The organism is Glutamicibacter sp. MNS18 (assembly GCF_026107515.2).
GTDB lineage: Bacteria > Actinomycetota > Actinomycetes > Actinomycetales > Micrococcaceae > Glutamicibacter.
This window is the reverse complement of record NZ_JAPCHW010000003.1, coordinates 229,973-287,643: the sequence shown is the minus strand read 5'-3', so window position 1 is coordinate 287,643 and position 57,671 is coordinate 229,973. Positions and strand designations below refer to the sequence as shown.

Sequence of the window (57,671 nt, the reverse complement as noted above, 5' to 3'; positions counted from 1 at the left end):
CGAGGAAGGACTCGAGCAGCTGGCGTTGGATCCCGAACATCTCGGTTTTCTCTTCCTCTTCCTCATGGTCGAAGCCCATCAGGTGCAGCAGGCCGTGGGTGGTCAGCAGCAGCACCTCGTCGTCAAAGGAGTGCCCGCCCTTCTTCGCCTGGGCGGCGGCCACCGACGGGCAGATCACGATATCGCCAAGGATCCCGCTTTCGGAGGGTTTGCCCAGCGAACCCGGACGCAGTTCGTCCATCGGGAAGCTCATCACGTCGGTGGGACCTTCCAGGTCCATCCATTCCACGTGCAAGTCACTCATGGCCGCCTCGTCAAGGAACACGATCGACACCTCGGTAGTGGGGTGCAGGAACATGGTTTCCAGGACGAAACGTGAGAGCTTCTCGACCGCGGCCAGCTCGATCTCGTAGTCGGTTTCGTTGTTGACCTCAATACTCATTTGCTGCGCCGTCCACGGGTCGAATCCTTGCGTTGGCTTGCGTCCCAGCGGTCGTAGGCCGAGACGATATCGGCGATCAACCGGTGGCGCACCACATCCGTGGCGTCCAGCTGGCAGACCGTGATGTCATCGATGCCCTCGAGGACCTCGGTGACCACGCGCAGCCCCGAGGCGGCGTTGCCCGGCAGGTCCACCTGGGTGATATCCCCGGTGACCACCATCTTGGAGCCGAAGCCCAGACGGGTGAGGAACATCTTCATCTGTTCCGCGGTGGTGTTCTGCGCCTCGTCCAGGATCACGAAGGCGTCATTGAGCGTGCGTCCGCGCATATAGGCCAGCGGGGCGACCTCGATGGTGCCGGCTTCCAGCAGGCGCGGGATGGATTCGGGATCAACCATGTCGTGCAGCGCATCATAGAGCGGGCGCAGGTACGGGTCGATCTTCTCGCTGAGCGTGCCGGGCAGGAAACCGAGCTTCTCCCCCGCTTCGACGGCAGGGCGGGTCAGGATGATCCGGTTCACCTGCTTGTCCTGCAGCGCGGCGACCGCCTTGGCCATGGCCAGGAACGTCTTGCCGGTACCTGCCGGGCCGATCCCGAAGGTGATGGTCGAATCATCGATCGCATCCACATAGGTCTTCTGGTTAACGGTCTTGGGGCGAATGGACTTGCCGCGCCCGGACAGGATCTTCAGTCCCAGCACGTCGGAGGTTTCCGTGTTCCCGCCGGAGACCATGCGGATGATCTGTTCGATGGTCTCCACGCTCATCCGCGCACCGCGGCCGGCCAGGCTGCGTGCCTCCTCCAGCACCCGTTGCGCGCGGCGGACCTGCTTGGCCTCGCCCAACAGGGTCAAACGGGAGTCGGCGGGGCGCAATTCCACGCCGGGGAAGGCGCCGGTGAGGATCCGCAACAACTCGTCATTGGGACCCAGCGTGGAAATCATGTGCTCGGCATGGTCAAAGGTAACTGTCAAGGAGGCACGATCGGATTCGGTCGGCATCGGGTTTGTTTCAACCTGCATACGGTGCTTAGGGCCCCTTTTAGGCTTGGACGACGGGTTTCTAGGATTTGTCCTAGTCTATCGACAACGCCGCGTGCTGTGGGAGCTATTCCCGTTTCGCCACAAAAACCCGTGTTTTGTCATGTAAATGAACATATAGATTTGGTTACAGATCTGGATTCTGGGTGGTTTTGGCCCGATCCATTCAGGTGGATGTGGCAAGGTTTTTAGCGCGGAACATATGTTACCCATGAGTTCCGCGTCACATTTAGGGTTGAATGGATAGGTGTTTGGATTGCTTGCAGGGTGGACGTCACGGCGTATCACGGCCGCGGTAGTGGCCGTTGGCCTTGCCGTGGCTGTTGGCTGTGGCGCCGCGACGCACGAGGAAGAGCACCGTATGCCCGAAAGCGCCGCCAGTGCCGCGGCACGGCTTCCGGCGGCGTCCGACGGAGTGGAGAAACTCTCGGATAAGGAAATGGTTCCGGTCTACTGGATGCAGGCCAATAACGACGGCGTGTACCTCTACCGCGAGTACGCCAATACCCAATCCAGCGGGGACCCGGTCACCGATGCCGTGACCTATCTGCTCAATGGCGAACCGGGCAAGGAAGGCTGGTTCACCTACCTGAAACCCAGCAACGATATCGGGGTGTCGATCAGCGCCGACAACGTGATCACCCTGGACCTGCCGCAGCGGGTTTTCAGCGCCAAACTCGACGAGGGCCTGGCCCGGCGCAGCATCCAGCAGTTGGTGTTCACCGGCACCGCTGCCGCAGCCAACGCCGGGTTGCTGGCCAACGGAACCACCCCCCGGTTGCGCCTGTTGGTGGACGGGTCCACCAACGCCACCGTGTTCAATGACTTCCGCCTGGAATCCGAATACCAACGCGATGCCAGCCTGATGGCCCCGATCTGGATCATCGACCCGCAAAACGGGGTGGAGACCGCCTCCGGGACCGTCAAGCTCAATGGGCGCTCGATCAGCTTCAGCGATGGCATCTACTACCAGCTGGAGAAGGGTACCGCTTCGAATGACTGGGCGCCGATCGACGAAGTGGAACGCATCAACCCGACCGAGGTAGCCGAGGACGGCTCGTTCACCCGCGACCTTACGTTGGCGCCGGGTGAGTACCGGATCACCCTCTGGGGGCAGAACTCCGGATCCCAGGACAAGATCGCCCGGGTCACCAGCATGTTCGAGGTCCGCTAGACTTCCACGTTTTAATGCCGGAGGGGCCGTCATCCACTATGGATGACAGCCCCTCCGGTCTTGCGCGCTTCCTGCTAGATGTCCCCCAGCAGGTGGCGCACCAGCACCACTGCGGCCGGACCGGCGGTGGAGGCGCGCAGTACGTGCTCACCGAGCACCACCGCCCGGGCCCCGGCCTGGGTCAACTGCTCCAGCTCGGTGTCGCTGATCCCGCCTTCGGGACCCACGATGATCCAGACTCCGGCCGGGGACTGTTGCCCTTGCCGCCAGTTATCCACGAGTTGTCCCAGCGGGGTGTCGGCCGCCTCGTGCATGACCAGCACCAGCTCGCCGCCGTTCACCAGGCCCTGAACTTCCCGGGCCAGCGACTTGCTGTTCAGCGGTTCGTGCACGATCGGTTCGAAGCTGCGCCGCGATTGCTTCTGTGCGCTGCGCACCTGCGCCCGCCACTTGGCCAGGGCCTTCTCGGTTTTGCCAGCGCTCCAGCGCGCAATCGACCGATCGGCCTGCCAGGGCCGCACCGCGCTGATACCCAATTCGACCCCGGCCTCCACGGCCTGCAGGTCGCGGTCGGACTTCGCCAGGGCCTGGATCAGGCCGATGGGATGCGCCGGCGGTGCCTCGTCGACGATCTCCAGGACCTGGACATCCATGCCCTGCTTGTCGGTGCCGATCACCTCGATGACCACGCGGCGGCCCTGCCCGTTGAGCAGATCCAGCCGTTCACCGCTGCGCACCCGCTTGACGTTCACCGCATGATGGGCCTCGGTGCCTTCGATGCGCAGCCGGTCGCCGGGCTGCGCCGTGGCGGCCAGCTGCGCCTCGATCACGAAGCTGTGGTTGCTCATCGCCTAGCGCTGGCCGAGCTTGTCGCGCAACCGGGAGAACATCCCCCCGGAGTGCTCCACCTGGCCGGCGGCAAATTCCTCGCCGCGCAACTTGGCCAGCTGCTCGAGCAGCTCACGCTGGGCCGCATCGAGTTTGGTGGGAGTCTCCACGCTCAGGTGCACGATGATGTCCCCGCGCTTGCCGCCGCGCAACCGCGGCACACCGAGTTCGGGGATGGTCACCGTCTGGCCGTCCTGCGCCCCGGCCTCAACCTGGACGGACTGCTGCCCGTCGAAGGTATCGAGTTTCAGTTCGCAGCCCAGCGCAGCGGCGGTCATCGGGATGCTCATCTTGGCGTGCAGGTCGTTCTGCGCGCGTTCGAAGACCTTGTGGCGGCGCACCTCGATCTCGACAAACAGGTCACCGTTGGGTCCGCCGCCGGGGCCGGCCTCACCCTGGTCACGCAGCTGGATCCGGGTGCCCGAGGCGACGCCGGCGGGCACGTTCAGCTGCTTGGACACGTGTTCGCGTACCCGGCCTTCGCCGTTGCACTCCAGGCAGGGGTCCGGGATGGTGGTGCCGTAGCCGCGGCAGGCGGCACAGGTCTCCACGGTCATCATCTGGCCCAGGAAGGAACGGACCGGGCGCTGCACTTGGCCCTGCCCGCGGCAGATGGTGCAGGTGACCGGGCTGCTGCCCTCGCGGCAGCAGGAGCCGTTGCAGGACTTGCAGACCACCGCGGTTTCCATCTCCAGCGGGTAGACGGTGCCCTTGACCGCGTCTTCCAGGTCGATGGTGACGGTGATCAGCGCGTCACGGCCGCGCTGGGTGCGTGGCGCCGGTCCCTGGCCGCCGCCGGCTCCGCCGAAGAACTGCTCGAAGATGTCCCCGAATCCACCGAATCCGCCACCACCGAAGCCGGGCTGGCCGTTGCCGTTCTCATCGCCGGTCGCGTCGTAGTTCGCACGCTTGGACTCATCGGAGAGCACTTCGTAGGCGCGGGTCACCAACTTGAATTTTTCCGCGGCATCCTCACCCGGGTTCACATCCGGGTGCAGCTTGCGGGCCAGTTTGCGATAGGCGCTCTTGATTTGTTGTTGCGTAGCGTCCTTCTCGACACCCAGCGTCTCGTAATGCGAGCTCACGTTTCGCGTGTCCTTTCGTAACCGTTGATAGAAGTCTGTAGTTGTTGCAAGACCCTGCGGGGCTTGCCTAGTTCGCCAAGATCTTGGACAGGTAGCGGGCGACCGCACGCACCGAGGCCATGGACGAGGGGTAGTTCATTCTCGTGGGTCCGAGCACCCCGAGCTTGTTGCGGGTGTCCCGGCCGTAGCTGGTGGCCACCACCGCGGCGTCGGAGAGCTCGCCAATATGGGTTTCGGTGCCGATACTCACCGACACACCGCGTGAATCGGCTTCCAATTCGGAAAACAGCTTCAGCAACACCACCTGTTCCTCCAAAGCCTCGAGTACCGGGGTGATGCTCAGCGGGAAATCGCCGCCGACCCGGGCCAGGTTCGCGGTCCCGGCCATCAGGATGCGCTGTTCGGTGGCTGAATGGGCCATTTCCCGCAAGGCGTGCAGGATCTCGCCGTGCAGGTCCTGTTCCATCCCCGCTTGGTCCGCCGTGCCGGCACCGAGCAGCGCATCCAGTTCGGAGAGCTGGTAGCCGGCATAGGAGGAGAGAATGCCGACCTTCATGGCCGCGAGGGACTCGTCGGTGAATCCCTGGTTGGAATGCAGCACCCGTTGGTCAACGGTGCCGTTGGAGGCGATCAGCACCAGCAGCACCTGGTTCGGTCCCAGCCCGACCAGCTCGATATGCCGCAGCGAGGCGGTGTCGTACTGCGGTACCTGGATCATGGCCACCTGGTTGGTCAGCCGGGCGAGCAGGCGAACGGTGCTGTGCAGCATTTCCTCCAGGTCGTGGGAGGTGTCCATGATCTTGTTGATCGCATCACGTTCGGCACGGGACAGCGGTTTGATCTCGCTGATCTCATCCACGAAACGCCGGTAGCCCTTTTCCGTGGGCACCCGTCCGGAGGAGGTGTGCGGGGCGGCGATCAGCCCCTCATCCTCCAACGCGGCCATGTCATTGCGAATTGTTGCCGCCGAAACGCCGAGGTCATGCCGGTCCAGCAGGGTCTTGGACCCTACCGGTTCCCGGGACTGCACGTAGTCCTCGACGATCGCGCGCAAGACATCCAGACGCCGTACTTCACTCACCCAAACACCGCCTTCCACGCCCTCAGGCTTCTAGCACTCGAACTCCTCAACTGCTAAGTCTAATACGTTCGGCCATTGCTAGCATGGGAACCCGAGCGGTATTCGATCACAGCGAAAGGGCACGATCAGTGAGCAACTACCCTTGGGGTGCAATGGACCTGGGCGCACCGCCCAAAAAGAAGCTGCGCCAGGTGCCGGTGGAACGCGGACTGATCCTGGAAGATGTGCAGTCCGGTTGGGTCGGCGAGCTGGTGGCAACGGAGAAGTCCGGGGGGATGCGGGTCATCGTGTTGGAGGACCGGCACGGACGGCGCAAGTCCTTCCAGTCCGGGTTCGGCTTCCTGCTCGAAGGTGAAGCGGTGGAACTGCTTGAACCGCGCGCCCAGGCGGCGGCACCGGCGACCCTGCTTTCCAGTTCCGGGTCCCGGGCCGTGGCCGGGCAGAAGGCGCGCACCGCCCGGGCCAGCCGCATCTGGGTGGAAGGCAAGCACGATGCCGAACTGGTGGAGAAGGTCTGGGGCCATGACCTGCGCATCGAGGGAATCGTGGTGGAACCGCTGCACGGCGTAGATAACCTGGCATCGGCCATCTCCGGTTTCGACCCCTCGCCGCAACGCCGCCTGGGCATCCTGGTCGACCACCTGGTCTCCGGGACCAAGGAGGAGCGGATCGTGGCCGAGGCGATGCGGGTGCCCGGTGCGGCCGGGAATGTGCTGATCCTGGGTCACCCCTACGTGGATATCTGGCAGGCGGTGAAGCCCGAGGTGCTGGGAATCGATTCCTGGCCGGTCATCCCGCGTGGTACCGACTGGAAAACCGGGGTCCTGCGCAGTTTCGGCTGGCCGCATCGCACCGCCGAGGACATTGGTCTGGGATGGCAGCGCATCCTGTCGAAGGTCGAATTCTACTCCCAGCTCCAACCGGAACTGCTGGGCAAGGTCGAGCACCTGATCGATTTCCTCACCACCGAAGATTACGGTTTCCTAACAATCGAGGAATAGCGGCCAAAGCCCGGCGGGTTGGTCAGCGGCCTCCGGTCGGGTGGCTACAATCGAAGATGTACCTACCCGTCCCGTACCGCAAGGATCCACGCCCGTGTCATCACGCCAGACTGAGTCTTCATCGGAAAACTCACGCTTCGAAGGTTCAAAGGTCACCGCCTTACCGTTGAGCCCCTCGGAAGACCGGCAGTGGGCGATGCTTGCACATTTCGGCGGGATCCTGGGCTGTGTCCCCTCCGCGGTGATCTTTGCGATCTACCGTGACCGGGGGCCCTTCACCGCCCAGGAGTCCAAGGAAGCATTCAACTTCACCTTCCCCTTGACCGTGCTGGCGATCATCCTCAATATCCTGACCATCCTCCCGGTCATCGGCTGGATCTTCGCCATCGGCGGGGTTGCCCTGTGGGTGTTCATGACCCTGATGGGTGCCATCGCCGGCATCCAGGTCAACAAGGGCCGGCCGTACCGTTACCCGTTGAACCTGCGCTTGATGAAGTAGCCCTAGAAATCCAGCAGTTCACGCACCACGAGGTCGGCCAGCAGCCGGCCTCTTTGCGTTAACACGATGGTCCCTGCCAGGGCCTGCCCGGGTTCAACCAGTTGGTCGGCAATCAGCCCGGCCACGGCCTTGCGCCCGGCCGGTTCCAGTTCGGAGACCTGCATGCCGGTGTTCAGCCTGGTCAACAGCATGGTGCGTTCAAGCTGCACGGCCTGGGCATCGGGGAATTCCCGCCCGGCCGATGGGGAGATCCCCGCGTCGATCCGCTGTTGGTAGGCCGCCGGATGTTTCACATTCCACCAGCGCAGGCCGCCCACATGCGAATGCGCCCCGGGACCGGCACCCCACCAGTCCCCACCCTGCCAGTAGGCCAGGTTGTGGCGGCAGGCATGCCGCGGCCCACGGGACCAGTTCGAGACCTCGTACCAGCTGAAGCCGGCTGCGGCGAACAGCTCGTCGGCCAATTGGTATTTTTCGGCATGGTCATCATCATCGATATCCGGCACCTGGCCGCGGCGGATCTGCGCTGCCAACTTGGTCCCGTCCTCGATGATCAGCGCATAGGCGCTGATATGGTCCGGGTTGTAGCCCAAGGCCGCTTCGACACTGGTACGCCAGTCCGCCAGCGATTCGCCCGGGGTGCCGTAGATCAAGTCAACGCTCACCTCCAAGCCCGCCTCTCGGGCCCAGGCCACTGCCTGCGGTACCCGTTCGGGGTTGTGGGTGCGGTCCAGCACCTTGAGTACGTGCGGGACCGCTGACTGCATGCCGAAGGACACCCGGGTGAAACCGGCCGCAGCCAGTTCGGCCAGCGATTCGGAGCTGACCGAGTCCGGGTTGGCCTCGGTGGTCACTTCGGCGCCGGGGACCAATCCGAAATTGGTTTTGATCCGTCCCAGTACCCGGGCCAGGTCCGCCGCGGGAAGCAGGGTCGGGGTGCCACCACCGAAGAACACGGTATCGATCCGGCGATCCGGGATCCCGGAGCTGTCCAGGACCTGGCGGGCGAAATCGATTTCGCGGCTGACCGTGGCGGCGTAGCTGGCCTGGGTGGCCCCGGAGCCCAATTCGGTGGCGGTGTAGGTGTTGAAGTCGCAGTAGCCGCAGCGTACGCTGCAGAACGGGATATGGACGTAGAAGGACATGCTCCGCCCCGCCGCCTCGTGGGCACACGAGGCGGGGAGCAGACCGTCGGCCGGAGCCGGGTCGCCGTCAGGCAAGACTGCGGGCATCTACTTCTTTTTCGGTTCTTCGGTGGACAGCGCGGCGATGAAGGCCTCCTGAGGCACCTCGACACGGCCGACCATCTTCATGCGCTTCTTGCCTTCCTTCTGCTTTTCCAGCAGCTTGCGCTTACGGCTGATGTCGCCGCCGTAGCACTTGGCCAGCACGTCCTTGCGGATGGCTCGGATGTTTTCGCGGGCGATGATGCGCGAGCCGATGGCGGCCTGGATCGGGACCTCGAACTGCTGGCGCGGGATCAGCTCGCGCAGCTTGCCGGTCATCATGGTGCCGTAGGAGTAGGCCTTGTCGCGGTGGGTAATGGCGCTGAACGCGTCCACCTGGTCCCCCTGGAGCAGGATGTCGACCTTGACCAGGTCGGCGACCTGCTCCCCGTCGGCTTTCCAGTCCAGCGAGGCGTAACCCCGGGTGCGGGACTTGAGGTGGTCGAAGAAATCGAACACGATCTCGGCCAGGGGCAGGTGGTAGCGCATTTCCACGCGGTCCTCGGAGAGGTAGTCCATGCCGCGCAGGGTACCGCGACGGTTCTGGCACAGCTCCATGACCGCACCGATGAACTCGCTCGGGGCCAGGATGGTGGCCGCCACCATCGGCTCATGGACCTCCAGGATCTTCCCGTCCGGGAATTCCGAGGGATTGGTCACGGTGATCATCTGCTTGTCCTCACCCATGACCTCGTACACCACATTCGGTGCGGTGGAAATCAGGTCGAGGTTGAACTCGGACTCCAGACGCTGGCGGGTGATTTCCAGGTGCAGCAACCCCAGGAAACCCACACGGAAGCCGAAGCCCAGGGCCACGGAGGTTTCCGGTTCGTAGATCAGCGCCGCATCGTTCAACTGCAGCTTGTCCAGGGCGTCACGCAGGGCCGGGTAATCGGTGCCGTCCAGCGGGTAGAGCCCGGAGAACACCATGGGCTTGGGTTCCTCGTAGCCGCCGAGGGACTCGGTGGCGGGTTTCACGCTGTTGGTGACGGTATCGCCGACCTTGGACTGGCGCACGTCCTTCACGCCGGTGATCAGGTAGCCCACCTCACCCACACCCAGGCCCTTGGTGGGGACCGGGTTGGGTGAGGAAACACCGATTTCCAACAGTTCGTGGGTGCTTCCGGTGGACATCATCTGGACGCGTTCGCGGGGCCGCAGGTTGCCGTCCACCACACGCACGTAGGTCACCACACCGCGGTAGGTGTCGTAGACCGAATCGAAGATCATGGCACGGGCCGGTGCGTCGGCTTGCCCGGTCGGTGCCGGCAACTGCCGGATGACCTCGTCCAGCAGCGCCTCGACACCTTCACCGGTCTTGCCCGAGACCTTCAATACCTCCTCGGGCTCGCAGCCGATCAGGCCGGCCAGTTCCTCGGCGTACTTCTCGGGCTGGGCGTTGGGCAGATCGATCTTGTTCAGCACCGGGATGATGTTCAGATCGCTCTCGATCGCCAGGTACAGGTTGGCCAGGGTCTGGGCCTCGATGCCCTGGGCCGCGTCCACCAGCAGGATCGCCCCTTCGCAGGCGGCCAGCGAACGGGACACCTCGTAGGTGAAGTCCACGTGTCCCGGGGTGTCGATCATGTTCAGGGCGTAGGACACCCCGTCGACCTCCCAGGGCATGCGCACGGCCTGGGACTTGATGGTGATGCCGCGCTCACGCTCGATATCCATCCGATCGAGGTACTGGGCTTTCATATCGCGTGCTGCAACCACACCGGTCAGCTGCAACATGCGGTCCGCCAGGGTCGATTTGCCATGGTCGATATGAGCAATGATGCAGAAGTTCCGGATGAGCGACGGCTCAGTCGCGGCAGGCACCGGAGCGGTGCGGGCCATAGGAGACACCTAAACAGACCTCACTAGATAACGTAGGATACACGTGGATTTGGTCTCTATTCTGTCATGATTCAGCCCAAAGCACGCTATTGCCCGAACCTGCGCTGGTAGTTTGTGCTCTATGGCATTCAACGCACGAAAGTTCTTCTCGTTCCTGAACCGCGTCGTGCGCGAGATCTCGCGTGCGCAACCGGCATCCGGGCAACGCGGCCCGACGCCGCCGAAACCGGCTTCAGCCCCGGCCGGCAGGAGGGCAACGGGCTCCGGGGCCACCGGGAGCTATCCGGGTGACTACAGCGGACCGGTCACCTTCGAGTACAGCCCGGATTCCAATGGGCAGCCCGACCCGGGCGAAGTGGTCTGGGGTTGGGTCCCCTACGAGGAAGACCATTCACAGGGCAAGGACCGACCCGTGCTGCTGGTGGGCCGTGACGGGCAGTGGCTGCTCGGGTTGATGCTGACCTCCAAGGACAACACCAACGGCCAGCACCAGGACCGCGACTACCTGGATATCGGGACCGGGGCCTGGGATAGGCAGGGGCGGCCCAGCGAGGTGAAACTGGACCGGGTGATCCGCCTGGCGGCGAACGACGTGCGCCGCGAGGGTGCGGTACTTGACCGGGAACGGTTCAAGCGCGTTGCCCAGAAGTTCGCCGCGAACAGGTAACCCCGCAAACTTGCCGTAGGTCACCTGGCGCAGGGCCTGCATGGGTTCGATCCGGCTGTGAACATCTGGTAAAGTTTATCGATGTGTGTCGCGCAGGTTGGGCGACACGCCCCCTTCGGGTCGCCATAGGTGCCCCACACCGCTCAGTCGATGGCCTGAAGGATGAACCCTCTACCGACCGTATAAGACAATAAACGAGAGAGTTTATTAAGTGGCTAACATCAAGTCCCAGAAGAAGCGTAACCTGACCAACGAAAAGGCCCGCGTCCGCAATGTCGCAGTCCGCTCCGAGGTCAAGACCGTGATCCGTAACGTCAACGCTGCAGTTGCAGCTGGTGACAAGGAAAAGGCAACCGAGGCATTGCAGGCAGCCGGCCGCAAGCTCGATAAGGCAGTGAGCAAGGGTGTTCTTCACAAGAACAACGCTGCAAACCGCAAGTCGGCCATTGCCAAGAAGGTTAACGCCCTCTAAGCACTAGCAAACTTCCAAACAACCCGGGTTCCCCTTCAAGGGAACCCGGGTTGTTCCGGTTTAAGCCTGTTTACTCCCGCCCCGGCGGCGAGCAGAGAGGGCACCGGGTCAGCGTGGTGATTTCCCGGCGATGAACAAAACGGCCTGCTCCAGCGCATAGGCGGCCGAACGGCTGCCGCCCTTGACCATCCGATCGGTCAGCGCCACCTTCTCGATGCATTCGGCCAGGTCCTTGCGTTTCCAGCCGCGGGCCTGCTGTTGCGCGGCCTGTACCTGCCAGGGGGCCATGCCCAGTTCACTGGCCAGTTTGGCCGCCGGTTCGTTGACCCCCAGTACCTTGGCCAGCTGGCGCACCTTCATCGCCAGGGTGGCGACCACCGGAATGGGATCCGTGCCGGTGTCCAGTGCGTGCCTCAAGGTGGCCAGGGCCTGCTGGGTATTGCCGGCCAGTGCGGCATCGGCCACCTTAAATGCGGTCGCCTCCACCCGTCCCCCGTAATAGCGGTCCACCACATCCTGCTCCACGACACCGGTGGTATCGGCAATCAGCTGGTGGCAGGAAGCGCCCAGCTCGGCCAGGGAGGAGCCCACCGCGGCCACCAGGGCCTTGACCGCGTCATTGGTGATCCGGCGTTTGGCGGTTTTGAATTCGGCGGTGACGAAATCGATCTTGTCGGCATCCCGTTTCAGTGGCTGGCAGTCCACCACGAGCGCCCCGGCTTGTTTCAGCGCATCGATCAGCTTCTTCCCGCGCTGCCCGGAGTGGTGCATGATGAGTACGTTCTCCGGGGCGACATCCTTCAGGTAGGCCAGGGCGTCGCGCAGGAAGTATTCGTTCATCGAGGACAGATCGGCAATCTCGACCAGGTTCGCGGAGGCGAACAGCGAGGAACTGGTGGCCATGAGCAATTCACCGGGTTCGTAGGAGGACGCCGAAAGCCTGGTGATCTCGATCCCCTCACGTGCACTGGCCTGCTTGCGCAGGGTTTCGAAGGCCCGCGAGGCGATGTACTCGTCCGGTCCGGAGAGTAGGATGAGCGGCTGTGGCGAGAGTTCTCGCCACGAAATACCGGAAGACTTTTGCGCGCGTGCCATCATGTTCCTTTGCAGACCGAATCCTTGCCTCCCTGATCCTATCGAATCGCGGCCCCGATCCGCGTGGCGATCGCCTGCCCGCCCGTAAATGTGATGGTTACCGTCCCGTGCAGGTCGCTGCGCAGCACATCGATGCCCAGCCGGTTCGCGGCCTGCAGGATCTGCTCGTGCGGGTGGCCGTAGCTGTTCCGGGCACCTGTCGAGATCAGCAATATCCGGGGAGACAGTTGCTCCAGGATCCTGGTTCCGCCGTTGCGTGCCCCGTGATGGGAGGCCTTGAGCACGCTCACAGGCAGCTCCGGTATCCCGTCGAGCACCTGCTCCATGGCCTGCTGCTCCATATCCCCTGCGGTGAAGAAGGCATACGACTGGTCCTGCACCAAAACCTCGATGTACAGCACCAGCGAGGTGTCGTTGACGCTGGCCGTACCCAGTGTCTGCGGGCGGGGGCCGAGGACCGTCAGGTTCAGCGGACCGGTGGTGATCCCCTGCCCTTGCCGCAGGATGCCCATTTCGCGCCCCACCACGGTTTCCCCGGCGGTTGACGCCAGGATCTGGTCCACCTCGATCGTACTGTCCAGCAGTTCCGGCAGCGCGCCCATGTGGTCCTCATGGGCGTGGGTGATGAACACCCGTTCCAGGCGCTTGATCCCCAGGGCCTCCAGGCACGGAACCAGCCCGCTGTTCGCGGACCCGGTGTCGATCAACCAGCCAACCGGACCATCGAGGCGAATGACGAAGGCGTCCCCTTGTCCCACATCGCACATGGCCAGGTGCCACGGGGGAACGGCGGGGCGCAGCAGTGCGGTGGCCGGCAGCAGCAACGCGCACAAGGCCACCAGGGTCAGTGCGACCGTTTTACCGATCACCTTGCGCAACCGGGCGTTCTGGGCGTACACCACCACCAGGATGCCCACCCCCAGGCTGAGCGTGAAGCCGACGGCCACCAGCACTCCCCAACCACCGGAAGGCCACGGACGCTGGGCGCCGGGCCAGGATGCGGCCCACACCGCCAGTTCGCCAATACCCCAGGCGGGCAGCCCGGGAGCCCACACCAGCCAGGAAACCAGACCCGGAAACGCCAGGACCAAGACGACACAGAGTATCCCGATCACCGTGATCAAAGGGATGACCGCGGTCACCATGAGGTTCAACGGGATCGAATACAAGCTGAAGCGTTCGGACAGGGCAATGATCACCGGCAGACAGGTCAACTGGGCCGCGGCGCAAATCGCGATGGGTTCAGCCAGCCACCGGGGCAGCACACGAGCGAGGAAATCGGTGATCAGCGGTGCGAAAACGATGATCCCCAGGGTGGCCAGGACCGACAGCGCGAATGCGGCCTCCCCCGCCAACGACGGGCTGACCAGCAACAGCGCCGTCGCGCTGAGACAGAGGATGCCCAGGCTCGCCCGACCCCGACCGAAATGCAGGCTCAGGGCAGCCGTTGCGCCCATGACCGCGGCGCGCAGCACACTCGGTTCCGGGCCCACCAGCAAGGTGAACAGCACCAGGCTGCCAGCCAGGCCAGCCAATGCCACCACACGGTTGGCGCCCAGCGTTCGCAGGCACAACATCACGATGCCGCCCACGATCGCGCAATTGGATCCGCTGACCGCGGTGAGGTGGCTCAATCCGGTGACCTTCATGGCCTCGGTGAGTTGATCGTCCTGTAATGACCGGTCCCCGTACAACATACCCGGTAGCAAGGCCCGGGCCGGATCGGGCAATGCGGCGAGGGATGCGGCAAAGGCGTCCTTGATGCTTTGGGTACGGCTACCGGTGGCGGCCTCGTGGGTCGAGGGTTGCCCGGCCACCGTGGCCCAGTACCGGATTCCCGTGGGTGATCCCGTGGATTCAAGACGCATCAGGGATTCGTACCGTCCGGTGCGTGGTGGCAACTCGTGCCGGCTACTGAGATACACCTGGGCCCGGCACTGCACCCAGTGCCCCTGGTCCCAGTACTCGGTGACCAGGCCTCGGCCCTTACTCACCCCGTCATTGCTGGTCCGTGGGGTGTCGGAGAATTCCCAGATCACCCGGGATACCCCCGAATCGGTGTCCGGCAGCTGGCAGCTGGTGGCGCCATAGTTGGCCGTCATCACCGCCACGCCCGCGGCGACCAGCAGCAAGGGACCGGTGAACCACGGGGAGGAATAGATCGGGTCGTGCCGGCGTCGTGCGGCCAGTGCAAAGAGCACCGCGACGATCGCCAAGGCCAGCACCATGACGGGTAGGCCCGGGGCAAACCAGGCCGCCAGCCATGCGCCGGCCAGCAGCCACAGGCCCCGGAAATCGCTGCTCATGGTGCCTGCACCAGGTCCCTGAGCCGCTTGACCAGCACCGGTCCGATCCCGGAAACCTGTTCGAGCTCCTCCGCCGAGCTGAAGGGCCCGTTGGATTCCCTGAAGTCGATGATCCGGCCCGCCAGGGCCGGCCCGATCCCCGGTAGCCGGGTCAGCGTCTCGGCATCGGCCTGATTGATGTTGATCCTTCCCTGACCGGGGTCCGGGATGGATGGAGCGGAATCCGCCGACGCCACGTCCGGTGGCGGATCGGTGGACGGATCCTGCGGGCCGGGTAGGAGGATCTGTTGTCCGTCAACTACCGGGGAGGCGAGGTTCAACAGCTCGGGCCGGGCCTCGGTGCTCATGCCACCGGCCGCTTCTATCGCGTCATTAACGCGGGCCCCGGGAGCCAGTACATAGACCCCGGGATGTTTCACTTCCCCCACCACGTGCACCGTGATCGACTCCTGCTCGGCCGGCCCGGTTGTTACCGTGGCCAATGGGTCCGTGGTGGCCGGCTCTGCCGGGATGGCATCCACGCTGAGCAGTTGTTCGCCGGAATCCGGCGGGGCAAATACGATGGACAGGCACACCCAGGCGATGACCGCCAGCACCAGGGTGATGGCTGCGGCGCGGGACACGGCGAAGCGCACCCGCGCTGGACGCGGTCCGCTGGCGGAGAAGATGTTGTGCCGGCCCATGCCAGCCAGTGTGGCCGGGTGTCGGCCCCTGGATCAGGAAGAGCGATCCGGCTGTGGATAGTGCGGGGCCACGCAGACGGCGATCACACCGATCCCGGTATGTGCCGCTAGCACGGCAGGCAGCGTTTCGAGGACCACCGGCCGCTCACCGATCCCGGCCAGTTCCTGGGCCAGTTCCTCGGCGGATTCCAGGGCGCCGAAGTGCATGACCCCCACGTCTACCGTGGTGTCCGCTTGCTCGGCCGTTTGATGGGCCAGTGCGAGCAACCTGGCCTGGGCCCGGGGAAAGGTCCGTGGTTTTTCCACCGGCTGGATCGCCCCGGAACTGATGGAAAGAATGGGTTTGACACTGAGCAGGTTGCCCAGCACCCCGGACAGGGTGCTGATCCGGCCACCACGGCGCAATTGCTCCAGCGACGGCACCGCGAAGAAGACCGTGTTGTCCTCGGCGGCCCGGGCGATATCGAGAAGTTCCTCGAAGTCGGCCCCGGAGGCACGTGCCGTGAGCATCCTGCGCACCGCGAAGCCCAACGCCAGGGCCACGGTGCGCGAGTCCACCACGGTGACCGGTACCTCGACCTCGCCGGCGGCCAGCAGGGCCGACTCGTAGGTCCCGGACAGGGCAGCGGAGATGTGCACCGAGATGATCCGCTCGCACCCGGCGGCAGCCAGTTCCCGGTAGGCACGCATGAACTGTCCCGGGGACGGCCTGGAGGTGCGCACGGGCTGGCCCATGGCCAGGCCCATCAGCAGCGCCTCGGGATCATCCTGGTGCACCACGTCGTTGATGATCACCGGGATGGTGAGCAGCTGGAAATCCTCGTATCCGGTCCACGGGCCGGATAGGCAGGCGGAGGAATCGGTGACGATGCCGATTTTGGCGCGTGCCGGGCCACGCGCCGGGCGGCGTTTGGAAAACCACCCGGCGCGCGACCCGGTCGGTCGATCACTCATGGAATCAGCTTACGGTGCCGGTACCACGTTGACGAGCTTCGGGGCACGAACAATGACCTTCAACGGGGTCTTGCCTTCCAGCATCCGGACCACGTTTTCATGGGACAGGGCGGCGGCTTCCAGATCGGCGGCACTGATATCGACCGGGACCTCAAGCCGTGCACGGACCTTGCCCTTGATCTGCACCACTGCGGTGATGGTGTCATCGACCAGCAGGGACTCGTCCACCGATGGCCAGGCGCTGTTGGAGACACTCGGTTCATAGCCAAGTGCATCCCACATGTCCTCCGCGGTATATGGCGCGAACAGGCTCAGCAGCTGCGCGACCACGCTCGCGGCCTCGCGCACCGCCGGGTCCGCCGCACCGGCACCGGAGTCGATGGTCTTGCGGGTGGCGTTGACCAGTTCCATGGTCTTGGCGATGACCACGTTGAACTTGTTGGAGTCCAGCAGCTGGGCGGACTCGTGCACGGTACGGTGGGTGACCTGGCGCAGCGCCTTGTCCCCGGCGGTGTAGTCCACGTCGGTCCCGCTGGCCACGTCCTGGGCCAGCCGCCAGGCCCGGGCCAGGAACTTCTGCGAGCCGGCCGGCGAAACGTCGGCCCAGTCCACATCGTCTTCCGGAGGGGAGGCGAAGACCATGGTCAGGCGCACCGCGTCCACACCGAACTTGTCCAGCTGCTCGCCCAGGTCCACGCCGTTGCCCAGCGACTTGCTCATGGCCTTGCCGCCGTTGAGCACCTGACCCTGGTTCAGCAGCGCGCTGAACGGCTCGGTGGCCTCGATCAGCCCCAGATCGTGGATGACCTTGGTGAAGAAGCGCGAGTAGAGCAGGTGCAGGATGGCGTGTTCCACACCGCCCACGTACTGTCCCACCGGCATCCAGTCGCGCACGGCCTTCGGGTCGAAGGGTCCCTCGGTGTAATCCGGGGAGACGAAGCGCAGGAAGTACCAGGAGGAATCCACGAAGGTGTCCATGGTGTCGGTGTCGCGCTTGGCGTCCTTGCCGCAGGTCGGGCAGGGCACGTTGACCCAGTCCGCGGCGGCGGCCAGCGGGCTGGTGCCCTTCGGGGCCAGTTCCTCGCCGCGCAGGTTATCCGGCAGGCGGACCGGCAGCTGGTCGTCGGGAACCGGCACCTCGCCGCAGTCGGTGCAGTGGATGATCGGGATCGGGGTGCCCCAGAAGCGCTGGCGGGACAGCAACCAGTCGCGCAGCCGGAAGTTCACGGTGTGCTTGCCGGTACCGGCCGCTTGAACGATCTCGATGGCCTTGGCAATGGCCGCATCCTTGTCCAGTCCGTCCAGGTCCCCGGAGTTCACCAGGCGGCCCTCGCCGGCGGTGGCGACCCCGCTCTGGTTCGGGTCCTCTTCCCCGGTGTCCACGACCACGCGCACCGGCAGGTCGAAGGTGCGGGCGAAGTCCAGGTCGCGCTGGTCATGGGCGGGCACGGCCATGATCGCACCGGTGCCGTAGTCGGCCAGCACGTAGTCGGCAGCCCAGATCGGCAGCTTCTCCCCCGACAGCGGGTTGATGCCGTAGCGTCCGGTGAACACGCCGGTCTTCTCGCGTTCGGTGTTCTGGCGTTCGATTTCCGAGAGGTGGGTGACCTGCTCCTGGTAGCTTTCCAGGGCGGCACGGTGGTCCTCGGTGACCAGCTCGTTGGCCAGCTCGGCGTCCGCGGCGACCACCATGAAGGTGGCCCCGTAGAGGGTGTCCGGGCGGGTGGTGTACACCGGGATCTGCTTGGCCGGCTTGTCGCCTGCCGCTTCAATGGTGAAGGTCACCTCGGCGCCCTCGGAGCGGCCGATCCAGTTCTTCTGCATCAACAGCACACGCTCCGGCCAATGGCCCTTGAGCTGTTCCATGTCCTCAAGCAGACGGTCGGCGTAATCGGTGATCTTGAAGTACCACTGGTTCAGCGCCTTCTTGGTCACCTCGGTACCGCACCGTTCACAGGCCCCGTTGACGACCTGCTCGTTGGCCAGCACCGTCTGGTCCTTCGGGCACCAGTTCACCGGGTGGTTCTTGCGGTAGGCCAGGCCCTTCTCGTAGAAGCGGTTGAACAGCCACTGGGTCCACCGGTAATACTCGGGGTCCGAGGTGTGCACGCGGCGTGACCAGTCCGCGGAGATCGCATAGCGCTTGAAGCTGGCGGCCTGGGTGTCGATATTGGCGTAGGTCCACTCCGAGGGGTGGGCGTTGCGCTTGATGGCGGCGTTTTCGGCGGGCAGACCGAAGGAGTCCCAACCGATCGGGTGCATGACATCGTAGCCGCGCAGCTTCCAGTAGCGTGAGACCACATCGCCCATGGCGAAGGCCTCGGCATGCCCCATGTGCAAGTCGCCCGAAGGGTAGGGGAACATGTCTAGGACATAACGTCGTTCGGCCGATCCGTCGTCTTTGGGCTTAAAGACCTGTAGGTCTTCCCAGACCGGTGCCCACTTGGCTTCCATTGACTGGAAGTCGTACGTATTCGTCTCGTTCGTCGATGATGTCACTTAGCTCGTCTCACAAACTTGCTCAATTGATTGGTCTCTCCCAGTTCCGCACAGATCCCCGATCAGGGTTCGGGGTGCGGCACCTTAGACTAGGTGAAACTGGGAATGCATACCGAGATTCTACCGCAACAGCGGACTTCGGCCCGCATTCGAGACCAGCCGCACATCGACCGTTCCGGCTGCATCCGGATAGCCATTCGGAATGCCGCGCGGCGCCCCATGACAACGGCCTCGGGCTCACGTCTGCCGGTTCGCCGGTGCCGATGTCACGGGACGTTGGCAGGAGACCCTCCCCCCTATCCAGAACGGGGTTCCAGGCCTCTCACCATGCCGGCAAGCACGTTCCCACGATGGAACACATGAGCCTCTTTTTGGGGACTATGAAACCGGTATCCAGCGGGACGAACCGGTCGAGGTGAATCACATCGTCGACATCGGCTTTGCGTACAACGACGAACCTGTGGCAGGTGCTTCATCCGTGCGGCCGGAGGACGCCGAGGAGGGGTGGAACCCAACGAGCCCGGGTAAGGTGCCAGGTAGACGATGGCAAACCGGGAACCAGTATCGCTAAGGGTTCTGGTGGTCATTTCGCCTGCAACATCATCCTGAGGTCACCTGTAAGGGTGGAGGTAAGGATTGTGGCTGCCCGGGTGACTTCGGTGAATCCTCATTGCCGATGTAGATCGACCGAGGCCCGGGGTAATTCTCGTGCTACCCCGGGGCGTCAATACCCGGGGAACCCCGTGATCCCGCCCAAATAGTGCCCGCTGGGTGCTGGACTGGGAATCTCTTGAATGAGCTCATATCAGGACGAACAATGGCATAGCTGCGGTCCATTTCGAAAGCCGACTTTCCGCGTCGCAACAGCAGGTTGATCTCATCTCGAAGCTCTTCCTTGCCCGCATTCTCATTAAACTCCAACCCATGACGGGTGAAGAGATTGTGAAAATTGTCGTCGATGGGTTTGGTAACAATAGTGACTGTGCGCTCGAGAACATCAAAAATGACACCATCGGCTTCAGGTCAGTCGTCGCTCATTAATGCTGGCAGATCAGGAACCATTCCGCGCAGGTATGTCCAGAACTGATCTTCATCGGTACCTGTTATTCCTAGACCGTCCTGGCGCATAGTCGGGAATTTCTTGGCAGAACCGTTGCTTTTCAGCATCTGCAGCATCAGCGTTCGTAAAGCTTTGACAGTGGTTTCATTTAACCGGTCACCGACATCTGACCCTCCGTCGGTAGTGAGTCGGTCGGTATAGAACTCAAAAGATGTCATGGGTGAACCATGCCAGAGCAGGAGTGCGGTAGACGACATGACGGGGCACGATGCACCGGTTGTTTGAACGTATTGTTATCGCCGCAGCCGGTAGGCAATCGATTCATAGGTGGAACCCCCGCACTTTTCACCCCGAACCGATCAGGTCGAAGCCATTGATGCCAACGTTTCCATGCTCCAGCGTGACGAGCGGACCCAGACCGACATAGTTTGCTGCACCGGCAAGGCCTTCGTCTCCTAGAAAGCTACCGAGTAGATTGCTGCCAACAACCCCCGATTCGCCGCTCCTGGTGGCTGTTCCCAGCCCGGTGCTGGTAGATCAGATGATCAACGATTGGTCCCAGCAGGCCGCTTCGGGCCACGAGTTCGCGACTTTGGCGGTCAATTCGCGCCGTCGGGGAAAGGCCGATGAGGCCGAGGTGGCTTAGAGCACCGTGAGCCCGAAGAGTCGGGCTGCGGTTTCAAGGTCAGGATCCCGGTAGCTGATCGTCTTGGAGGCAAGGACTTCCATGGAGTCGGCGGCCTCGACGATTAACGGGAGGTTATGCTTCCCTGGAGTGCGTCTCCATACTGCATAGTTCGTTCCTGAGCCGTGGCGGGATCCGAAAATGATCCCCAGTGGAAAGGTACCATCGAAGAGTTTCTGCGCAGCCACGTGTTCTGCGATGGCGGTTGTCAATTTGCGATCTTGCGATCGAAGGTGGGATACGTCCAAAGCGCTGATATCTGATGCTAGCAATACATCGGGGATGGCTTTCTCGATGGCGGAGATGCTTTCCGGATTCTCGGCATCGACCCACCAGCCGTGCTGCGGCATGGACACGAGGTGCAGCTTTCGGTCGTCCCGCCATTTCCGAGGTAGTGTTCCAGAGTGCATGAAGTGCCGCTCATCCCATTCAGATGCAACGGTTTCGTAGAATTCTTCCAGGCTCATTCCCATGGATTCGGCGTCCTTGAGCAGGGGGTCTGCCGCTCCGAGCTTTCGCTTGAACGGGGCGAGGACTTCCTGGTAGGCGCAGAGAGCCTTGTCTGCCAGGTAAATCGTCTGGCCTGGGATGTCGAATCGATTCCAGGCCTTTCTGCTCTCCTTGCCATCACGTTCCTTCGCCGAGATGGGCGGGTGGCTGTTGCTTTGGATTCGGAAAGTGGTCTGCCACGCCGCTGCAACGAGCATCAGGCCTGTTGCCGGGCAGACCTGCGTCCCTACCAACTGCCGTCCCCCTCCAGGAACGCGTCCACTGCCGCCACCAATTCAGCATCTCGACCCTCGCGGATAGCCGTAATCGGTGTGTCCTCGCCAAGCATGGGGTTGCCGCCGATGAAGAACGATCTTGCCACGTGGTCGTTTTCTTGCGAGATCAGGCGCTTCCATTCGGCATGGGCCAGGATAAGTCGATTGTGGCTCTGAGGTGTTGGGACCGGCCCGTCGGATCTGGCCCAACGAATTGGCTGCTTGCGGTCCTTGATGCCTGTCAGAGCAGCAACCAATGTAGGCCCAAGGGCCTCATTGAGTTCTTGCACGACTTGGCGGATATCCATGCGCGCCGTGCGACCGTGCGCCTGATTTCGTGTGAGTGTAGTCATATCCCTATCATACCTTGAACACACCCACAACACACCGTAAATTACCCTATTCCCCTGTTTGGGATCCAAGCACCATTGCCGAGCCTGACCCACCGCCGCGGTTCTAACCGGCCCCCAAGCGTCGATCGGATAGTTGACCTCTATGCCAGGAGTCGGATCTTCACTCCCGGCATAGACCACTGTCAGTTGCTGTTCCACTAGTCCGGGTGGTTGCTCTCGGCCCACTGGACAGGCTTTCCAGACGCATGGATACCAGCGAGAGGCTCAGAAACCTCCGTCCGCGCGATGTGCGCGGCATATTCGGGAAGTACTTGCTCATGCTCCGGCGACGAGAACAATGCCCACTGCGCATGGTGGTGCGTTTCCACCAGCAGTCGAGCTTCGCTATCACCGCACCCCAGGGTGTGGATGGGACTCTGGATCACCCAGATGTTCCCGTCGGGCAAATCATGATGGCGCCGCGCGGCGTTGCCTCCGGACGCATGAGACGCTCCGGTTGGCTGAACTTGGCCGAATGCATGCTGAACCACCAACTGTGGCTGGTTGGGGTACATGCGTGCGGCAGATTTCTTCCTAGTCGCTTGGAAGTCGGCCCCAAACGGTACCGGGGTCGACTTCAGAGGCACGACTGCATGCAGTGAGGGACTATCCGATTGGATCGGAGTGGACCTTCTCCGGGAAAAACCATCAGGTCTCGGTGTCTCGACTTGGCCAGCAGTAGCCCCGGTTACGGTATCGGCGCAAAGCACAGCCACACCCCGCCAGCGGGATGCTGGCGGGGTGTGGCTGTGCTTTGAGGATGTGCTCTATCTGACCGGCTCGGTTGGGTCCGCTCACGGCCACAGTCGGTGCGCGTTTGCCCACGGTTTTCACGCTATTGGCCGGGGCCACCTGGTCAATACCCGGCCTCGACCGGCCGGCAGACGCTGGAGGCGGTGGACCGGCATGATGCGACCGCAGGGACGCTAATCCGCTTTCGTATCCTCATCCACCCAGTCGAAGGTGCGGGTCACGGCCTTCTTCCACAAGCGCAGGCTGCGTTCACGCTCCGCCTCGGCCAGGGCCGGGTGCCAGCGCTTGTCCTCGGACCAGTTCGATTCCAGTTCACCCAGGTCCTTCCAGAACCCCACCGCTAGCCCGGCAGCGTAGGCCGCACCCAGGGCGGTGGTCTCGGCGACCTTGGGACGGACCACCGGCACCCCGAGGATATCGGCCTGGAATTGCATGAGCCGCTCGTTGGCCACCATGCCGCCATCCACCTTCAGTTCGGTCAGCGGCACCTCGGCGTCGGCATTGACCGCGTCCAGGACCTCGCGGGTCTGGAATGCCGTGGCTTCCAGGGCGGCCCGGGCGATGTGGTGCTTGTTCGCGTAGCGGGTCAGTCCCACAATGGCACCGCGGGCATCGGAGCGCCAGTACGGGGCGAACAGGCCCGAGAAAGCCGGGACGATGTACACCCCTCCGTTGTCCTGGACCTGTTCGGCCAGTTCCTCGATCTGCGCTGCGGTGGAGATCATGCCGATATTGTCGCGCAGCCACTGCACCAGCGAGCCGGCCACCGCGATCGAGCCTTCCAGCGCGTAAACCGGGGCCTGCTCCCCCAGCTTGTAGGCCATTGTGGTCAACAGGCCATTGCTGGAGTGGACGATCTCGGTGCCGGTATTGAAGATCAGGAAACAGCCGGTGCCGTAGGTGTTCTTGGCACTGCCCGCGGTGAACGCCGCCTGGCCGAAGGTCGCCGCCTGCTGGTCCCCCAGGATCCCGGCAACCGGGGTCTCGCGCAACAGCTGGTTGGTGTGCACCCTGCCGTAGATCTCCGAGGAAGAGCGGATCTCGGGCATCATCGAACGCGGCACCCCGAAATCCTTGAGGATTTCTTCGTCCCAGTCCAGGGTTTGCAAATCCATGAACAGGGTGCGCGACGCGTTGGTCACGTCGGTGACGTGCACCCCGCCGTCGGTGCCGCCGGTCAGGTTCCACAGCACCCAGGAGTCGGTGGTGCCGAACAGCAGGTCCCCGGCCTCAGCCCGTTCACGCACTCCGGGGACGTTTTCGAGGATCCATTTGATCTTGGTGCCCGAGAAGTAGGTGGCCAGCGGCAGGCCGACCCGCTTCTTGTAGCGGTCGATCCCTTCCTGGGCGGTGAGGTCATCCACGATCTGCTGGGTCCGTGTGTCCTGCCAGACGATCGCGTTGTAAACCGCCTCGCCGGTGTGCCGGTCCCAGACAACGGTGGTCTCGCGCTGGTTGGTGATTCCCACTACTTCGATGTCGTGACGGGTCAGGTTCGAGGTGGACAGGGCCTGGCCGATGACTTCGCGGACATTCCTCCAGATCTCGTTCGCGTCGTGTTCCACCCAACCGGCGGCGGGGAAGATTTGTTCGTGTTCCTTCTGCCCGACGGAGACCACGTCTCCGGCATGGTTGAAGACGATCGCACGTGAACTGGTGGTGCCCTGGTCAATGGCCAGGACGTACTTCGAACTCATGGATGGCTTTCCTCAATTCCTTCAACAGCATGACGGCACCGATGCCGCCAAGAATACCGTCTTTGACAGGGCCGGTCACCGGTGCCCTGGACGATGGTCGAGCCCTAGATGCCGCCGGTCGCCCGCCGGGCTCGGGCGAATTCCACCTCATGGCTCTGGCTCATCACCGTGATCGTTTGCTCGATTTCGGCCTGGATCCGGGATTCATCCCATCCCATGGGGGTGGCAAGGCTCGTGGCCACTTCGCCTATCAGGGCCTCGGTCACCAGCCCCCGGAAGGCCAGGTTGGTCCGGCGGATGAACACGTCGACGAGTTTGCCGACCTGTTCGTGCTCGGCCATGTAGGCCAGTTCCTCATGGGACAGCTCGCGGGTGTGTTCCAGCAGGTGCTCGGGGCCTCCGAGCAGATCCATGACTTCGTCCGCACGGGTGCCGTAGCGCTGAAGCAACACCGACAGGCGTTCCCTGCTGGCCCTGCCGGTACGCCGGGCGTACCACTGTTCCAGCGCCTGATCGCCCAGCGGGTAGTCCTTGCCGCCGCCGATGGCTACCCCGTCGGTACCCTGCAGCTCGGTGGCCCGCAGGAAATCCAGCGCCTTGCGCCCCAGGTTGTCCCCCAGGGCACGGAAGGTGGTCCACTTGCCGCCAACCAGGGAGAGCATGGTCGTTTTGTCCGTCAGCCTGGTTTCACGCACCTGGTAGTCGCGGGAGACGAATCCAGGTGCGGTGTCATCATGGCGCGGCAGGGGGCGAACCCCGGAGAACCGGTAGACGATCGCGGAACGGTCCACATCGACCTTCGGGAACACGTGGTGGATCAGCTCGAAGAAGTAATCCACCTCCTCATCGGTGCACACGGCGGGTTCACGCATATCGTGTTCCAAGTCGGTGGTGCCCACCAGTACGCGATCCAGCATCGGGTAGATCAGCACGATCCGTCCATCGGAATGCTCGAAGAAGATCTCGCGTCCCCCGGTGGCGGCCAGCAGTTCGGGGCTGTCCAGGACGATATGCGACCCCTTGGTCCCGCCGGTCCACGAGGTGCTCCGCCCAAGCTGCCCGTTGGTCAGGTCGACCCAGGCGCCGGTGGCGTTGATGATCACATCAGCGGAGAAATCGAAGTCCTGTCCGGTCAGCTCGTCACGCAACCGTGCCTTGCCATCCTGGAATCCGCTCAATGACACATAGTTGCTCGCCCGGGCCTCCCGGTTGGCTGCCAGCCCGTCGCGCAGTACATCCAGGGTCAGCCGTTCGGGGTTGTGGACCGAGGCATCAAAATAGGTCGCGGTGTACTTCACATCCTGGCGCAACTCGGGCAGGTCCCGCCGAGCGGCACGGCCTCCCTTGAAGGTGTGCCACGGGGTATTGCGCCCGCCCACCCCGGCGAACACGTCGTACATGATCAGGCCCAGCTTGATCAGCACCGCACCGCGTTCGGTGGGTTTGCCCGACCGGTGGGTCAGGAAACGCATCGGTGCGGAGAGGATTCCGGAGAACGTCGAGAAGATCGGGATGGTGGTCTGCAACGGCTTGACGTAGTGCGGTGCGATCTCCAGCAGGGAATTGCGTTCCTGCACCGATTCGTGGACCAGCCGGAATTCGCCGTTCTCCAGGTAGCGGATACCCCCGTGGATCATGTGCGAGCTGGCACCGGAGGCACCTTGGCAGTAGTCGCCGCGTTCGACCAGTGCCACATCGATCCCCTGCATGGCCAGGTACCGGAAGGTGGCCACACCATTGATACCACCACCCACGACCAGCACCTGGGCCTCGGGTCGGTTACGCAGTTGCTTGAGCTGATCCCGGTTCACGTTTGCTTGCCCCTTTGATTGACTGGTTTCCACTCCTAGGAGCTAGTCTTGTCATCTTGGAACAAACAGGTCAAATGAAATGCACATATGTGCAGAATTGGTTTTCCCTTGCAACAATCACGCCGGAGAAGCGGCTACCAGCGTCCCGTTCCTGACACATCCGTGCAGGTCGAAGCGAAGGCACGCGATGCCTTGCGGGCCGCGCACCTGTACTACCTGCAGGATATGAAGATGGAGACCATCGCCCGCGAACTGGGCACCTCGCGCTCCACGGTCTCCCGGCTGCTTGCCTACGCCAAGCGCACCGGTATGGTGTCGGTGGAAATCAACCCCGCGGCCAATATCTCGGTCATGGCCGGGACCCAGCTCAGTGAACGCCACGGCATTGGAGTGCAGGTGGTGCCGACCGACGGCTCGTTGGATGACGCCCAGGTGCTGCAACGGGTGGCGGCCCACGCCGCCTATGTGCTGGGCACCATGGTCTCCTCCTCCATGGTGGTCGGGGTGGCCTGGGGGTCGACCATGCAGGCGCTGTCGGCGGCGTTGGGCACCCACCCGACCCATGACACGGTGATCGTGCAGCTTAACGGCGCGGCGAATCCGGTCACCAGCGGCGTGGGCTATGCCAGTGAGATCCTCAGCCGGTTCGGCCAGGCCTTCACCGCCCGAACCGAGCAGTTTCCGGTGCCGGCGTTCTTCGACAGGGCCGCCACCCGTGAGGCGATGTGGCAGGAAACCTCCGTCAAGCGGGTACTGAAGGTCCAGCGGGACATGAATCTGGCGGTGTTCTCCGTGGGCGCGGCCGACGCCGAGGTGGTTTCACAGGTCTACCGCGGTGGCTACCTGCGTGAATCCGATGCGGCGCACTTGCAGGCGGTGGGCGTGGTCGGGGATGTCGCCACGGTCTTCTTCGACGCGCAGGGCAGAAGTGAGAATATCGACATCAATTCACGGTCGACCGGCCCGGCATTGGATGCGTTGCGCCAGGTGCCGAGCCGATTGTGCGTGGTGGCCGGGCGCAGCAAGATCAGCGCCGTACGCGGGGCTTTGGCCGGTGGCTTAATAACCGACCTGATCATCGACGAAGGCGCCGCCCTGGCCCTGCTCGACGGTTAATATTATGGGTATGAGCCTTCGTGAAGTACTTGTATCCACGCACCACCATCAGGGTTCCACCATGAAGGTTTTCAGCTACCCCAGCCCGAGCGCCACACCGGCCGGTGTCATCCTGGCGGTGCACGGGTTCCGCGGCGACCACCATGGCCTGGACCGGATCACCGGGTTGTTGCCAGAGTATACGGTGATCGTTCCGGATCTGCCCGGCTTCGGGTCCTCAACCGCCATGAAGCGGGAACATGACGTGCAGGGGTACGCAACGGTCCTGGACCTGCTCTGCCGCGAATTGGATCTGGGGAACCACGTCATCCTGCTCGGGCATTCCTTCGGTTCGCTGGTGGCGGCGAAATTGGCGACCCTGCGTGAATTCGCCGCACTGGTTCTGCTCAATCCGATCTCCGAGCCGCCCCTGGAATCCTCCCAGTGGCTGGCCGCGTCAGGGGCGGGGCTGTTCTACTCGGTCTGTGCCCGGATGCCGTCAAGGATCGGCGAACGGATCCTGCGATCGCAGCTGATCACCGATGCCATGAGCGCCTTCATGACCAAGAGCAGGGATCCGCTGGTTCGCCGCTATGTCAGGGACCAGCATCGGGCCTACTTCTCCGGGTTCTCCAACCGGCAAACCCTGTCCGAGGCCTATCGGGCCTCGATCAGCCACACGGTACAGCAGTGGGCACCGGAGATCGCCGAACCGGTTCTCATGGTGGGAGGGGAGAAAGACGAAATGGGCAGTCCGGCCACCCAGGAGCAGCTGCGGGCCAGCTTCCCGGACGCCGAACTGGTTATGCTTCCCGAAGTCGGGCACCTGATCCACTATGAAAAGGCCGGGGAAACCGCCGCGGCCGTGCGGTGCTTCCTGCAGCGGCTGCGATCCTAGGCAGGCCGGCGGCCAGCATCCTTGGGCGGATACGCGCGCGGGCGGTGCCGGACGGTTCCCGCCGCAATGCCGTGGTGCGGATGGGCGGCCGGTGTCGGACGGTTCCCTGCCCGGGGTGCAGGATCCAGTTTCATGACCCGTCAGCGACGATTTCGACCTTGAAGCCCGCCGTGTTCTCCAGCCATCCCGCGTAATGGCCAGGCCCGCCCGCAGACGGATAGCGATCCTGGTACAGGGCGTGCCAGCCGTGCTCGGCAGCGGCCCTGATGATCGCGTCAACACGTTCGACCGGACCGCCCCTGAATGCGATGTGGTTGACCCCCGGTCTGCGGCGATCATGGGCTGTTTGCGAAAGGTTCGGGGAGGCGGTCAATGTGAGATACGCGCCATCGCCGGACCAGGATTGCCCTCCGGGCTATTCATCCGCAAGAGTGAACGGCAATCGCTCCGGAAGCCAACCCCAGGTGCTCCGGGCCTCCGCAAGATCGGCGACCCACACCTCCACTTGATGGAATCCCGGCATATGATCACTCTCCCAGCTCTCCACGGATGCGTTCGGCACATGCGACTTACCTGCCCTGGAGCCTGTCCCGGGCGGCCGTCGCGGCCTGGGCGCGGGCCTTTTCGGTTTGCCGCAGCACCTTCCGGGCCGCGGCCAGCGCCTTCTGCGCCTCGCGCATCGCCTTGTCGGCGGCCTTGAACCGCTTGTCCTCAAGCAGCTGCGGATCCTCGATGCTGTAGGCCGGTGGCTCGGGCGATGGCGTTTCATGCCCGCCGGCCTGCTGCAGGTGCAGCTCGATTCCATCCAGCAGCCGGTGCAACCCGAAGGACATCGGGTCGTACTCCGAGGTGAAGACCTGCGCATCGATGACTTGGCGCAAATGCGGGTAACCCGCCTCGTCGATGACCGCGTCGAAGAACTCTGCCTCGCGCCGGGAGAACTGGTCCTCGTCCAGCCCCTCACGCAGCGCAGTCTGCCGGTAGCCCACCAGCACCATGCCGCACCACCGCGCCTGCCCGGAAATGGCCAGGGCCACCGCCAGGCGTTCGGCCTGCGACAGCCCGGTTTCGCGCAACACCCCCAGGGCGGCGTCGAGCCAGGCCGAGTTGTTCGGGGTGATCGGCGAGCCGTTTACCGGTATCGACAGCAGCCACGGGTGGTTGACATACACCTGCACCAGTGCGTTGAAGATCCCTGTCAATCCGCTGCGCCAATCCCCCACCGGCCCATCGGGTACCGGAGGCAGTCCCACGGCTTCCTCTTCCATGAGCAGCAACAGGTCGTCCTTGGCGGTGACGTAACGGTAGAGCGACATCGGGGAGAACCCCAGGGACTTGGCAACCGCGGCCATCGACACCGCGCCCAGCCCCTCGGCGTCGGCGATGGCGACCGCGCTTTCCACGATCCGTTCCACACTCATTTCCCGCTTCGGACCGCGCTGCGGGCTGGCGGCCACTCCCCAGGCCAGGGCCAGTCCCCTGGGCAGTTCAGGCAGTTCGGTGCGTGGCTGATTGGTGTTTTCCGGCATGATCCCAGCATACGTTGTGTATGTCATAAACAGTGTGTTATTCTCATAAACAGTTTATTGGATACACAGATGGGTTGGGTCATGGAATACGCCATCGAGGTCAGGGGTCTGCGCAAGAGCTTCGGCACGCAGCAGGTGCTGCACGCCGTGGACTTCCATGTGAAACCCACCCAGATCTTCGCACTACTGGGCTCCAACGGGGCCGGGAAAACCACCATCATCAAGATCCTGAGCACCCTGCTGGCTGCCGACGGCGGCACGGCACGGGTTGCCGGGGCGGAGGTGGGCCGTGAGCCCGAACGGGTCAGACGGGCGATCAGCCTCACCGGACAGTCCTCGGCCGTGGACGAGGCCCTCACCGGTGAGGAGAACCTGGTGATGTTCGGCCGGTTGCGTGGGCTGGGCAAGCTGGCGGCGCAGCGGCGCGCCGCCGAGCTGTTGGAGGAATTCGAGCTGCAGGACGCGGCCCGCAAGCCGCTGCGCAGCTACTCGGGCGGGATGAGGCGGCGGCTGGATCTGGCCCTGAGCCTGGTCCTGCGCCCCGAGCTGCTGTTCCTCGATGAGCCGACCACCGGGTTGGACCCGCACAGCCGGCGGCGGCTGTGGAAGATCATCGAACAGCTTTCCCGGGACGGGACCACCGTCCTGCTCACCACCCAGTACCTGGACGAGGCCGACCATCTGGCCGACCATATCGCGGTACTGCACGAGGGGCGGATCGCAGCGCATGGCAGCGCAGCCCAGCTGAAGTCGGCACTGACCGGCCAGAGTGTCCAACTGCACGATGATGCGGGGGGACTACGTGCGCAGCATGCCACGGACGGTTCGCTGCGTGGGCTGCGTGACGCGTTGGACGGATTCCTCGGCCAGGGCCTGGAGGGAACCGTGGCCCTGTACTCCCCCACCCTCGACGATGTCTATTTCGAGATCACCTCGCGAAGCAATACCGTTACCGGACAGGGAGAGCAGCGATGAGCACCCACCACTTGGCCCGCGTGCGCCACACGGCCCCGGAATGGCTGTTCACCATTCGCAGCCTTCGCCATTCGCTGCGTGATGGTGAATCCCTGCTGCTGGCCATCGTCCTACCGGTAATGTTGATGCTCTTGATGACCGCCGTTTTCGGCGGGGCCCTGGACCCGACCGGCTCCTATGTCGACTTCGTCGCCCCGGCGATCATCCTGACCTGCGCCGGTTTCGGTGCCTCCACCACCTCGGTCTATGTGGCCAATGACCTGAAATCCGGGATCGTGGACAGGTTCCGGTCCATGCCCGTGCGCGCCTCGGCGGTCCTGACCGGGCATGTGCTGGCCAGTGTGCTGCGCAACCTGCTGGCCACCTCCATTGTGCTGGTGGTGGCAGTGCTCGTGGGATTCCGGGCCGGTGGCACGTTGCTGGATTGGCTCGGTGCAGCGGCCCTGATTACCGGATACATCCTGGCCATCACCTACCTCTTTGCCGCCATCGGGCTGGCCGCCTCCAGCCCGGAAAGCGCCAATGGCTACGGGTTCATCCTGCTCTTCCTGCCCTACCTGTCCAGCGGGTTCGTTCCCCTGGAGTCCTTGGTGTCCTGGTTGCGTCCGCTGGCCACCTATCAGCCGATGACCCCGATCATCGACACCATCCGCGCGTTGATGCTGGGCGGGGACCCGGGCAACCAGTGGATCTGGGCTGTCGGCTGGTGCCTGGCGATCCTGCTCTTCTCGGTCATCTTGGGCAGCTGGTTTTTCCGCCGCCGCACCCGCCGTTGAGCATTTCCCGAACCCCCGCTGCCGACCGGGAGACTATGGCCCGCCCCGGCGGGAAGGTACTGTGTATCCAATGGCCGGGCATCGGCCGGCAATCGGTATCGGAAGAGGTTGGGATCCTGCCCATGTTCCAGGCAAAGGTGGGTTCGCTGCGCAGGCGGGCCGGACGGCTGGTTTCGCAACTGCTCCAGGGACGGGTCAACACGCTGGATACCGGACCCAGCCGCAGTGCCGCTACCGCGCGGGTGGCCGTCATCGTCCCGGTCTACAACGCCATGCCCTACCTTGGTGAGCTGCTCGAATCCCTCACCGCCCAGGACCTGGATGCCGGGCACTTCGAGATCGTGCTGGTCGATGACGGATCCACCGACGGCAGCGCGGCGCTGCTGGACCGCTTCGCCCGGGAGCACCCCAACGTCCGGTTGATCTGGCAACGCAACAGCGGCTGGCCCGGGCAACCGCGCAACCGGGGCATCGCCGCGTCCCGGGCCGACTACGTGTTCTTCGCCGACGCCGATGACGTCATGGCCCCGCAGGCGCTGCGCTCCATGGTGGACTTCGCCGACCTGCACCTCAGCGACATGGTCTTGCCGCGGATGGCCGGGCTTCACGGGCGCCGGGTCAACCAGGCCATCTTCGACAGGACCCTGGTCGATGCGCCCTTGCGCACGGTCTTTGCCACCCTGTCACCGCAGAAGCTCATCCGGCGTCGGTTGCTGCAGGAACATGCACTGCTTTTCCCGGAGGGCCGGGTCCGCCTGGAGGACGGCATGCTCATCTCCAGGTGCTACCTTGCGGCCGGACGGGTATCGATCCTTGCCGAGCAGGACTACTACTTCCTGCGGGCACGGGACGACGGGAACAATATCAGTGCCCGGCGCAGCCATCCGCACAGCTACACCGCATCGGTGCACACCATCGCGGGCATCATCGAGCAGGGTTGCCCCGATCGGCAGCTGGCCGGTGAGCTGGTCCTGGATCTATACCGGCGCAAGATCCTGCGAAGCTACCTGCCGGCACGGTTCCTGGCGATGACTCCCCAGCGTCGACGGCTCACGGTCACGGCCCATCGCCAGTTCGTGGAACAGCACCTGCCAACGCACCTGGAAGCCGGATTGCCCTACCCGTTCCGCGAACGCTCCGAACGGGTCCGGCGCGGGGACATGCGCGGCCTGGTGGATCTGGCTGCCACCGAGGTGGTCCTGGGCCAGCAGTGGAAGCTGCAACCGGCGTCGGGGGCGCAACGGGGTTGGCTGCTGGCCGGGACCGGTGAACAGGTCAGCGCGGCACGGTTGCTGGTGCGCCCCAGGGGCGGGACGGCGGAGGTCGGGCTGGAACTGGAACGGGTCCCACCGGGTTTCGCGCTGTCACCGCAGACCGTACTGGCTGCACCCTTGGAACCGCGGATCCACGACCTGTACCTGCAACCAACCCACCACGGGGTGACAGGCACCCCGAAACGGATCGGTTCGCCCACCGGGCAGTTGGCTGCCGACCTGGGCCATGCTGGCATCTACACCACGCGCAACGGCTACCTGTCCCTGGATCTGCGCGCCGGGCGGTAGGCCCGGCTAAAGCACCTCGTCCGGATCCACGGCGATATTCACCACCGGTTCCTTCGCCGCGGACATCCTCGCCCGCAGTGCCCGCAGGGCCGCGGTGACCTGTGCGCCATCGGCGTAGCTGAAGAACAGTACATAGCGGTGCTCGTGGGATTGCTCGTTGATGGCCGGCCCGTGCACCCGCACCGGCACTGTCAATGCGGCGACAAACCGTTCGGCACCGGGACCGCTGATGATCGCCGAGCGGACCGCCGGTGGCAGGCCGACCTGGTGGCGTTCGGCCAACTCGCGTTCGGCGAATCCGGCCGGATCCCAGCGCACCAGCGCGGCACCGGCCGGCGTGGGATTTCCGGTGAGCACCACGACCCCCTGGGCGCGGGCCAGGGCCGCTGCCGTGAACCAGCGGGCCATGACCTGCTCGGCATTGCGCAGTGAGTCATGGGCCATCATCTTGTCGGCATCCAGCAGCAACACCGCCCCGTAGCCTGCCGCTGCCGTCGGCTCGGCACCCGGGGTGGCGACCACCAATGCCGGCTTGTCCGGGACCTGGCGGACCGGTTTGGCTCCGGTGGAGGAAATCACCGGGACCTTGGCGAAGGCCTGTCCCAATTCCTCCGCGGTGCGATCCGCACCGATGCTGAGTGCCCGGATCCGCGGCGAGGAGCACTCGGCACACCGGTGGTTGCGGAAGAAGGTACCGCACCACTTGCAGTTCACAGCACCCCCGGCCCCGGACAGTTGCAGTGGTCCCTGGCATTCGGGGCAACGGGCATAGCTGCGGCAGTCCTGGCAGGCCAGCGCCGGCATGAAGCCGGTGCGGGCCACCTGGACCAGGACCGGGCCGGTTTCCAGTGCCTTGCTGGCCTCCCGCCAGGCCAGGGAGGGGATGCGGGCGTGGGCCAGCACCGGGTCGCGGTCCAACTCGAAGTCGCTGGTGGTCGCCGCCACCCGGGCGACCCGGGAGCGCAGCTCCTGGCGCGGCAGCTTGAGTTCCGCGGCCCATCCGGTATCCACCAGGCGTTGGGCTTCGACCGATCGGGAGCTGGAAGCCACCAGCAGCGAGCATCCGCTGTGCTGGCTGCGCAGCAGCACCACTTCCCGGCTGTGCTGGTACGGGGCGCGCTGCTCGCGGTGGGATTGGTCGTTGTCCTGCCAGATGATCACCAGTTCCAGATCCGGCAGGTGGCACAGGGCCGCGGAGCGGGTACCGATCACCAGGGGCACTTCCCCGCCGATGGCCCGCAGGAAGTTCCGGTAGCGCAGGGTCGGTCCGTCCTCGGCCTGCAGTCGTGCGTAGGCCGATTGGCCGATGGTCTCATCCAGGTATACGCCCAGCCGTTCCAGGTCCGCGGCATCGGGCACGATCACCAGCACCGCCTTGCCGCGGCCCAGTACTGGGCGGGCGGCGTCCAGGATGAAGCCCGGCCAGGAGCCGGGGAAGTTCGGTACCCAGCTGGTCACCACACGTTGCCGCCGGCCCTCGGCCAGCGCCTGGAGCAGCTCCGGACCACCCTCGTAGTGCGAAAGCTGGTTCGTCTCCACCTCGGGTAGCACCAGCTCGGCCGGTTCCCGGGTTTCCTTTTCCACCCGGGCGGCCCGCGGCGGGATTCCCTGGCGCACCACGTCCCACAGGGTTCCGGCGTAGCGTTCGGCAACCAGTTCGGCACATTCGAGCACCTCGGGGAACAGCACCCGGGTATCCGAGACGATCTTGCCCAGTTCGCGCAGTTTCATGACCGGGCGCACCTCGTGCTGCAGTTCGGTGATGAATCCGTCGAGCTGGCGCCCGGAGAACGGGACCTTGACCCGCATCCCGATTCCCGCCTGCTCGTGCAGGGAGGGCGGGACGATGTAGTCGAAGGGCCGGTCCAGGTGCGGGACCGGGGAATCAAGCAGCACCCGGGCCACCAGTTCGATTACCGGCGGCTCGGGTGCCGAGATCAGTGCATCCTGTTGCACCAGGTCATCCTCTTCCCAGGTGCCTAGGCGTTGAACCAGGCGCGCAGGGCCTCGACCTTGTCCAGCCGTTCCCAGCTGAAGTCGTTGTCCTCACGGCCGAAGTGTCCGTGGGCGGCGGTCTTCTGGTAGATCGGTCGCTTGAGGTCCAGCTCCTCGATGATGCCCAACGGGCGCAGGTCGAAGATCTCGTTGATGGCGCGGGTGATCTTGGCCGGATCCACGGTTTCGGTGCCGAAGGTCTCCACATACAGGCCCACCGGGGTGGCCACCCCGATGGCGTAGGCGATCTGCACCTCGACGCGGCGTGCCAGACCGGCGGCCACCACGTTCTTGGCCACCCAGCGCATGGCGTAGGCGGCGGAGCGGTCCACCTTGGAGGGATCCTTGCCGGAGAAGGCGCCGCCGCCGTGGCGGGCGAAGCCGCCGTAGGTGTCCACGATGATCTTGCGTCCGGTCAGTCCAGCGTCCCCCACCGGTCCGCCGATGATGAACGGGCCCGAGGGGTTCAGGATGATGCTGGTCTTCGAGGTGTCCAGGCCGGACTTCTCCAGCACCGGGCTGACCACCTCCTCGAACAGGTCGGCCTTCAGCGTCTCCAGCTCGTATTCGGCGGCATGCTGGCTGGAGACCACCACGGTGTCGACGGAGACCGGGGTGTCCCCGTCGTAGCCGATGGTGACCTGGGTTTTGCCGTCCGGACGCAGCAGCGGCAGGCGGGCGTTCTTGCGCACCTGGGTGAGTCGTTCGGAGAGCCGGTGGGCCAGGTAGATCGGGGTGGGCATCAGCGATTCGGTCTCATCCGAGGCGTAGCCGAACATCAGCCCCTGGTCGCCGGCGCCCTGCAGGTCGCGCGGGTCCTTGGCGGTGCCCTGGCGGGCTTCCAGGGAGTTGAAGACCCCGTCGTGGATCTCCTGGGATTGCTGGCCGATGGACACCGAGACACCGCAGCGGGCCCCGTCGAATCCGTTGGCCGAGGAATCGTAGCCGATGTCCAGGATGGTGCGGCGCACGATCTCCGGGATCTCGACGTAGCCGTTGGTGGTCACCTCGCCGGCGACATGGACCAGCCCGGTGGTGGTCAGGGTCTCGACGGCGACCTTCGAGTTCGGGTCCTGGGCCAGCATGGCATCCAGGATCGCATCGGAGATCTGGTCGCAGATCTTATCCGGGTGTCCTTCGGTCACGGATTCCGAGGTGAAAAGACGTAGTTCAGGGGTTCTTGAAGTCACGTTGTTACTCTATCTGGTCGCACGGACCGGTGGGCAGCTGGAGGGGCGAACGGTGAACACGTGCGACATGGTGCTGATCACGTATGACGCACGGTGACCGCTATATTGCGTTGGCCAGCTGGTTTATGACGATTCGGGCCACCTCGATTTTGCTTCCGGCGGCGTTCACGGCGGCTTTCCCGTCGGCGAAGAGGATCGTGGCCTCGTTGGTTTCGGCGCCGAAGGTCTTGGCCGCCCCCACCTCGTTGACCACCAGCATCTCGCACCCCTTCGTGGCCAGCTTGGCCCGACCGTAGTCCAGCACGCTGCCCTCGCCATCCCCGGTTTCCGCGGCAAAGCCCACGATCAATCGCGGCAACAACGGGTCGGTGTCGCGCGCGGTGACCACGTCGGCGAGGATGTCGGGGTTGCGTACCAGTTCGATCAGCGGTGCCGAATGCCCATCACGTTTCTTGATCTTGGCCGATTCGATGCTGGCCGGGCGGAAATCCGCCACGGCCGCGTTCATGATCAGTACATCCTGCCCCGGGGCGTGTGCGAAAACCGCCTCATGCAGGTCCAGGGCCGAGGAGGCCTGGATCAGCTGCACCCCGTGCGGGGCCGGAACCTCCAGGTGGGTGGCGATCAGGGTGACCTCGGCTCCGGCATCGCGGGCCGCCCGGGCCAAAGCCACCCCCTGGCGTCCCGAGGACCGGTTGCCCAGGTAACGCACCGGGTCCAGCGGTTCGCGGGTTCCCCCGGCGGTGACCAGCACCTTGCGTCCGGCCAGTACCGCCTCGCCGAGGTGCACCTGGATCTGTTCGAGGATCTGCTCTGGTTCCGGTAGCCGACCGGGGCCGGAGTCCTGGCCGGTGAGCCGTCCCACGGCCGGTTCGATGATATGCACCCCGCGGGAGCGCAGCATCGCCACATTGGCCTCGGTGGCCGGGTGCTGCCACATTTCGGTGTGCATGGCGGGGGCCATGACCACCGGGGCGCGGGTGGCCAGCAGGGTGCCGGTGAGCAGGTCGTCGGCCAGCCCGGAGGCGGCCTTGGCCAGCAGGTCGGCGGTGGCCGGGACCACCAGCACCAGATCGGCCTGTTGTCCCAGGCGCACGTGGTTGACGGTATCCACGGCGTCGAAGACCTCGGAGGTCACCGGGTTGCCGCTCAACGCCTCGAAGGTGGCGTTGCCCACGAACCGGGCCACGTTCGCGGTGGGAATCACGTCCACATGGTGGCCGGCTTCCCGCAGCAGTCGGAGCAGCAACACGGACTTGTAGGCGGCGATTCCGGCGGAGACGCCCAGCACGATTCTCTTCAAGAATGATCCTCTAGGTTAAAAGCGGATGGCGCCACCAGGTGTGTGGGGCGCCATCCGGGGTTCGTCGGTGCTACTCGGCTTCGGCCGGGGTGACCTTCAGCAGGCCCTCGTTGAGTTCACGCAAGGCGATGGTCAACGGCTTTTCGTTGAGCTTGGTTTCCACCAGCGGCCCAACGTACTCGAACAGGCCCTCGTTCAGCTGCGCGTAGTAGGCGTTGATCTGGCGGGCGCGCTTGGCCGAATTCAGCACCAGCGCGTACTTTGACTCTTCCTTCTTCAGCAATGAGTCAATTGAAGGGTTGATGATTCCTTCGAGGTTTTCAGTCACAAGACTCCCCTTATTTTTCGTTTAGCCCCATCAGGGCCACAAGCTCTTCGGCGGCACGCGACACACTGTCGTTGACAATGGTTACGTCGAATTCGGATTCCGCCGCAAGTTCCAGTTTAGCGGTTTCCAGGCGGCGCTGCTGCTCCTCGGCGGATTCAGTGCCCCGGCCCACAAGCCGGCGTACCAATTCATCCCAGGATGGCGGGGCCAGGAACACGAAGTGGGCCTCGGGCATGGTCTGCTTGACCTGCCGGGCACCTTGCAGGTCGATCTCCAGCAGCACCTTCTTGCCTTCGGCCACGGCCTGCTCCACCGTGGAGCGGATGGTGCCGTAGCTGTTGCGCCCGTGCACTACCGCCCATTCGAGCATTTCACCGGATTCGACCAGCTCACCGAAGCGTTGTGGGCCCACGAAGTAGTAGTGGACCCCTTCCACCTCCCCCGGGCGTGGATCACGGGTCGTTGCCGAAACCGACAACCAGACCTGCGGATAGTTCTCACGGATGTAGGTGGAGACGGTTCCCTTGCCTACGGCCGTGGGGCCGGCCAGAACTGTTACCGACGCTGGGGTCATTGACTACGCTTTCGTTTTGGGCGGTGATTGCTTGAAGTGCTCGGTGATGGCCACCCGCTGCTTGCGTCCCAGGCCGCGCAGGCGGCGTGACGGGGAAATCCCCAGACGTTCGAGCAGGTTGGCGGCACGGACTTCGCCCACACCAGGTACCGATTCGAGCAGGTCCATGACACGCATGCGACCCACTGCCTCATCTTCGTACACCAAGTCTAGTACTTCGGTGATGGAGATTTTGCCGGTGCTGAACTGGGCTTTGATCTCGGCGCGGCGGGTGCGGGCGGCCAGGGCCTTGGCACGGGCGCGGATCCGGTCTTCGTCTGAAAGTTCTCTCAGTACCATCGTCAGCCATCCTTCATCGAGTTGTGGACTAAGGCCATGTTGTCAACGTAACCAGCAATCGCCCTGATTGCAAGAGTAATCGCGCTGTGGCTACCAGAAACTTTAGTGGCCACAGCGCGATCTGACTACTTAATCCGCTTAACCCGCCGCGATGAGTTCGGCGCGGACCGCCTCGGCCCTGGCACGCAGGGTGGGCCGGTCCGGACCGGCCTGGAGGATATCGCGGCTGCTGGTGGCCAGCACCTGGCCGAAGGAGCCGGCAAAAGAGTCGGCAAGATCACGTGCCGTGGCCCCCTGGGCGCCGAGGCCCGGGGTCAGCAGCGGCGCCTTGGTCGCAGCCAGGTCGATGCCCAGCTTGGCCGGGGCGTCCCCGACGGTGGCGCCGATCACCAGACCCACATGGCCCAGGTCACCGGCCCCGGCGTTTTCCCGGGCGACCGCATCGATGACGGTCTTGGCCACCGAGGCGGCACCACCCACATGCTGCACGCTGGGCCCTTCCGGGTTGGAGGTGAGCCCCAGGATGAACACCCCCCGGCCGGTCCGTGCCGCCAGGTCGATCGCCGGACGCAGCGACTCGTAGCCCAGGTAGGGGCTCAGGGTCACCGCGTCGGCGGCCAACGGGGAGGAATCATCCAGCCAGGCGCTGGCGTACGCGGCCATGGTGGAGCCGATATCCCCGCGTTTGGCATCGGCCAGGGTCAGCAACCCCTGCGCCCGGGCGGCGGCCAGGGTCTGCTCCAGGGCGGCGAACCCGGCCGAGCCGAAACGCTCGTACAGCGCCACCTGCGGTTTGACGATGGCCGCTACCCCGTCCATGGCCTCGATGACGCGCAGCGAGAAGCGGAGCACCGATTCGGCGTTATCCTCCAGCCCCCAGGCGGCCAGCAGCCCGGGGTGCGGGTCGATCCCCACACAGAGCGGGCCGTTGGCCTCCATGGCCGCGCGCAGGGTGGTGCCGAAATCAGCCATGGTCCACATCCGAGAGCAAATCCGGGTGCTCCTGCAGGCTGGTGACATCCCAGCTGTAGTGGCGCAGTGCGCTGATCGCCTGCACCGCGGCACCGAACTCGGCCACGGTGGTGATGATCGGGGTGCCCACACTGGTCGCGGCGGCACGGATCTCGTAGCCGTCACCGCGGGCCTCGGAACCCGACGGGGTGTTCAGGATCAACCCGATCTCCCCCTCGGTGATCATGTCCACGATGTTCTCCCCGCCTTCGTGGACCTTCTTGACCACGGTGGTCGGGATGCCGTTGCGGCGCAGCGCCTGGGCGGTGCCGCCGGTGGAGACGATCTCGAACCCGTTGTCCGCCAGGTGCTTGACCGGCAACACGATCGAGCGCTTGTCGCGGTTGGTCACCGAGACGAAGACCTTGCCGGAGGTCGGCAGCGGGTTGTTGGCCGCGGCCTGGGACTTGGCGAAGGCCGTATCGAAGTACTTGTCGATGCCCATGACCTCGCCGGTGGAACGCATTTCCGGGCCGAGCAGCGAATCGACGACCTTGCCCTCGGGGGTACGGAAGCGGCTGAAGGGCAGCACGGCTTCCTTCACGGATACCGGAGCGGTTTCCGGCAGGTGGGTGCCGTCCCCGGTCACCGGCAGCAACACGCCACGCAGGTCGGCAATGCTCTTGCCCACCCCGATCATCGCCGCGGCCTTGGCCAGCTGCACGCCGGTGGCCTTGGAGGTGAACGGCACGGTGCGCGAGGCACGCGGGTTGGCCTCGATGACGTAGAGGATGTCCCCGGCCAGGGCGAACTGGATGTTGATCAGTCCGCGCACGCCCACACCCTCGGCGATGGCGCGGGTGGCCGCGGCCACCTTCTCACGCACCTCGTGGCCCAGGGTGATTGGGGGGAGCACGCAGGCCGAGTCACCGGAGTGGATACCGGCTTCCTCGATATGCTCCATGATCCCGCCCATGTACAGGTCGGTGCCGTCGAACAGGGCGTCCACGTCGATCTCGATCGCGTCCTCCAGGAAGCGGTCCACCAGCACCGGGTGATCCACCGTGATCTCGGTGGCGTTCTCGATGTAGCGGGCCAGGTTCGCCTCGTCGTAGACGATTTCCATGCCGCGCCCACCCAGCACGTAGCTGGGGCGCACCAGTACCGGGTAGCCGATCTCGTCGGCGATCCGCTTGGCGTCCTTGAAGGAGACCGCGGTGCCGTTCTTCGGGGCGATCAGCCCGGCGCCGTCGAGCACCTGCTGGAAGGCGCCACGGTGCTCGGCCAGGTCGATGGCCTCCGGGGAGGTGCCCAGGATCGGCACCCCGGCGGCCTTCAGCTCGGCGGCCAGCTTCAGCGGGGTCTGCCCGCCCAGCTGCACGAACACACCCAGCACGCCGCCGGATTCCTGTTCGGCGTGGATGATCTCCAGCACGTCCTCCAGGCTCAGCGGCTCGAAGTACAGGCGGTCGGAGATGTCGTAGTCGGTGGATACGGTTTCCGGGTTGCAGTTGACCATCACGGTCTCGTAGCCGGCCTCGCGCAGGGCCATCACCGCATGTACGCAGGAGTAGTCGAACTCGATGCCCTGGCCGATGCGGTTCGGGCCGGAGCCCAGGATGATGACCGACTTCTTCTCGTGTGCCGGCACCTCGGTCTCCTCGTCGTAGGAGGAGTAGAGGTACGGGGTGTAGGCCTCGAACTCGGCGGCGCAGGTATCCACGGTCTTGTACACCGGGCGGATCTCCAGGGCGTGGCGGACCCCGCGCACCACGGCCTCGGAGTTGCCGGTCAAGGTGGCGATCTGCGCGTCGGAGAAGCCGTGGCGCTTGGCCTCGCGCAGCATCTCGGCGTTCAGGTTCTTCGATGCGGCCACCGTGGCGGCGGTCTCGTTGATCAGCGCCAACTGGTCCAGGAACCACGGGTCGATGCCGCTGGCCTCGTAGAGGGTCTCGATGGACACCCCGGAGAGCAGGGCCCGCTGCACCAGGTGCAGGCGTTCGGTGGTGCCCACCTCGATGTCCTTGAGCATGCCCGGGATCTCCTCCTCGGACAATGGCTCGAAGGACAGCTCGCTGCCCTTCTGTTCCAGGGAGCGCAGCGCCTTCTGCAGCGCCTCGGTGAAGTTGCGGCCCAGGCTCATGGCCTCGCCCACCGACTTCATGGTGGTGGTCAGCGTGGCGTCGGCAGCCGGGAACTTCTCGAAGGCGAAGCGCGGGACCTTGACCACGACGTAGTCCAGGGCCGGTTCGAAGGAGGCCGGGGTTTGCTTGGTGATGTCGTTCTGGATCTCGTCCAGGGTGTAGCCCAGCGACACCTTGGTGGCGATCTTGGCGATGGCGAAACCGGTGGCCTTGGAGGCCAGTGCCGAGGAGCGGGAAACACGCGGGTTCATTTCGATGACCACGATGCGCCCGGTGTCCGGTTCGATGGCGAACTGGATGTTGCAGCCGCCGGTGTCCACGCCCACCTCGCGGATCACCGCGATGGAGATATCACGCAGTTTCTGGTATTCGCGGTCGGTCAGTGTCATGGCCGGGGCCACGGTGATCGAGTCGCCGGTGTGCACGCCCACCGGGTCGAAGTTCTCGATGGAGCAGACCACCACGACATTGTCGTTGGTGTCGCGCATCATCTCCAGCTCGTATTCCTTCCAGCCCAGGATCGACTCCTCCAGGAGCACCTCGGTGGTTGGCGAGTACTGCAGGCCGGCCCCGGCGATGCGGCGCAGGTCCTCGGCGTTGTAGGCCATGCCCGAACCCAGGCCGCCCATGGTGAAGGAGGGGCGCACCACGACCGGGTACTTCAGTTCCTCCACCGCGGCGAAGGCCTCGTCCATGGAGTGCACGATGATCGACTTGGCCGATTCGGCACCGCAGCGTTCCACGACGCCCTTGAACTTCTCGCGGTCCTCGCCCAGCTCGATCGCTTCGATGTTCGCGCCGATCAGTTCCACGTTGTACTTTTCCAGTACCCCGTTCTTGTCCAGCGCGATCGCGGTGTTCAACGCGGTCTGCCCGCCCAGGGTGGGCAGCACCGCATCCGGGCGCTCCTTGGCGATGATCTGCTCAACCACCTCGGGGGTGATCGGTTCCACGTAGGTCGCATCGGCGAACTGCGGGTCGGTCATGATGGTGGCCGGGTTGGAGTTGACCAGGATGACCCGCAGGCCCTCCTCCTTGAGCACACGCAGCGCCTGGGTGCCGGAGTAGTCGAATTCGGCGGCCTGGCCGATGACGATCGGGCCGGAACCGATGACGAGTACTGATTTCAGATCGGTACGCTTGGGCATTACTTGTTGTCCTTGTCTGCGAAGTTGTCCAGTACGTCGGCGAAGCGGTCGAAGAGGTTGGCCGCGTCATGGGGGCCGGATGCCGCTTCGGGGTGGTACTGCACCGAGAAGGCCGGGATGTCCAGGCAGCGCAGTCCCTCGACCACCTGGTCGTTGAGCGAGTAGTGGGAGACCTCCACGGTGCCGAACCGTTCGACGGGGGCGGTGAAAGTGCCTTCCAGCGGCGCGTCCACGGCGAAACCGTGGTTCTGGCTGGTGATTTCCACCTTGCCCGATTCCTTGACCTTCACCGGCTGGTTGATGCCGCGGTGGCCGAAACGCAGCTTGTAGGTGTCCAGGCCCAGGGCGCGGCCCAGGATCTGGTTACCGAAGCAGATGCCGAAGTACGGGATACCCGAATCCAGCACCGAACGCACCAGTTCGATCTGCGCGTTGGCGGTGGCCGGGTCGCCCGGTCCGTTGGAGAAGAACACACCGGTGGCGCCGGTGGCCTTGATGTCCTGAAGGGTGGCGTCATGCGGCAGCACATGCACCCGCATGCCGCGTTCGGCCAAACGGATCGGGGTCATCGCCTTGATGCCCAGGTCGATGGCGGCCACGGTGTGGCGCACTTCCCCGTCCCAACCGTGGTCCTTCGGCTCCACGAAGTAGGCCGCCTCGGCGGAGACCTCGGCGGAGATATTGCGTCCCTCCATGGACGGCTGGGCGGCGACCTCGGCCACCAGCTGGTCCACCGGGCGCTCGGCGGCCGGACCGGAGAAGATCCCGGCCTTCATGGCCCCGGCCTCGCGCAGGTGGCGGGTCAGCGCGCGGGTGTCGATACGTTCGATACCCACGATGCCGTTGCCGATCAGGTCCTCTTCCAGGGTGCGTGTCGATCGCCAGTTGCTGGGGCGGCGGGAGGCCTCGCGGACCACGTAACCGGCGGCCCACATCCGGTTGGACTCCGGGTCCTCGTCGTTCACTCCGGTGTTGCCGATATGCGGGAAGGTCTGCACCACGATCTGGTGGGCGTAGGACGGGTCGGTCAGGGTTTCCTGGTATCCGGTCATGCCGGTGGTGAATACCACTTCACCCAGGGTGGAGCCCACTTTTCCGTAGCTGCGTCCGCGGAAGATGCGACCATCTTCCAGAACCAGCACTGCATCTGGGGTGCTTTGAGTCTTCACTAGTTTGTCTCCTGCTCTGCCGCATCATCGAGGTGCGATGCCAGCAACTGATAAATCCTTGAGTTCTCCGCGTGGTAGCGGGCGCGGAACCCGGTGTCGAATTCGACCCCGTCCTTGGACCAGCCCACCACCAGCAGCCCGTCCTTTTCGACGAACTTCCCGGCCATGCCCGCCGCCCGGTTCAGCCGGGTCAGCGCCTGGTACGGGATGTGCACATCCGGGGCGCCGGAGCGCATGAAGTGCACCCCCCGCTCACCGAGGACCAGCTCGGCGTTGGAGCGGATCCCCAGCCGGTGCGCCGCGATGCGCTCCAGCCAGTCCTCACCGGCGGTGGTGGCCACGTACATGCCCTCGAAGCGGTGGGTTTCGGTATCCTCGAAGTTCGGATACGGTTCCGGGATCCCGCCCTGGCGTTTGACCCGGTTGCGCCAGCCCACGCCGATCAGGGTGATCGCGACGAGGATCACGGCCAGGGTGATGGCGATCGATACCGCGTACGGGTTCATCTACTGCCCGTTCCGCGGTGTGGCCAGCGCCCCGTCCAGCACCGTGGGGTGCCCGTGGAAGAAGGTGGCGGTGACCTGTCCGGGCAGTTCCATCCCGGCGAACGGCGAGTTGCGGCCCTTGGTTTCCATGGCGTAGGGGTCCACGATCCAGCGTGCGGCGGGATCCACCAGGGTCAGGTTCGCCGGTTCGCCCACGGCGATCGGTCGGCCCTGGTCGGCCAGCCGGCCGATGGCGGCCGGGGCGCTGGAGGTGATCCGGGCGACATCCGCCCAGGTGAGCAGCCCGGTCTCGACCAGCGTGTGCTGCACGATGGACAGGGCGGTTTCCAGCCCGGTCATGCCCATGGCCGCCGCCCCCCATTCGCAGTCCTTGGTTTCGGCGGTATGCGGGGCGTGGTCGGTGCCGATCACGTCGATGGTGCCATCGGCTACCGCGGCACGCAGGGCCGTCACGTCCTCGGCACGGCGAAGCGGCGGGTTGACCTTGTAGACCGGGTCGTAGCTGCGCACCAGCTCGTCGGTGAGGATCAGGTGGTGCGGGGTGACCTCGGCGGTGACCTGGATGCCGCGGGCCTTGGCCCAGCGGATGATCTCCACGGACCCGGCGGTGGATACGTGGCAGATGTGCAGCCGGGCACCCACGTGCTCGGCCAGCAGCACGTCGCGGGCGATGATCGACTCCTCGGCCACCGCCGGCCAGCCGCCCAGTCCCAGCACCGCCGAGACCTCGCCCTCGTTCATCTGGGCGCCCTCGGTCAGCCGCGGCTCCTGGGCGTGCTGGGCGATGACCCCGTCAAAGGCCTTGACGTATTCCAGGGCGCGGCGCATCAGCAGCGGGTCCCAGACGCAAATCCCGTCATCGGAGAACATCTTCACCGCAGCCCGCGAATCGGCCATCGCGCCGATCTCGGACAGCTGCTTGCCGGCCAGTCCCACGGTGACCGCACCCACCGGGCGCACATCCACCCAGCCGGCCCGGCGGCCCAGCTCGTACACCTGTTCCACCACGCCGGCGGTGTCGGCCACCGGGGTGGAGTTGGCCATGGCGTGCACCGCGGTGTAGCCACCCTTGGCCGCGGCCCGGGTTCCGGTTTCCACGGTTTCGGCGTCTTCCCGGCCGGGTTCGCGCAGGTGGGTGTGCGGGTCGACCAGGCCGGGTAGCAGCACCTGGCCGGCGGCCTCGATGATATGAGCGTCCGCGGCGTCGATACCGTCCTGGATGCGGGCGATCAGCCCGTCCTCGATGAGCACGTCTGTGGTGTTTTCGCCCAGTACGCTGGCGTTGCGAATCAGATACTTCATGGACCTAGCTTTCCTTGATCAAATCGCCGGAGAGGAGCATGTAGAGGCTGGCCATGCGCACGGCCACGCCATTGGTCACCTGGTCCAGCACGGTGGAGCGCGGTGAATCCGCGGCGGCCGAGGAGATCTCCAGGCCGCGGTTCATCGGTCCGGGATGCATGATCAGGGTTTCATCACCCGAGGCGTCCAGGGTGGTGAGCCTGGCGTCATCCAGGCCCCAGTAGCGCGAGTATTCCCGCGGGTTGGGGAAGAAGGCGGCGTTCATCCGCTCGCCCTGCACACGCAGCATCATCAGTGCATCCGTGCCGGAGGCGATGACCTCATCCAGGTTGTAGCTGATGGTGCACGGCCAGGAGGCGGCGCCCACCGGCAGCAGGGTGGGCGGGGCCACCATGGTGACCTCGGCGCCCAGGGTGTTCAGCAGCCAGAGGTTGGAGCGGGCCACCCGCGAGTGCAGGATGTCCCCGACGATCGCGACCTTCAACCCGTCCAGGCCCTTGCCATGCGGTGAACTGCCCTCGCGCAGGCAGATCTGCCGGCGCAGCGTGAAGGCGTCCAGCAACGCCTGGGTGGGGTGCTCGTGCATGCCGTCGCCGGCGTTGACGATCGGCAGCCCGATCCAGTCGGTGGCCGCCAGCCGGGCCGGGGCCCCGGAGTCCGGATGGCGGATGACCACCGCATCGGCGCCGATGGCCAGCAGCGTCTGGGCGGTGTCCTTGAGCGATTCGCCCTTGGAGACCGAGGAGCCCTTGGCGGAGAAGTTGATGACATCCGCGCTCAGCCGCTTGGCCGCGGCCTCGAAGGAGATCCGGGTGCGGGTGGAGTCCTCGAAGAACAGGTTCACCACGGTGCGTCCGCGCAGCGCCGGCAGCTTCTTGACCTCGCGGGTGCCGAACGCGCGCATTTCCTCGGCGATGTCCAGGATCTGGATGGCCTCGGCACGGGTGAGGTCCGCGGTGGAAATCAGGTGCTTCATACGCCCGCCTCGATGATCACTTCGTTGGATTCGTCGGTCTCTGCCAGGTGCACGCGGACCTTTTCGCTTTTGGCGGTGGGCAGGTTCTTGCCTACATGGTCGGCGCGGATCGGCAGTTCGCGGTGGCCCCGGTCGACCAGCACGGCCAGCCTGACGATGCGCGGCCGGCCCCAGTCGGCCAGGGCGTCCAGGGCGGCGCGGATGGTGCGCCCGGAATACAGCACGTCGTCGACCAGTACCACCACCTTGCCGTCAATGCCACCGGCGGGAAGCCGGGTGGGGGCAGGGGTGCGGGTCGAGGAATGCCGCAGGTCATCACGGTACATGGTGATATCCAGCTGGCCGACCAGCGAATCGGCGGTGATGCCCTCGGCGGAGGAAGCGGCGATACGCTCGGCCAGGCGTTGGGCCAGCGGGAAACCGCGGCGCGGGATACCCAGCAGGACCAGGTCCTCGGTACCCTTGTTGGCCTCGATGATTTCGAAGGCGATGCGCGTGAGGACCCGTTCGATGTCGTCGGATGACAACACCATGCGCGCCCCCGGCGACGTTGAGGAATATTCACTCATACGGTGCATCTCTCCCTTCTCCGCCTCACGGGACGGTTCTTAAAGGAATATTGCTCCTTAGAAATTATCACGTCGGATGACCCTTCCCCTAGCCGGTGACCCATGCAGGGGTGTGAATAGCCTATGGTTTCGACCACATCCGCGGGAAAACCCGCCACATCGCGCGGGATTGCCCAAGCCGTCGGCGGCGGCGCGGGAGGGTCAACTGCTGCGCAATTGCGCCAGCATCCGGGTGACCTCGGGTCCCGGACCGATTCCCAGGTCCTCCTGCAGCCGCTTGATGAACAGCAGCAGCCCGGCGGCCGCACCGGCCCGGTTGCCTTCCCCGGCCTCGGCCCGGGCCAGGATGCTGGCAGCGCTCTCGCTGATCGGGTCCAGGTCCAGGGCGGCGCGTCCCAGCCGTAGCGCCTGGTGGTGGTTGCCGCGGGCCAGCTGTTCATGTGCCGCATTCTGCAGGGCCCGGGCGCGCAACTGCCGCAGCTCCTCCTGGTCGGCGGCCAGCCACGGCTCATCCCAGTCCGGCAACAGCTGTGCGCCGCGCAATAGCTGCTCCAGTTCGGTGCAGCCAAGGTTGGCCGTACCGCCCCATTTCTCGAGTTCGGCGGTGTGCCGGTGCACGTCCACCGGGGTCTGCTCGGCCAGGTCCAGCCACCCGTCGGAGCACCCCAGCAGGCCCGGGGCCTGCCGGTGGATGTGGTGCAGGCTCACCCGAAGGCTGTCCAGCGCCCGGGATTCGGTGGTTTCCGGCCAGAGTATCCCGGCCACCCGGCGCCTGGGCATCGCCCCGCGCAGCGCCAGCAGGCAGATCACCCGCTGTTCACGCAGCCGCAAGGGCACCGCACTTCCGTCGCGCAGCAACCGCCACCGTTCAAGTAACCGGACTTCGAACTCAGGCATCGAACCGCAAACCCCCACTCCCCGTTCACGGTTGCCACCATCGAGTGATCGGCCAAACCGCACCCGGGCAACCCCACTTCCACTGTTCCAGTGCCGGAAAATCCTGTCAATGGGAGATCGTGCGGGATTGGGGATATCACTAGGCCTTAATTCGACCCGGCAAGTGAAACCGGTTCATTTAGCGTCCGGGGTATCCGGTGGCTGTAACGCCCGGGTAACGCCGGTACAGGACAATCTGCTGGACATGTCCGGACAGGTACCGGCCAGGCAGGAGGTGCCCAATGGCCGAACAACCGTATTTCTGTTCCGTTGCGGTACCGGCCGCGCTGGGCGCGCTGACCCGCGCGGCGGCGTTCAACTCGGCCCGCTGGCAGGTGGATGTGCTGAACCTGCACTTCCTGGAAGGTGAACCCGAACTGCACCAGCGGGTGCTGCAGGTCGCCCGGGAGTGGACCGGCCCGTCCATGGCGCGGCTGCGCCTGAACACCGATCCCGGTTCCCCGGCCGATGTGCGCATCAGTTTCACCCCGGGTCTCGGGTCCTGGTCCTACCTGGGCACCCAGGCGCAACAGGTCAACAGCGCCGAACCGACCATGAACTTCGGCTGGATCACCCCGGACAGCGACGAGAAGACGCTGCGCCAGGTGGTGCTGCACGAGTTCGGCCATGCCATCGGCCTGATCCACGAGCACCAGAACCCCGCCACGCCGATCCAGTGGGATGTCGAAGCGGTCATCAAGGACCAGTCCGGGCCACCGAACTACTGGAACCGCGCGCAGGTGCACAGCAACATCTTCCAGGCCTACGATCCGGCCGAGCTGACCGGGACCGAGGTGGATCCGCACTCGATCATGATGTACCCGGTGCCCGCCCATTGGACCCTGGACGGTTTCAGTGTCGGCTGGAATACCGAGCTGTCCCCCACGGATCGCCGGTTCATCCACGACGCCTACCCGTGGTGAGGGCGGTGGGTGATGGCTGACTATGCGGTGGTGGTCGGGATCGGGCACTACCCCAAACTGGATGCGGTCGGGGTGCTGAAGAACCTGGACGGGCCACAGAATGATGCCACCGCGATCGCCGATTGGCTGCGCGATCCCCACGGCGGGAACGTGCCGGAGCAAAACCTGAAATTGATCCGCAGCACGGATTTCCCCCGCAGTGCCGAGGATCCCGAACCCACCAGCTCCAGGCTCTCGGCTGCCATGGACTGGTTGTTGCAACAGACCAGCGAAGCCCGGGCGGACCGGCTCTACCTGTACTTCGCCGGCCATGGGTTCGCCCCGGTCCTGGAAGAGCCGGCGCTGTTTACCGCCGAGGCCAGTACCGGCTATAACGCCTACCTCTACGCCTACGACTGGTTCCGCCATTTCCGCCAGTCCGGGCGGTTCCGCGAGTACGTGCTGTGGATGGACTGCTGCATGACCAACCAGAAATCCATCCCGGTCTCCCCGGTGATGGCCCGCAGCGAGGTGTCCTCGCAGAGCCCCGGACCCACCTTCATCGCTGTGGCGGCCCAGACCAAGGCGGCGCTGGAACACCGGATGCCGGACGGGCTGGTGCACGGGGTCTTCACCTGGACCCTGCTGCAGGGGTTGGGTGGGGCGGCCGCCGATGACCGCGGGGTGGTGACCGCCCGGAGCCTGAAATCCTATCTGCACGACACCATGGTGGATTTCCTTCCCGGGACCGTCCGCGCCGGCAGCGCCGTGGACCTGCAGCCCTATGTGCGGGCCGAAAGCCCGCTGCTGCTCAAGCGGCTGGAGCAGGTGCCCCGCTTCGATGTCACCTTGCACCTGCCCGCCGGCGAACCGCCCGCCGGATTGCGGCTGTGGGCCGGCCGCCCGCACCGGCCCATCGAGGTGGACCTGGCCGCCGGGCCGGGTCTGATCCGGGTACGGCTGCCGCGCGGGCTGTACCTGGCCGGGAACCCGGACACCGGTCTGCGCCACGGCTTCCAGGTCGGCGGGGCGGGAGAGCAGCACGTACATCTCGGGGACCGGGGTCCGGCGGTGCGGCCGGCCCGGTTCGGGCAATTGCACCGGTTCGGACTCACCGTGCCCAATGCGGCCGCCTCCCTGGTGGTCACCAACGACCAACTGGGTCTGGTCTACCGTCGGACCGGGAACCTGCAGGAGCGTGAGTGCCCGGGGCTGTACAAGGTGCGGGTGGAATTCGGCAGGGATATCGGCTCGGTGTCCGAACACGTGCTGTTGCTGGACCGCGATACCGACCTGCAGCTGGATTCCCCGCTGCTGCCTACCCCGGCCCCGGCCGGGTTCAGCTCCTATGCCCCGGCGTCCCAGCATTCGCCCTTCGGCACCCTGACCCACCGGTTCGCCGACCGCCCGCAGGTGCCACCGGGTCAAGGTGCCTTCACGGTACTCGGCCGGTTCTGGTTCCACCGCAGCGGGCCGGTGGCATCCTGGCCGCATCCGCTGAGCGATCTGGAACTGCGCGGGCCGCACGGGGAACTGGTGGAACGGCTGGATACCGCCCCGGTGGAAGCCGAACACGACCCGTTGGCCCCGCAAAGCATCTGGACCCGGGTGCTGGAGCCCGGGATCTACTACCTGCGCTACCTGATCCCGGATGGACGGACCGCCGAGGCCACCGTGGTCGTCTGCCCGGGCTGGATCACCCAGCTGGTGCTGCAACGCGAATCCGGCGATCCGGGCGAACCCTTCCCCGACCAGTTCCGGTTGCATGATGCGGCACTGTTCATGCGCGATGCCGAGCACGATGACCACGACGAGCAGCGTGACCTGGTCATCGAATCGACCCGTATCGCCCTGGCCCAGGGCCGGGACCTGCTGGAGCATTCGGATCCCGGACGGCTCGAGCACCTGCTGTTGGAGGCCTACCAGGACCCGGTTGCCGGGATCATCGGCGGCTACCTGCTGCTGCGCAACGAAGGCCCCGGCCTGCTGCGCGCCGAACGGGCCGTGCTGTTCGACGCCGCCGTCAGGCGCCTGCAGCAAGCCACCGGCGGAATACACCCCGATGTGCAGGCGCTGTCGCTGCGTTGCGCCGATCCGGCGTTGCGCCACCGCGGCCCGATCACCGCCCCGCCGGTGTTCACCGCCGGTTGGGAGCTGGTCGGCCGGGCCAGCCAGCACGCCCCGGATCTGCTACCGGCGGACTTGTGGCAGCGCATCCGGGCCACCACCGCTCTGGGCCCGTTCTTCGCCTGGCAGGTGGATGAGCGCAGCCGGGCCCTGCACAGCCGGCAGCTGCAGGAGGTATTGGAGCATGACGGGGGAAGGGACCTGGCGGACCGGATGGCGCTTCCGCGTACCGCTCTGCCGCATCCCCCACAGCCCCGGCAGGGTCCGGGAGCAGGCTGATGCCGCGGCGCCGCGGGCCGATCATGGCGCTGTAATGCCCGGGTAACAGGTGCGGCGGAAGATGGTGCTCGACGGGGCGCACGGTGCGCCCCGCCCGTTGCTGACAGGAGCCGCCATGAACGGGTTCAAGGACGAAATGCACACCCCGGTCGCCAATGAAATCGAGGAGGTCACCGATACCGACGTGATCGGCCTGGAACCGGAGAGCGGCCAGGACCAGGAGGTGGCCACCGGGACCGATGGGTACGAATCGGTGCCCGGGTACACCTTGCCGGCCGCCGGGGATTTCGAGGCCTCGGTGCGGGCGGCCTTCGAGGAGGACCTGCCCGATATCGGGGTGGCTTCCTTCGGCATGCTGCCGCAGACCGTGCACGGCACCGATGACCGGGTGCGGATCAGCCCGGCCTCCGGCTACCCATGGCGTGCCCATGCCAGCTTGCTGATCACCGCCCGGGACGGGGCACGCTATATCGGCACCGGCTGGTTCGTTGGACCGCGCACCCTGATCACCGCCGGGCACTGCGTGTTCATCCGTAATAGCGGCAATCCCGCCCGGGATGGCTGGGTGCAAAGCGTCCAGGTGGCTCCGGGGCGTGATGCCGCCAGCTACCCGTACGGCACCGCCTGGGCCACCGGTTTGCGGTCGGTGACCGGCTGGACGGTGAACGGCAATGCGGACTACGACTACGGGGCGATCATCCTCGGCAGTAACCTGGGAAGCACCACCGGGTGGCTGGGTGCGGCGAACTATTCGGACGCCACGTTGCTGGCGTCCACCGGCAACCTCAGCGGGTATCCCGGGGACAAGCCCTCGGGCACCCAGTGGTATCACGCCCGCCGGATCCATTCGGTCACGGCCCGCAAGGTGTACTACGATATCGACACCTTCGGCGGGCAAAGCGGCAGCGCGGTTTACGTGCTGAACAACGGTGCCCGGTACGCCGTCGCGGTGCACGCCTACGGTGGTTCGGTGAACTCCGGGACCCGGATCAACGCCGAGGTGCTGAACAATATCGTGCAGTGGCGGGCCTAGACTGGCACCATGGGTCCTCCGCTGATAGTGCACGGCCAGGTGGTTGATGCGCGGCGGCATCCGGTGTCCGCAGCGCGCATCATGATCGCCCATGCCCCGCACCCGGTGCCGGATATCGCAGTGCTCAGCGACGAGCAGGGCCGCTTCGACGTGCCGCTTCCCGGTGAGGGACGCTATCTGCTCAACGTGCACGCCGACGGTTTGGCCTCCGGCAGGCTGCAGATCGACACCGCACTATGGCATCCGGCGCGCCAGGACCAAGCGATTGTGGTGCTGGGCGACCTGCCCTGAGCCGATCGTCCGGACCGGGAGCGGTTCGCCGTGAGGTTCGAAGACCGGCGGTCGGACGACCCGAAGGGACCCGGCGTTTTCCTGCTGTACGCCTGCACCGGCACAGTACCGAATGGTATGATATGCCATTGCCGAACGCTCAGAGGGGACCTGATATGGGCAAGCCAACGGTCTGTGCAGTGGCAGCGGCGGCGTTCCTCCTGGCCGGGTGCACAAGTTCCACACCGCGAAATGCCGAAGGCGGGATGGAAGGCGTCGTGGAGCGGGTTCGCAGCGATGCGTTGTCCCTGCGGGTCGGTGAGGACATGATACGGGTTGATACCTGGGCGGTCTGCGGAGATGAGACGGCCCGGTACATCTCGGTCGGCGACCAGCTCACCGTCTTCGGTCATCGGGATGTGATCACCTACGACGCGACCCGGATCCTGGACAGCAACGGGGAGCCGGTCTGCCGGGATTGACCAGCCGGACCAGCTTCGGGTGGCGGCGCCCTGCCCGGCCCCTGGGGGTTACCCGCGCAGCCCATGGGCAGCTGCAGGATCGCGACCAGCACCTGCAAGAGGCTGCCGCACACGGGAGCCCACCGGAGGATCCGGTGACACGAAGGCCGCGGATCGCACCCGTTCGGGTGTGATCCGCGGCCTTGGCAACTGGTGGTGGAGCATCCGCCGAGCTAGTCGACCAGGGTGTCCTTGATCTGCTGGATCCGGCCCAGCACGCCGTTGACGAATTCCGGCGAGTCATCGGTGGACAACTCGCGCACATTGGCCACGGCCTCGGATACGGCCACGGCGTCGGGGACCTCGTCGTTGTACAGCAGTTCCCAGACCCCGATGCGCAAGGCGATACGATCCACCGCTGGCATGCGTTCAATGGTCCAACCGCGGACGTAGCTTTCGAGGATCTCGTCGATGCGTTCCTGGTGGCCAACCACGCCCTCGAGGATGGTCAACGAGTATTCGTTGAGCACGATCTCGGAATTCTCGCGACGGGAAATGGCCACAGCCAGCGGTTCGGCACCGCGCTGTTCGGCTTCAAAGAGGAATTCCAGGGCCCGGCGGCGGGCCTTGGCGCGTGCACTCACTAGGAGACACGTCCCAGGTAATCGCCGGTGCGGGTGTCGACCTTGACCTTGGTGTTCTGGTCGACGAACAGCGGCACCTGGATGATCTTGCCGGTTTCCAGGGTGGCCGGCTTGGTTCCGGCGGAGGAACGATCGCCCTGCAGGCCCGGTTCGGTGTAGGTGATTTCCAGGACCACCGACGGCGGCAGTTCCACATACAGCGGGTTGCCCTCGTACATGGCGATGGTCAGTTCCTGGTTCTCCAGCATGTAATCGGCGGCGTCGCCCACGGTCTTACCCGTGACGGTGACCTGGTCGTAGTCATCCAGGTTCATGAAGACGAAGTCCTCGCCGTCCTGGTAGAGGTACTGGTAGTCGCGGCGGTCGACGTTGGCGGTCTCGATCTTCGCACCGGCGTTGTAGGTCTTGTCCTGCACCCGGCCGGTGAGCACATTGCGCATCTTGGTGCGCACGAAGGCCCCACCCTTTCCTGGCTTCACGTGCTGGAATTCGATGATGGTCCACAGGTTTCCATCAATCTTGATGACCTGACCATTTTTGATGTCAGTCGTATCTGCCACGAGTCCTCAATCCTCTTATGCAGCCAGCTACCGCCAGCCCTTGTCAAAAAACCATGTCCCAGTCTAGCGCATGGCACTAGGCGGTGGCGCGCAACCGTTCCTGGGCGATTTCCAGGCAGATCCGCGAACCGTCCAGCAGGTGCCGCGGCGCGTTGATGGCCTGGCGCAGTTCCAGCGCCGTCGAGAAACGGGTGATCGCCGCGCGGTAATCGCCGGTTTCGAAGAACGCCATGCCCAGGTGCTGTTGCATCAGCGGCTCGTATTGGGTGCCGGCGAATTCCTCGGCCAACTTGCGCAAGCGGTTGATCGCGCGATGCAGGTCACCCTGCATCCGGGTGAGTTCGGTATCCAGCACCCGCAGGTGAGCGTTCATCGGATCCAGCAAACGCTGCTCGGCGATCATTTCCCCGGCCTGCGACAGTTCTCCGCGGGCCAGGTGGATCACCACCTGGTCGGTGGGCGAACCCACCTCCATGGAACGCCGCGCGGCGGCCTCATCGGCCACATAGGCGCGCATGGTTTCCGGGTCGATCAGGATCCCGTCAATGGTGGTATCCGCTCCCTGGCGGTTGACGGAGGCGACTTCGAAGGACACGGCACTGTGTCTCGTCTCACTCATGTTTACTCCCCAATTTCCTGGTAGGCGGCGAATAGCAGCGAGTTGTCGGGCACCTCGTAGATGCGCGGACGTCCGATATCCTCGAGCACCACGAAACGCAGCTGGTCACCGCGCGCCTTCTTGTCACGCTTCATCCCGTCGAGCAGGGCGGCCCACCGGTCGTTGCGGTAGCTGGTAGGCAGCCCCAGGGACTGCAGGATCGCCACATGGCGGTCGGCCACCGCGTCGGAGGTGTAGCCCACCGAGCGGCCCAGTTCGGCGGCGAAGCACAATCCGATGGAGACCGCGGCCCCGTGGCGCATTGAATAGCGTTCGACCAGTTCGATGGCATGGGCCAGGGTGTGGCCGTAGTTCAGGAACTCGCGTTCCCCGGCTTCCTTCAGATCCCGTGAGACCACATCGACCTTGACCGCGATGGTGCGCTCGACGATTTCGCGCAGCCGGGCACTGGTCGGATCGATGGCGTCGGCGGGGTCCTCTTCGATCAGTTCCAGGATCCGCTCATCGGCGATGAAACCGCACTTGACCGCTTCGGCCAGGCCGGTGACCAGTTCGTTCTTGGGCAGGGTCGCCAACGCGTCCAGGTCCGCGAGCACCGCGGCCGGTGGATGGAACGCACCGACCAGGTTCTTGCCCTCGGCGGTGTTGATGCCGGTCTTGCCACCCACGGCGGCGTCGACCATGCCCAGCAGCGAGGTGGGAATGTGGATGACCCTGACCCCGCGCAGCCAGGTGGCGGCAACAAAGCCTGCCACATCGGTGACCGCGCCCCCGCCCACCGAGATGATGGCATCGGTGCGGGTGAAGTCGTTCTTGCCCAATACTTCCCAGCAGAAGGCGGCCACCCGGATGTGCTTGCCTTCCTCGGCGTCGGGGATTTCCGCGGTCATCGCCGCGTAGCCCTTGGCATCAAGTTCTTCCTTGACCAGGTCCCCGGTGCTGCGAAGCGCCCTGGGGTGGATGATCAGGATCTTCTTGACATCGACCGGAAGAAGCTCCGGCAGCCGTCCCAGTAGGCCGTTGCCGACCAGGACCGGATAGTTGGCTTCCGGGGTGGCCCCGGTCACCTGAAGTGTGGTGGGTGCTAAAGGCATCCGTAGAGATCCTCCTGTGGTGCTGATCTTTCCAGAGTACGCGCGCACCGGGGCTTTCGCGTTATCTCGTGGCGCTAATCACAAAGTCCTTGATCACTTTCACAAGCTCGGCAACCGGGCGGTCATCGACCTGCACGGTGAAGTCCGCCAGCTGCTCGTAGATGTCCTTGCGCTGGGCGAAGAGTTCACGCCAGCGCACCAGCACGTCCTCGTTGCCGGCCAGCAGCGGCCGGCCCTGGCCGCGGGAAATGCGTTGGGCCGCGGTCTGCTCGTCCATCTTCAGGTAGATCACGGTACCGCGGCGCAACACCTGCCGGTTTTCCTCGCGCAGCACCGCTCCCCCGCCGGTGGCCAGCACCCCGGCCTGGGTGGCGCGCAGGGTCTGCACCTCGAGGTCGCGGAAATGCCGCTCACCGTGTTCGGCGAAGATCTGCGGGATCGAGCCGTGGCTCATCACGATGACCTCGTCGGTATCCAGGAACGTCGTATCCAGGGCCTTGGCCAGTGACTTGCCCACCGTGGACTTGCCACAGGCCATTGGCCCGATCAGGTAAATCATCTAGACCCCGGTGGATCCCAGGTTCTCGGGGATGGCCGCCAGGTAGCTGTCGATATTGCGTTTGACCTCGGTGACCGAGTCGCCCCCGAATTTCTCCAGCACGGCCTGGGCCAGCACCAGGGCCACCATGGCCTCGGCGACCACGCCTGCGGCGGGAACCGCGCAGACATCGGAGCGCTGGTGGTGGGCCTTGGTGTCCTCGCCGGTGGCGGTGTCGATGGTGCGCAACGCCCTCGGCACGGTGGCGATCGGCTTCATGGCCGCCCGCACCCGCAATACCTCGCCGATGGACATGCCGCCCTCGATACCGCCGGCGCGGTTCGAGGCGCGCTGGATGCCGCCGTTGGCGGCACGCTCGATCTCGTCGTGGGCTGCGGATCCGCGCCGCGCCGCGGTGGCGAACCCGTCGCCGACCTCGACCCCCTTGATGGCCTGGATGCCCATCAGGGCCCCGGCCAGCCTGGCGTCCAGCCGGCGGTCCCAGTGGACATAGGATCCCAGGCCCGGGGGCAGGTTGTAGGCCAGCACCTCGACCACGCCGCCGAGGGTTTCCCCGGCCTTGTGCGCATCGTCGACTTCCATGACCATCGCGTCGGAGGTCTCGGAGTCGAAACAGCGCAGCGGGTCGGCATCCAGCCGTTGCACATCGCTGCGGGTGGGAAGCGCGGTGCCCTCGGGGACCGCAACGGTGCCGATGGCGGTGGTGTGCGACACCAGTTCAATGCCCAGGGCGTCGAGGAAT

At 65.0% G+C, this 57,671-nt stretch carries 54 protein-coding genes and 1 pseudogene (2 of these 55 running past the window's edge); 16 read left to right on the top strand and 39 right to left on the bottom strand.

Annotated features, from left to right (window positions below; translation table 11 throughout):
• Together ybeY and OK351_RS04900 are read right to left on the bottom strand one after the other, a co-directional pair.
• A protein-coding gene (ybeY, locus tag OK351_RS04905) for an rRNA maturation RNase YbeY (protein WP_265156359.1) crosses the window boundary here: on the bottom strand, positions 1-442 show its 5' portion. 32 nt of this gene lie to the left of the window's left edge; only the first 442 of its 474 coding nucleotides appear in the window; the start codon lies at positions 440-442; its stop codon lies off the left edge, out of view.
• Entirely contained in the window at positions 439-1,464 is a 1,026-nt protein-coding gene (locus OK351_RS04900) for a PhoH family protein (protein WP_265156357.1), read from the bottom strand. The genes ybeY and OK351_RS04900 overlap by 4 nt, the downstream gene beginning before the upstream one ends.
• A gap of 379 nt (positions 1,465-1,843) precedes the next feature.
• On the opposite strand from OK351_RS04900, the gene OK351_RS04895 reads away from it, so the two are divergent.
• A complete protein-coding gene (locus OK351_RS04895; protein ID WP_265156355.1) occupies positions 1,844-2,656 on the top strand; it encodes a GerMN domain-containing protein in 813 nt (270 codons plus the stop codon).
• Between the two features lie 74 nt (positions 2,657-2,730).
• On the opposite strand, the gene OK351_RS04890 is transcribed toward OK351_RS04895, so the two are convergent.
• The 3 genes from OK351_RS04890 to hrcA all read right to left on the bottom strand — a co-directional run bounded on the left by OK351_RS04890 (position 2,731) and on the right by hrcA (position 5,710).
• Positions 2,731-3,504: a 16S rRNA (uracil(1498)-N(3))-methyltransferase gene (locus tag OK351_RS04890; protein ID WP_265156353.1), complete on the bottom strand. Its 774-nt coding sequence runs from the start codon at positions 3,502-3,504 to the stop codon at positions 2,731-2,733.
• Positions 3,505-3,507: 3 nt separating this feature from the next.
• Positions 3,508-4,629 (bottom strand): molecular chaperone DnaJ, encoded by a 1,122-nt coding sequence (gene dnaJ / locus OK351_RS04885; RefSeq protein WP_265156351.1) that lies wholly within the window; start codon positions 4,627-4,629, stop codon positions 3,508-3,510.
• A gap of 67 nt (positions 4,630-4,696) precedes the next feature.
• Positions 4,697-5,710 carry a heat-inducible transcriptional repressor HrcA gene (hrcA, locus tag OK351_RS04880; RefSeq protein WP_265156349.1) on the bottom strand — a complete coding sequence of 338 codons (1,014 nt, stop codon included), beginning with the start codon at positions 5,708-5,710 and terminating at the stop codon, positions 4,697-4,699.
• Positions 5,711-5,793: 83 nt separating this feature from the next.
• On the opposite strand from hrcA, the gene OK351_RS04875 reads away from it, so the two are divergent.
• On the top strand, positions 5,794-6,711 hold the full coding sequence (locus OK351_RS04875) for a DUF3097 family protein (protein ID WP_371931380.1): 918 nt from the start codon (positions 5,794-5,796) through the stop codon (positions 6,709-6,711).
• 166 nt (positions 6,712-6,877) lie between these two features.
• Positions 6,878-7,210, top strand: coding sequence for a DUF4870 domain-containing protein (locus tag OK351_RS04870; protein WP_371931379.1), 333 nt, complete (start codon positions 6,878-6,880; stop codon positions 7,208-7,210).
• 2 nt (positions 7,211-7,212) lie between these two features.
• Here the strand turns inward: OK351_RS04870 and hemW are convergent, their stop codons facing one another.
• Entirely contained in the window at positions 7,213-8,442 is a 1,230-nt protein-coding gene (hemW, locus tag OK351_RS04865; RefSeq protein ID WP_265156343.1) for a radical SAM family heme chaperone HemW, read from the bottom strand.
• Complete coding sequence (lepA, locus tag OK351_RS04860; protein WP_265156341.1) at positions 8,443-10,287, bottom strand: translation elongation factor 4; 1,845 nt, start codon at positions 10,285-10,287, stop codon at positions 8,443-8,445.
• Between the two features lie 112 nt (positions 10,288-10,399).
• Between lepA and OK351_RS04855 the strand changes: the two genes are divergently transcribed.
• Both OK351_RS04855 and rpsT read left to right on the top strand, forming a co-directional pair.
• Positions 10,400-10,945 carry a type II toxin-antitoxin system PemK/MazF family toxin gene (locus OK351_RS04855; RefSeq protein ID WP_265156339.1) on the top strand — a complete coding sequence of 182 codons (546 nt, stop codon included), beginning with the start codon at positions 10,400-10,402 and terminating at the stop codon, positions 10,943-10,945.
• A gap of 211 nt (positions 10,946-11,156) precedes the next feature.
• Positions 11,157-11,417, top strand: a complete 261-nt coding sequence (gene rpsT / locus OK351_RS04850) for a 30S ribosomal protein S20 (protein WP_265156337.1) — start codon at positions 11,157-11,159, stop codon at positions 11,415-11,417.
• Positions 11,418-11,525: 108 nt separating this feature from the next.
• On the opposite strand, the gene holA is transcribed toward rpsT, so the two are convergent.
• From holA to OK351_RS04820, 6 genes are all read right to left on the bottom strand, one after another.
• A complete protein-coding gene (holA, locus tag OK351_RS04845; RefSeq protein WP_306349468.1) occupies positions 11,526-12,515 on the bottom strand; it encodes a DNA polymerase III subunit delta in 990 nt (329 codons plus the stop codon).
• Between the two features lie 35 nt (positions 12,516-12,550).
• Positions 12,551-14,818 carry a ComEC/Rec2 family competence protein gene (locus OK351_RS04840; protein WP_265156336.1) on the bottom strand — a complete coding sequence of 756 codons (2,268 nt, stop codon included), beginning with the start codon at positions 14,816-14,818 and terminating at the stop codon, positions 12,551-12,553.
• Entirely contained in the window at positions 14,815-15,501 is a 687-nt protein-coding gene (locus tag OK351_RS04835) for a ComEA family DNA-binding protein (protein ID WP_265156334.1), read from the bottom strand. The genes OK351_RS04840 and OK351_RS04835 overlap by 4 nt, the downstream gene beginning before the upstream one ends.
• 33 nt (positions 15,502-15,534) lie before the next feature.
• Positions 15,535-16,455, bottom strand: a complete 921-nt coding sequence (locus tag OK351_RS04830; protein ID WP_265156332.1) for a DegV family protein — start codon at positions 16,453-16,455, stop codon at positions 15,535-15,537.
• Positions 16,456-16,464: 9 nt separating this feature from the next.
• Positions 16,465-18,954, bottom strand: a complete 2,490-nt coding sequence (gene leuS / locus OK351_RS04825; protein WP_265156330.1) for a leucine--tRNA ligase — start codon at positions 18,952-18,954, stop codon at positions 16,465-16,467.
• Positions 18,955-19,977: 1,023 nt separating this feature from the next.
• A complete protein-coding gene (locus OK351_RS04820) occupies positions 19,978-20,232 on the bottom strand; it encodes a hypothetical protein (protein ID WP_265156328.1) in 255 nt (84 codons plus the stop codon).
• A gap of 109 nt (positions 20,233-20,341) precedes the next feature.
• Here OK351_RS04820 and OK351_RS04815 point away from each other — a divergent pair, with 109 nt between their 5' ends.
• Entirely contained in the window at positions 20,342-20,473 is a 132-nt protein-coding gene (locus tag OK351_RS04815; protein WP_265156326.1) for a hypothetical protein, read from the top strand.
• Positions 20,474-20,656: 183 nt separating this feature from the next.
• Here OK351_RS04815 and OK351_RS04810 read toward each other — a convergent pair whose 3' ends face one another.
• From OK351_RS04810 to OK351_RS04795, 4 genes are all read right to left on the bottom strand, one after another.
• Positions 20,657-21,406, bottom strand: a complete 750-nt coding sequence (locus tag OK351_RS04810; protein ID WP_265156324.1) for a hypothetical protein — start codon at positions 21,404-21,406, stop codon at positions 20,657-20,659.
• A gap of 29 nt (positions 21,407-21,435) precedes the next feature.
• The gene (locus OK351_RS04805; RefSeq protein WP_265156322.1) at positions 21,436-21,816 is read right to left on the bottom strand and encodes a hypothetical protein; all 381 of its coding nucleotides are present in this window, start codon (positions 21,814-21,816) and stop codon (positions 21,436-21,438) included.
• 965 nt (positions 21,817-22,781) lie between these two features.
• Positions 22,782-24,305, bottom strand: coding sequence for a glycerol kinase GlpK (gene glpK, locus OK351_RS04800; protein ID WP_265156320.1), 1,524 nt, complete (start codon positions 24,303-24,305; stop codon positions 22,782-22,784).
• Positions 24,306-24,409: 104 nt separating this feature from the next.
• Positions 24,410-26,116, bottom strand: a complete 1,707-nt coding sequence (locus OK351_RS04795) for a glycerol-3-phosphate dehydrogenase/oxidase (RefSeq protein ID WP_265156318.1) — start codon at positions 26,114-26,116, stop codon at positions 24,410-24,412.
• Between the two features lie 162 nt (positions 26,117-26,278).
• Here OK351_RS04795 and OK351_RS04790 point away from each other — a divergent pair, with 162 nt between their 5' ends.
• Both OK351_RS04790 and OK351_RS04785 read left to right on the top strand, forming a co-directional pair.
• A complete protein-coding gene (locus OK351_RS04790) occupies positions 26,279-27,232 on the top strand; it encodes a sugar-binding transcriptional regulator (RefSeq protein ID WP_371931378.1) in 954 nt (317 codons plus the stop codon).
• Positions 27,233-27,242: 10 nt separating this feature from the next.
• On the top strand, positions 27,243-28,109 hold the full coding sequence (locus OK351_RS04785; RefSeq protein ID WP_265156315.1) for an alpha/beta fold hydrolase: 867 nt from the start codon (positions 27,243-27,245) through the stop codon (positions 28,107-28,109).
• 130 nt (positions 28,110-28,239) lie between these two features.
• Here OK351_RS04785 and OK351_RS04780 read toward each other — a convergent pair.
• Together OK351_RS04780 and OK351_RS04775 are read right to left on the bottom strand one after the other, a co-directional pair.
• A pseudogene (locus OK351_RS04780) lies at positions 28,240-28,632 on the bottom strand (VOC family protein).
• A gap of 46 nt (positions 28,633-28,678) precedes the next feature.
• The gene (locus OK351_RS04775; RefSeq protein WP_265156313.1) at positions 28,679-29,638 is read right to left on the bottom strand and encodes a TetR/AcrR family transcriptional regulator; all 960 of its coding nucleotides are present in this window, start codon (positions 29,636-29,638) and stop codon (positions 28,679-28,681) included.
• 57 nt (positions 29,639-29,695) lie between these two features.
• Between OK351_RS04775 and OK351_RS04770 the strand changes: the two genes are divergently transcribed.
• From OK351_RS04770 to OK351_RS04760, 3 genes are all read left to right on the top strand, one after another.
• The gene (locus tag OK351_RS04770) at positions 29,696-30,613 is read left to right on the top strand and encodes an ABC transporter ATP-binding protein (protein WP_306349467.1); all 918 of its coding nucleotides are present in this window, start codon (positions 29,696-29,698) and stop codon (positions 30,611-30,613) included.
• Positions 30,610-31,389, top strand: coding sequence for an ABC transporter permease (locus OK351_RS04765; protein ID WP_265156309.1), 780 nt, complete (start codon positions 30,610-30,612; stop codon positions 31,387-31,389). Before OK351_RS04770 ends, OK351_RS04765 begins: the two co-directional genes overlap by 4 nt.
• A 122-nt stretch (positions 31,390-31,511) precedes the next feature.
• A complete protein-coding gene (locus OK351_RS04760; RefSeq protein ID WP_265156308.1) occupies positions 31,512-32,951 on the top strand; it encodes a glycosyltransferase family 2 protein in 1,440 nt (479 codons plus the stop codon).
• Between the two features lie 6 nt (positions 32,952-32,957).
• Here the strand turns inward: OK351_RS04760 and OK351_RS04755 are convergent, their stop codons facing one another.
• The 14 genes from OK351_RS04755 to OK351_RS04690 all read right to left on the bottom strand — a co-directional run bounded on the left by OK351_RS04755 (position 32,958) and on the right by OK351_RS04690 (position 48,342).
• Positions 32,958-34,907, bottom strand: coding sequence for a primosomal protein N' family DNA-binding protein (locus tag OK351_RS04755; protein ID WP_265156306.1), 1,950 nt, complete (start codon positions 34,905-34,907; stop codon positions 32,958-32,960).
• A gap of 23 nt (positions 34,908-34,930) precedes the next feature.
• Positions 34,931-36,136: a methionine adenosyltransferase gene (gene metK / locus OK351_RS04750; RefSeq protein WP_265156304.1), complete on the bottom strand. Its 1,206-nt coding sequence runs from the start codon at positions 36,134-36,136 to the stop codon at positions 34,931-34,933.
• Positions 36,137-36,236: 100 nt separating this feature from the next.
• Positions 36,237-37,439: a bifunctional phosphopantothenoylcysteine decarboxylase/phosphopantothenate--cysteine ligase CoaBC gene (gene coaBC / locus OK351_RS04745; protein WP_265156302.1), complete on the bottom strand. Its 1,203-nt coding sequence runs from the start codon at positions 37,437-37,439 to the stop codon at positions 36,237-36,239.
• A gap of 70 nt (positions 37,440-37,509) precedes the next feature.
• Complete coding sequence (gene rpoZ, locus OK351_RS04740; protein WP_265156300.1) at positions 37,510-37,767, bottom strand: DNA-directed RNA polymerase subunit omega; 258 nt, start codon at positions 37,765-37,767, stop codon at positions 37,510-37,512.
• A 10-nt stretch (positions 37,768-37,777) separates the two neighbouring features.
• On the bottom strand, positions 37,778-38,341 hold the full coding sequence (gmk, locus tag OK351_RS04735; RefSeq protein ID WP_265156299.1) for a guanylate kinase: 564 nt from the start codon (positions 38,339-38,341) through the stop codon (positions 37,778-37,780).
• 3 nt (positions 38,342-38,344) lie between these two features.
• The gene (mihF, locus tag OK351_RS04730; protein ID WP_265156297.1) at positions 38,345-38,680 is read right to left on the bottom strand and encodes an integration host factor, actinobacterial type; all 336 of its coding nucleotides are present in this window, start codon (positions 38,678-38,680) and stop codon (positions 38,345-38,347) included.
• A gap of 138 nt (positions 38,681-38,818) precedes the next feature.
• Positions 38,819-39,661: an orotidine-5'-phosphate decarboxylase gene (gene pyrF / locus OK351_RS04725; RefSeq protein ID WP_371931377.1), complete on the bottom strand. Its 843-nt coding sequence runs from the start codon at positions 39,659-39,661 to the stop codon at positions 38,819-38,821.
• Positions 39,645-42,923, bottom strand: coding sequence for a carbamoyl-phosphate synthase large subunit (gene carB, locus OK351_RS04720; RefSeq protein ID WP_265156292.1), 3,279 nt, complete (start codon positions 42,921-42,923; stop codon positions 39,645-39,647). The genes pyrF and carB overlap by 17 nt, the downstream gene beginning before the upstream one ends.
• Positions 42,923-44,092 (bottom strand): glutamine-hydrolyzing carbamoyl-phosphate synthase small subunit, encoded by a 1,170-nt coding sequence (gene carA, locus OK351_RS04715; protein ID WP_265156290.1) that lies wholly within the window; start codon positions 44,090-44,092, stop codon positions 42,923-42,925. Before carA ends, carB begins: the two co-directional genes overlap by 1 nt.
• Positions 44,092-44,598 (bottom strand): PH-like domain-containing protein, encoded by a 507-nt coding sequence (locus OK351_RS04710; protein WP_265156288.1) that lies wholly within the window; start codon positions 44,596-44,598, stop codon positions 44,092-44,094. Before OK351_RS04710 ends, carA begins: the two co-directional genes overlap by 1 nt.
• A complete protein-coding gene (locus OK351_RS04705) occupies positions 44,599-45,900 on the bottom strand; it encodes a dihydroorotase (RefSeq protein ID WP_265156286.1) in 1,302 nt (433 codons plus the stop codon).
• A gap of 4 nt (positions 45,901-45,904) precedes the next feature.
• Positions 45,905-46,876, bottom strand: a complete 972-nt coding sequence (locus tag OK351_RS04700) for an aspartate carbamoyltransferase catalytic subunit (protein ID WP_265156284.1) — start codon at positions 46,874-46,876, stop codon at positions 45,905-45,907.
• Positions 46,873-47,445: a bifunctional pyr operon transcriptional regulator/uracil phosphoribosyltransferase PyrR gene (gene pyrR, locus OK351_RS04695; RefSeq protein ID WP_265156281.1), complete on the bottom strand. Its 573-nt coding sequence runs from the start codon at positions 47,443-47,445 to the stop codon at positions 46,873-46,875. Before pyrR ends, OK351_RS04700 begins: the two co-directional genes overlap by 4 nt.
• A 201-nt stretch (positions 47,446-47,646) precedes the next feature.
• A complete protein-coding gene (locus OK351_RS04690) occupies positions 47,647-48,342 on the bottom strand; it encodes an AfsR/SARP family transcriptional regulator (RefSeq protein ID WP_265156279.1) in 696 nt (231 codons plus the stop codon).
• A 281-nt stretch (positions 48,343-48,623) separates the two neighbouring features.
• Between OK351_RS04690 and OK351_RS04685 the strand changes: the two genes are divergently transcribed.
• The 5 genes from OK351_RS04685 to OK351_RS04665 all read left to right on the top strand — a co-directional run bounded on the left by OK351_RS04685 (position 48,624) and on the right by OK351_RS04665 (position 53,474).
• Positions 48,624-49,304, top strand: coding sequence for a zinc metalloprotease (locus tag OK351_RS04685; protein ID WP_265156277.1), 681 nt, complete (start codon positions 48,624-48,626; stop codon positions 49,302-49,304).
• Positions 49,305-49,316: 12 nt separating this feature from the next.
• Positions 49,317-51,689, top strand: coding sequence for a caspase family protein (locus OK351_RS04680; protein ID WP_265156274.1), 2,373 nt, complete (start codon positions 49,317-49,319; stop codon positions 51,687-51,689).
• A gap of 115 nt (positions 51,690-51,804) precedes the next feature.
• A complete protein-coding gene (locus OK351_RS04675) occupies positions 51,805-52,722 on the top strand; it encodes a trypsin-like serine peptidase (protein WP_265156272.1) in 918 nt (305 codons plus the stop codon).
• 9 nt (positions 52,723-52,731) lie between these two features.
• Complete coding sequence (locus tag OK351_RS04670; RefSeq protein WP_265156269.1) at positions 52,732-53,013, top strand: carboxypeptidase-like regulatory domain-containing protein; 282 nt, start codon at positions 52,732-52,734, stop codon at positions 53,011-53,013.
• Between the two features lie 155 nt (positions 53,014-53,168).
• Positions 53,169-53,474 (top strand): hypothetical protein, encoded by a 306-nt coding sequence (locus OK351_RS04665; RefSeq protein WP_265156267.1) that lies wholly within the window; start codon positions 53,169-53,171, stop codon positions 53,472-53,474.
• A 212-nt stretch (positions 53,475-53,686) separates the two neighbouring features.
• Here OK351_RS04665 and nusB read toward each other — a convergent pair whose 3' ends face one another.
• The 6 genes from nusB to aroC form a co-directional block, all read right to left on the bottom strand.
• The gene (gene nusB / locus OK351_RS04660) at positions 53,687-54,097 is read right to left on the bottom strand and encodes a transcription antitermination factor NusB (protein WP_265156265.1); all 411 of its coding nucleotides are present in this window, start codon (positions 54,095-54,097) and stop codon (positions 53,687-53,689) included.
• Positions 54,097-54,657 carry an elongation factor P gene (gene efp, locus OK351_RS04655; protein WP_265156263.1) on the bottom strand — a complete coding sequence of 187 codons (561 nt, stop codon included), beginning with the start codon at positions 54,655-54,657 and terminating at the stop codon, positions 54,097-54,099. The genes nusB and efp overlap by 1 nt, the downstream gene beginning before the upstream one ends.
• Before the next feature lie 76 nt (positions 54,658-54,733).
• Positions 54,734-55,276, bottom strand: a complete 543-nt coding sequence (locus OK351_RS04650) for a tetratricopeptide repeat protein (protein ID WP_265156261.1) — start codon at positions 55,274-55,276, stop codon at positions 54,734-54,736.
• Positions 55,277-55,278: 2 nt separating this feature from the next.
• The gene (gene aroB / locus OK351_RS04645; RefSeq protein ID WP_265156259.1) at positions 55,279-56,370 is read right to left on the bottom strand and encodes a 3-dehydroquinate synthase; all 1,092 of its coding nucleotides are present in this window, start codon (positions 56,368-56,370) and stop codon (positions 55,279-55,281) included.
• 61 nt (positions 56,371-56,431) lie between these two features.
• Complete coding sequence (locus tag OK351_RS04640; RefSeq protein ID WP_265156257.1) at positions 56,432-56,929, bottom strand: shikimate kinase; 498 nt, start codon at positions 56,927-56,929, stop codon at positions 56,432-56,434.
• Positions 56,930-57,671: the 3' portion of a chorismate synthase gene (gene aroC / locus OK351_RS04635; protein ID WP_265156716.1), read on the bottom strand. It continues 458 nt past the right edge of the window; 742 of the gene's 1,200 nt are visible here — the last part of the coding sequence; the start codon falls outside the window, past its right edge; it ends in the stop codon at positions 56,930-56,932.

Coding starts and splice junctions, on each gene's coding strand:
- OK351_RS04890 (WP_265156353.1), bottom strand. CDS start 3,504: ATGAGCAACCACAGCTTCGTGATCGAGGCGCAGCTGGCCGCCACGGCG.
- OK351_RS04670 (WP_265156269.1), top strand. CDS start 52,732: ATGGGTCCTCCGCTGATAGTGCACGGCCAGGTGGTTGATGCGCGGCGG.
- OK351_RS04710 (WP_265156288.1), bottom strand. CDS start 44,598: ATGAACCCGTACGCGGTATCGATCGCCATCACCCTGGCCGTGATCCTC.
- OK351_RS04840 (WP_265156336.1), bottom strand. CDS start 14,818: ATGAGCAGCGATTTCCGGGGCCTGTGGCTGCTGGCCGGCGCATGGCTG.
- OK351_RS04775 (WP_265156313.1), bottom strand. CDS start 29,638: ATGCCGGAAAACACCAATCAGCCACGCACCGAACTGCCTGAACTGCCC.
- OK351_RS04805 (WP_265156322.1), bottom strand. CDS start 21,816: ATGACTACACTCACACGAAATCAGGCGCACGGTCGCACGGCGCGCATG.
- OK351_RS04875 (WP_371931380.1), top strand. CDS start 5,794: ATGGGAACCCGAGCGGTATTCGATCACAGCGAAAGGGCACGATCAGTG.
- OK351_RS04765 (WP_265156309.1), top strand. CDS start 30,610: ATGAGCACCCACCACTTGGCCCGCGTGCGCCACACGGCCCCGGAATGG.
- OK351_RS04785 (WP_265156315.1), top strand. CDS start 27,243: ATGAGCCTTCGTGAAGTACTTGTATCCACGCACCACCATCAGGGTTCC.
- OK351_RS04830 (WP_265156332.1), bottom strand. CDS start 16,455: ATGAGTGATCGACCGACCGGGTCGCGCGCCGGGTGGTTTTCCAAACGC.
- OK351_RS04680 (WP_265156274.1), top strand. CDS start 49,317: ATGGCTGACTATGCGGTGGTGGTCGGGATCGGGCACTACCCCAAACTG.
- OK351_RS04690 (WP_265156279.1), bottom strand. CDS start 48,342: ATGCCTGAGTTCGAAGTCCGGTTACTTGAACGGTGGCGGTTGCTGCGC.
- OK351_RS04900 (WP_265156357.1), bottom strand. CDS start 1,464: ATGCAGGTTGAAACAAACCCGATGCCGACCGAATCCGATCGTGCCTCC.
- OK351_RS04665 (WP_265156267.1), top strand. CDS start 53,169: ATGGGCAAGCCAACGGTCTGTGCAGTGGCAGCGGCGGCGTTCCTCCTG.
- OK351_RS04705 (WP_265156286.1), bottom strand. CDS start 45,900: ATGAAGTATCTGATTCGCAACGCCAGCGTACTGGGCGAAAACACCACA.
- OK351_RS04895 (WP_265156355.1), top strand. CDS start 1,844: ATGCCCGAAAGCGCCGCCAGTGCCGCGGCACGGCTTCCGGCGGCGTCC.
- carB (WP_265156292.1), bottom strand. CDS start 42,923: ATGCCCAAGCGTACCGATCTGAAATCAGTACTCGTCATCGGTTCCGGC.
- OK351_RS04835 (WP_265156334.1), bottom strand. CDS start 15,501: ATGGGCCGGCACAACATCTTCTCCGCCAGCGGACCGCGTCCAGCGCGG.
- glpK (WP_265156320.1), bottom strand. CDS start 24,305: ATGAGTTCGAAGTACGTCCTGGCCATTGACCAGGGCACCACCAGTTCA.
- OK351_RS04675 (WP_265156272.1), top strand. CDS start 51,805: ATGAACGGGTTCAAGGACGAAATGCACACCCCGGTCGCCAATGAAATC.
- holA (WP_306349468.1), bottom strand. CDS start 12,515: ATGATGGCACGCGCGCAAAAGTCTTCCGGTATTTCGTGGCGAGAACTC.
- OK351_RS04640 (WP_265156257.1), bottom strand. CDS start 56,929: ATGATTTACCTGATCGGGCCAATGGCCTGTGGCAAGTCCACGGTGGGC.
- OK351_RS04700 (WP_265156284.1), bottom strand. CDS start 46,876: ATGAAGCACCTGATTTCCACCGCGGACCTCACCCGTGCCGAGGCCATC.
- gmk (WP_265156299.1), bottom strand. CDS start 38,341: ATGACCCCAGCGTCGGTAACAGTTCTGGCCGGCCCCACGGCCGTAGGC.
- OK351_RS04685 (WP_265156277.1), top strand. CDS start 48,624: ATGGCCGAACAACCGTATTTCTGTTCCGTTGCGGTACCGGCCGCGCTG.
- aroB (WP_265156259.1), bottom strand. CDS start 56,370: ATGCCTTTAGCACCCACCACACTTCAGGTGACCGGGGCCACCCCGGAA.
- OK351_RS04820 (WP_265156328.1), bottom strand. CDS start 20,232: ATGACATCTTTTGAGTTCTATACCGACCGACTCACTACCGACGGAGGG.
- pyrF (WP_371931377.1), bottom strand. CDS start 39,661: ATGTGGACCATGGCTGATTTCGGCACCACCCTGCGCGCGGCCATGGAG.
- OK351_RS04855 (WP_265156339.1), top strand. CDS start 10,400: ATGGCATTCAACGCACGAAAGTTCTTCTCGTTCCTGAACCGCGTCGTG.
- mihF (WP_265156297.1), bottom strand. CDS start 38,680: ATGGTACTGAGAGAACTTTCAGACGAAGACCGGATCCGCGCCCGTGCC.
- hemW (WP_265156343.1), bottom strand. CDS start 8,442: ATGCCCGCAGTCTTGCCTGACGGCGACCCGGCTCCGGCCGACGGTCTG.
- OK351_RS04650 (WP_265156261.1), bottom strand. CDS start 55,276: ATGAGTGAGACGAGACACAGTGCCGTGTCCTTCGAAGTCGCCTCCGTC.
- OK351_RS04760 (WP_265156308.1), top strand. CDS start 31,512: ATGTTCCAGGCAAAGGTGGGTTCGCTGCGCAGGCGGGCCGGACGGCTG.
- pyrR (WP_265156281.1), bottom strand. CDS start 47,445: ATGAGTGAATATTCCTCAACGTCGCCGGGGGCGCGCATGGTGTTGTCA.
- OK351_RS04810 (WP_265156324.1), bottom strand. CDS start 21,406: ATGCTCGTTGCAGCGGCGTGGCAGACCACTTTCCGAATCCAAAGCAAC.